Genomic DNA, 51,590 nt, shown 5'->3' with positions numbered 1-51,590 from the left:
AGACATGATCGCAGCTTCGCCCTTATAGGACGCCAGTTCTATGGCGACAGCGGCAACCAGACCGTCATCTTTGCCTTCGATACCCTTCAGCTCGATGACGAGAGGAACACGACCATCGACCAGATCAAGCATCTGACGAAGCGTTGGCACATGATCTGCGGTGCCTCCGATCTTCAGTGCGGTGGCTTCGGCAAGCGTCAAATCGCTGATGTAGCCTTCGCAACCGGCAAGGCGCTTCAGTTCATCGTCGTGAAAGACGACAACACCGCCGTCACGGGTGAGATGCACATCGCATTCGATAGCGAACCCCGCTTTGACTGCTGCCTCGAACGCTGAAAGGGTGTTTTCCCAGCGCTCTTTATTGAGGTCGTGCAATCCGCGATGGGCAACGGGACGCTTCCTGATCCAGTCGATGGAAGTCATGTCAGGCAACCTCGATGATCGCTTCTATTTCAACAGGTGCATTGAGGGGTAGACTCGCAACGCCAACAGCCGAGCGGGCGTGTTTGCCGGCATCGCCGAGAACCGCCACGAGGAGATCGGAGGCGCCATTGGCCACAAGGTGCTGTTCCACGAAATCGGGCGTGGAGGCCACGAAGGCAGTAATCTTCACAATGCGCTTGATGCGGCCAAGGTCACCGAGAGCGGCCTTTGCCTGGGCAAGGATATTGACAGCGCAGGCACGCGCCGCAGCTTGTCCATGCGCAACCGTCAGCTCATCACCGATCTGACCCGTATGCACAAGCTTGCCGCCTTCCAGCGGGAGCTGGCCAGATGTGAGAAGCAGCGAACCGCTTTGCGCAAAAGGAACGTAGTTGGCGGCGGGTGCCGCAGCTTCCGGAATGGATATACCCAGATTTTTAAGGCGGCTGTCGATTGTGTCGGTCATTGCATTAATCCTTGCTTGTAAAGGTACTTCGCGATCTACCTATAGGCAGAATCGGTGAAGCTTTTGGGAAGGTGCGTTTTTTGCCTCGCTTCCGCCACGAGTTTTTTTATCATGCTCGTCAACTCATCGGGAGATTCATGTATGCGTTTTTTCAAGAGTGCGGTTGTGGCGAGTGGAACGGCTGCTTGTGTATGGGCCGGATTTGCTGGTGTCGCTCATGCGGCCTCGACGGTAACGTTGGTTCCGCATCGCGCAGTCTATGATCTGACTCTGGATCGTGCCGATGAAAAGTCGGGAATCAGTGGTTTGACCGGCCGTATGGTCTACGAGTTCAACGGATCTGCATGTGAAGGCTACACTACTAATTTCCGCTTCGTGACGCGGATCGATATGGAAGAACAGCCGCAGCGCGTGACCGACCAGCAAACGACGACTTTCGAAGGTGCAGACGGAAAGAACTTCCGTTTCGTCAACAAGACCTTCGTGGATAAGGAACTGGTCAAGGAAGTGCGCGGTGACGCGAAGCTCGAGGGTGGCAAGACAGTCGTTGAATTGAGCAAGCCGAAGGAAAACAAGCTTGACCTCAAGGGAACGCAATTTCCGACCGGACATATGGAAGAACTGATCGGCAAGGCCGCAGCTGGGCAGAAATTCTACCAGACGTCGCTTTTCGATGCTTCCGAAGATGCTGACAGGGTGGTTGCTACCACCGTCGTCGTTGGCAAGGAGCAGTCTCTGCCGGATGACGAGACCAAGGTCATGGGCAAATTTTCCAAGGATCAGGTCTGGCCGGTGACGATTGCCTATTTTGATGACAAGGAAAAGCAGGACGGCTTGCCAATCTACCGTATCAATTTCAAGCTTTATCGCAATGGTATTACCCGCGACCTCACTATGGACTATGGAGATTTCTCCATGCGCGGAAAGCTTGTGAAGCTTGATGTGTATGATGCGGCAAAGCAGGCTGCGACGTGCAAATAAGCACGCTGGCTGGCGTGTTTGTTCGTCTGTTCGATGCTATATCGTGTAGACGACTTGCAATTTACGGCGCGATCAGTTAACAGCGCGCCTATTCCACACACGGGATTGGGCTTTTGTCGGGAGAAATCCGGCAAAAACCTCCGGTGGCGAGAAATCGCCTCAGCCCGTGGAGGTTAAACCGGAAAAGGAAAATAAAGATGGCATTGCCTGATTTCAGCATGCGCCAGCTTCTGGAAGCTGGTGTTCACTTCGGCCACCAGACCCATCGCTGGAACCCGAAAATGGCGCCATACATCTATGGTGACCGTAACAACATCCACATTCTCGATCTGTCCCAGACCGTTCCTCTGCTGCACAATGCGCTGAAGATCGTTTCGGATACGGTTGCTCGCGGCGGTCGCGTTCTGTTCGTCGGCACGAAGCGTCAGGCTTCGGATATCATCGCCGATGCTGCCAATCGTTCGGCACAGTACTACGTCAATGCACGCTGGCTCGGCGGCATGATGACCAACTGGAAGACGATCTCCAATTCGATCCAGCGTCTGCGCAAGCTCGACGAACTTCTGGCTGGCGAAGCTCAGGGCTTCACCAAGAAGGAACGTCTGAACCTTGAGCGCGAGCGTGAAAAGCTTGACCGTGCCCTCGGCGGTATCAAGGACATGGGTTCGGTTCCGGACCTGATGTTCATCATCGACACCAACAAGGAAGCGATTGCTATTCAGGAAGCCAAGCGTCTTGGTATTCCGGTTGTAGCAGTGATCGACTCGAACTGCGATCCAGACCAGATCGACTACCCGATTCCGGGCAACGACGACGCCGCACGTGCTATCGCTCTCTATTGCGATCTGATTGCTCGTGCTGCTCTCGACGGTATTGCTCGCCAGCAGGGCGCAATGGGCATCGACGTCGGTGCGCAGGCTGAAGCTCCGGTTGAGCCAGCCCTCGAAGCTCCGGCTGAAGGCGCTTAATCGGCGTATGATTTCATCCATCCGTCATATCTGTGATAGGGCGGGTGGATAATCTCGTTTCATCCCGGTGCGGGATTGTGATTCCTGAAGTGCAATGCTCAGTCCAATTGCGATCCAGAAACCAAGCGCCGGTTAAAAGTTGGCACACCCATCCGGTGTGCCTTCGCTTTCATGAAAGGCGATATCATGAGCATTTCCGCATCTCTCGTCAAAGAACTCCGCGACCTCACCGGCGCTGGCATGATGGACTGCAAGACAGCACTTGCTGAAACCAATGGCGATATTGAAGCTGCCGTTGACTGGCTGCGCGCCAAGGGTATTGCAAAGGCTGACAAGAAGGCTGGCCGCACGGCTGCCGAAGGTCTGGTTGGCGTTGCAGCTTCCGGCAACAAGGCTGTTGTCGTTGAAGTCAACTCTGAAACCGACTTCGTTGCCCGCAACGATGCTTTCCAGGATCTGGTCCGCAAGATCGCTCAGGCCGCTCTGTCGACCGACGGTTCGACCGAAGCTGTTGCTAACGCCAACGTTGACGGTAAGACCGTTACCGAAACGGCAAAGGACGCTGTTGCCACCATCGGTGAAAACATTGGCTTCCGCCGTTCGGCTGCGCTGACCGTCTCGCAGGGCGCTGTCGCGACCTACATCCACAATGGTGTTGCTGATGGCCTCGGCAAACTCGGCGTTCTCGTTGCAATCGAAACCGCTGGCGATGCAGAAGCTGCAAATGCATTTGGCCGCCAGGTTGCCATGCACGTTGCTGCAATCAACCCGCTGGCTCTGACCGCTGAAGATGTTGACCCGGCTGCTGCCGAGCGCGAAAAGGCGATCTTCATCGAGCAGGCCCGTGAATCCGGCAAGCCGGACAACATCATCGAAAAGATGATCGAAGGCCGTATGCGCAAGTTCTACGAAGAAGTTGTTCTTCTTTCGCAGGCTTTCGTCATCAATCCTGATCTGACGGTTGCAGCTGCTCTCAAGGAAGCTGAAAAGACCATCGGTGCACCGGCCAAGATCACCGGCTTTGTCCGTGTTGCTCTCGGCGAAGGCATCGAGAAGGAAGAAACCGATTTTGCTGCTGAAGTAGCTGCCGCCGCTAAGGGCTAATCGGTTATTGCCTGAAAAGGCTTTTGATTATGAAGGGCATCGCGTGACAACGCGGTGCCCTTCGTGTATCGGAACCCGAACACAACCACTTGATCACAATCTGCGGAGAGCATCCAATGTCCGGTAAGCCCGCCTACAAACGCGTCCTTTTGAAAGCCTCTGGCGAGGCATTAATGGGCAGTCAGGGCTTTGGCATAGATGTTTCAGTAGCAGACCGTATTGCGAACGATATCAAGCAGGCTCGGTCGCTTGGTGTGGAAGTTGGCGTCGTGATCGGCGGCGGTAATATTTTCCGTGGTGTTGCTGTGGCCTCCAAAGGCGGAGATCGCGTTACAGGCGATCACATGGGCATGTTAGGCACGGTCATCAATTCGCTGGCGCTACGCACCTCCCTTCACAAGATTGGTGTCGATTCTGTCGTGCTTTCGGCCATAGCCATGCCTGAAATTTGTGAGAGCTTCTCGCAGAGACAGGCGACGGCTTATATGGATGAGGGCAAGGTCGTGATTTTTGCTGGCGGCACCGGAAATCCATTCTTTACGACGGATTCGGCTGCTGCTCTTCGCGCCGCAGAAATTGAAGCGGATGCGTTGTTGAAGGGCACACAGGTTGACGGAATCTATTCCGCCGACCCGAAGAAAGACCCGAACGCAACGCGTTTTGACAGTCTGACGCACAAAGAAGTTCTCGATCGCGGACTTGCAGTCATGGATACAGCCGCTGTTGCCCTTGCGCGTGAGAACAACATTCCGATAATAGTCTATTCCATCCATGAAAACGGCGGCTTGGCCGAAATTCTGCAAGGCAAGGGGCGCTGCACGATCGTTTCCGATAATTGATCGACCTTTGCTGCGTATCGAAGGAGAAAATGCATGAGTGATGCTTTCGACATCAACGACCTGAAACGCCGCATGGAAGGCGCCATCAACTCTTTGAAGCATGACCTTAATGGTCTGCGCACGGGCCGTGCTTCTGCAAGCTTGCTGGAGCCGATCGTGATCGAAGCCTATGGCTCGACAATGCCGATCAATCAGGTTGCCAATATCACTGTTCCCGAATCGCGTATGCTCTCGGTTTCCGTATGGGACAAGAGCATGGTGGGGGCTGTGGAGCGCGCAATTCGCGATTCCGGTCTTGGTCTCAATCCTATCACTGATGGCACGACGCTGCGCATTCCACTGCCGGAATTGAACGAACAGCGCCGCAAGGAATTGGTCAAGATTGCACATCAATATGCTGAGCAGGGCCGTATTGCTGCTCGCCATGTTCGTCGCGACGGCATGGACACGCTGAAAAAACTAGAGAAGGACAGCCTCATCAGTCAGGATGATGGTCGCGTCCTGTCCGAAAAGGTGCAGAAGCTGACCGACGAAACCATCGCTGAGATGGATAAGGTCGTCGCTGTGAAAGAAGGGGAGATCATGCAGGTCTAGGACTTGCATGATTTTCATTGAGGGAGAGCTTGGCCATGTCCGATCCGCGCCACATCGCCATTATCATGGATGGCAATGGCCGTTGGGCAAAGGCACGCAATTTGCCACGCAGCGCCGGACACCGGGCGGGCGTGGAAGCTCTTCGTGAGACTGTACGGGCAGCCGGGGACCGTGGCCTCGGCTACCTTACATTGTTTGCGTTCTCTTCAGAAAACTGGTCCCGCCCGAGCGGTGAGGTAAATGACCTTCTGGGCCTGCTGAAGATTTTCATCCGTCGCGATCTCGCCGAATTGCACCGCAATAATGTGCGGGTCAGCATTATCGGCGAACGCGAGGAACTTGCCGCGGATATCCGTGCGCTGTTGGTCGAAGCGGAAACGCTTACGCTTCGCAACACGGGCCTCAATCTGATCATAGCTTTCAACTACGGTTCCCGGGATGAGATAGTCCGTGCTGTTCGTAGCCTGGCGCGCGATGTCGCTGCTGGGCTGCTTGATCCGGCTTCTATTTCCAGTGAACTGATTTCTGCGAATCTCGATACTGCCGGGATACCCGATCCGGATCTCATTATCCGTACGAGCGGGGAAATGCGCCTGTCGAATTTTCTGCTCTGGCAAGCGGCGTATTCCGAGTTTCTGTTCCTGCCAATTCATTGGCCAGATTTTCGATCCTCCGATCTAGATGCAGCCTATGAGGCATTTCGCCAGCGCGAGCGTCGATTCGGCGGTGTTGAAGTACGCGCCGGGCTGGAAGAACGTGAAGAAAAAATCGCATGCCCTTCGACCAAGGGGGCGGCTGTATAAAGTGGTTCCAGAGGGGTGGAACGACTGAGAATGCTCTAATATGGCGCAAGCCAGTCCGTCGAAAGGTCTCAATGTCCAATCTGCAAACCCGCATCATTACCGCCATTGTTCTCGGTGCAGCTGCCTTGTGGCTGACATGGGTCGGCGGTTTGGGTTTTACGCTGTTTTCGATTGCGATCGGATTGGCCATGTTCCACGAATGGACGAGCCTGACAGCGCCGAAGCAGACATTGTTTTCGCAGGTGTTCGGTTGGGGCTGGCTGGTGCTTACCAGCATTTTGCTCGTTTTGGACCGGAGCGCCTTACTGACGATTGGTGTTCTGTTGGTGGGTACTCTCCTTCTTCTGGTTACACAATGGCGGACAGGGCGCGGCTGGTCGGCAGCAGGGCTTTTCTATGCGGGTTTCTCCGCTGTTTCGCTTTCCCTTCTGCGCGGAGATGAACCTTTCGGCTTTACAGCCATCGTTTTCCTTTTCGCTGTTGTCTGGTCCACCGATATTGCAGCCTATTTTAATGGCCGGGCGTTGGGCGGGCCGAAGCTGGCTCCTCGCTTCTCACCGAACAAGACGTGGTCCGGCGCCATTGGCGGTGCCGCTGCTGCTGTAGCTGGTGGCATTCTGGTCGCATCTCTTGTGGCTGCACCCGGTAGCTGGCTCGTACCGCTGCTCGCATTACTGCTGTCTATCGTTTCGCAGATCGGTGATCTTGCAGAATCATGGGTGAAGCGCCAGTTCGGCGCAAAGGACTCAGGACGCCTTTTGCCGGGACATGGCGGTGTTCTGGATCGCGTGGACGGACTTGTTGCTGCTGCCGCACTTTTGTACCTGTTTGGTGCAATTTTTGCCGAGCCAGACGTACCGTCCGCGATATTCTTCAGTTTCTAAGGGGGCGATGGATGAGTTTATGGGATTACCGAAAACTCGTTCGGCGCTCATATCCGAGGGATGCAAATGTCGGAATCAGACCACTAGCGTTGTGTAAGGAGTAGTGATTTGCAGGAGGCATTGGCCTTTTTTCTGGGTGGCGAAAGACTGCTTGTCGGGACCATCATTCCATTTCTCTTTGTTCTGACCGTTGTGGTTTTTGTCCATGAGATGGGCCATTATCTGGTTGCACGCTGGTGCGGCATTGGCTCACAGGCGTTTTCTATCGGGTTTGGACCCGAACTGATCGGGTTCACGGACAAACACGGAACGCGGTGGAAGATTTCCGCTATTCCATTGGGGGGCTATGTCAAGTTCATCGGAGATGAGAGCGCCACGAGTTCTCCGGTCGACGTCGATAATGCAAGCCTGAGTGCAGATGAGCAGCAAAGAGCATTTCACACCCAGCCTGTATGGAAACGTGCGGCGACCGTCTTTGCCGGCCCCGCTTTTAATATCATTCTGACGATAGTTATCTTCAGTGTCTTCTTCGCACTCTATGGGCGTCAGATTTCCGATCCGCTTATTGCTGGCGTCCAGCTCGGCAGTCCTGCAGCAGAGGCCGGGTTTGAGGCCGGAGATCGCTTTATCAGTGTCGACGGTGAAAAGATCACAACTTTTTCCGATGTGCAGCGTATCGTGTCTGGCCGCGCAGGAGACAAGCTGAACTTCACAGTCGAGCGTGACGGCAAGATGGTTGACCTGCAGGCGGTTCCGGCAATTGTCGAGCGAACCGACCCGCTTGGAAACAAAATTAAGCTTGGCGCCATCGGCGTGGAAACCACGGAAGCCGTCGGTAATTTCCGCCGGATTGAATATGGTCCCCTCGAATCAGTGGGACAAGCTGTCATGGAGACAGGCTATATTATCAGTCGCACGGGTGAGTTCTTCCAGCGTTTCGCCGTGGGGCGTGAGGATAAATGTCAGCTCGGCGGTCCGGTGAAAATTGCCAATATGGCTGGCAAGGCGGCAAGTCAGGGTTTTGACTGGCTCATTCAGTTGATGGCGATGTTGTCTGTCGGTATTGGGCTTTTGAACCTGTTTCCACTGCCCCCACTTGATGGTGGTCATTTGGTTTTCTATGCGGTGGAAGCCATAAAGGGTAGTCCGGTATCTGCTGCAGCGCAGGAAATTTTCTACCGGGCAGGGTTCCTACTTGTTATGGGATTCATGGGGTTCGTACTTTTCAACGACCTGTTTGCCTGCTAGATGACTCTCCGGCTGGCTCAGGTGGTGATCTTGGGGATTGGTGCAGGCTGGAGAGTTCCAGTCAGCTAACCGCTATGATGCATATCTTCTCCGGCGAGGATCGGGGAAGGTGTTAAACAGAAGTGAAAATTGGGAGTGACTGCTGGAAAAGCTAAGCGATTTGTTTACCATAACGCTTAAATCGCGTGGCGCGGATGCCACGCTGGTTGCTTAAGTAAACAGAATTTAACCGTGACGCTTGCTTGTATGGAAAAACCGGGTATGACGGTTGTATCTGTACGTGCTTTTCTGGGTTAATCGCCCCGGGGACAGAAAGAAACGAAGGTTCGGAAAGCCTATGACGGCAAGTTCTAAATTCTTTGGCGCCGCTTCTGCGCTCGCCATGTCAGTGGCTCTTGTGGCTTCGGGTACTGCTGCACTCTCGCTGGCTTCGGTTAATGTTGCCGAGGCTGCTGTCGTTAGCCGTATCGAGGTACGCGGTAATACACGCGTCGACGCACAGTCCATCCGTGACAACATCGATATTCGTCCGGGCAAGGCCTTCACCAGCGCTGATATTGATGCTGCGGTGAAGCGTCTGTTCGCGATGGGTCTGTTCTCGGATGTTCGCATCAATCAGTCCGGCAGCACGCTCGTCGTGAATGTTTCTGAGCGTTCCGTCGTCAATAACGTCCTTTTCCAGGGCAACAAGAAGATCAAGGATCCTGATCTTACTCGTGCTGTTCAACTCAAGCCGCGTTCGCCTTACGACGCAGCGACCATGGAAGCTGACGTTGAAGCCATCAAGGGAGCCTATGCACATATCGGGCGCAGTGATGCGACTGTAAATGCGCGCACGGTTGATCTTGGTCAGGGACGTGTAAACGTCGTCTATGAAATCAATGAAGGCTCGCGCACGAAGATCGCAAATGTCGATTTCGTCGGCAATCAGGCATTCAGTGCCCGCCGTCTGCGCGACGTGATCTCGACCAAGCGTTCGAATCCGCTTTCGTGGCTGACGCGTAACGACGTTTATGATGAAGGTCGTCTTCAGGCTGACGAGGAAACGCTCCGTCGTTTCTATTACAATCGCGGCTATGCGGATTTCCGTGTCATCTCGTCGAATGCGGTTCTTGATCCTTCAACGAACGAATACACGATCACCATCACGGTTGATGAAGGTCAGCGTTATACGTTTGGCAATGTAAGCGTCGAGAGCAACGTTGACGGTGTTGATGGGCAGGCTCTGGATCATCTGGTCAAGACCCGCTCGGGCAAGCCTTACAGCGCCAAGGAAATCGAAGATTCGGTTCTTGCTGTTACTGAAAATGTTGCCGGTAGCGGTTACGCTTTCGCCAAGGTTGAGCCACGTGGTGATCGCGATTTCGACAATCATACAATCTCGGTCGTTTATAGTGTTGACGAGGGTCCGCGCGCTTACATTCAGCGCATTGAAATCCGCGGCAACGACAAGACCCGTGACTTCGTGATTCGTCGCGAGTTCGACATGAATGAAGGCGATGCTTTCAATCAGGTTATGGTGCAGCGTGCGAAGCGACGTCTCGAAGCGCTTGACTTCTTCCAGACAGTCAATATCTCGACTGCGCCGGGCTCGGAGCCGGATCAGGTCATTCTGGTAGTTGATGTCGTCGAAAAGTCGACGGGTGAATTCTCGATCGGTGGCGGCTACACGACTGGCGGTGAATCTCCAGGTGCACAGGTTGAAGCTGCTATCACTGAGCGTAACTTCCTCGGACGTGGCCAGTACATCCGTATTAGTGCGGGTGCCGGTCAGGACGATATGCGCAATTACGGCCTGTCGTTCACCGAGCCATATTTCCTCGGATACCGTCTCTCGGCTGGTTTCGATGTGTTCCGCCGTTCGTACCGTGTGAACGACGATTACGACGTTGAACAGACCGGTGGTACGATTCGTTTTGGTCTGCCAATTACAGACAATTTCTCGGCCGGTATTGCGTATAATCTGGTTCAGGAAAAGTATGATCTCTTCCGTCCGGACAGAGAGACGTACTATGCGCCAGCGCTGTTGGAGGCGGCTGAAAATAGCCCGTGGATTCGTTCTTCGATCAGTTATTCGCTGACCTACAACTCCATTGATGACATGAAGAACCCACATGATGGTCTTTATGGCAAGTTCACGCAGGAGTTTGCCGGTCTGGGTGGTGATGCGAAGTACATCAAGACGACCGCCAAGGCTAACTACTACAAGACGCTTTCTCAGGAAGCCGATATCGTCGGTATGCTGGGCGTCGGTGGTGGTTATATCCATGAGTTTGGTAACGACGGTGTTCGCATCTTCGATTTGTTCAAGAATAATTCGGACATCATTCGCGGCTTCAAGTTCAACGGCATAGGCCCATATCAGGACGCTCTGGACGGCAGACGTTACTGGTTGGGCGGTACGACCTATTTCAACGGTACGGCAGAAGTTCAGTTCCCGATGCCGCTCGTTCCGGAAAGCCTTGGTATCCGTGGCGCTCTGTTCGCGGATGCGGCAACGCTTTACGGTAACAATACCGATGGTGCTCTCGGCGACGACAAGAAGCTTCGCGCTTCGGCAGGTGTGAGCTTGATGTGGGCTTCTCCGTTCGGTCCGCTACGCTTTGACTATGCGTTCCCGATCGCGAAGGCTGATACCGACAAGGTTCAGAACTTCAACTTCGGTGTTTCGACCAAGTTCTAATAGATTTGCCTTTTCCCGGGGTGTAACAACCTCGGGGAAGAAAGTGTTTTGATGGCAGATCCTGTTTTTTTCGCGCCTTCGCGTGAACTCACGATTGGCGATGTAGCTGATTTCACCGGTGCAAGACTTCGTGATCCGAAGCTTGCACCGCGTTCTGTTGCGCGTCTATCTTCTCTTAAAGATGCTGCTGATGGTTCTCTTGTTTTTGTTGAAGGCAAGAAGAACGCGGACAGTCTCTCCTCGATCAATGCTGCAGGTGTACTGTGCACGGAATCCGTGCTGGACAGTGTACCGTCGCATATAGCTGCGCTCGTTACGCGAAATCCGCAGCGAGACTTTGCGTCGGTCGGTCGGATGCTGTTTCCAGCCTCGGTCAGACCTGTCAGCTGGTTTGGAGAAACAGGCGTTTCTCCAGCAGCGATTATTCACCCGACTGCGCATATCGAAGATGGTGCAACCATTGAGGCGGGTGCGGTTATCGGCAAGGGTGTAACTGTTGGAAGTGGTACGCTGATTGCCTCAACGGCGGTTATTGGCGAAGGCAGCCAGATTGGTCGTAACAGCTATATTGCACCGGGCGTGACCGTCCAGTGTGCGTTTATTGGCAACCAGGTTTCGCTTCATCCAGGTGTGCGAATTGGACAAGACGGTTTCGGTTACGTTCCAGGTCCAGCCGGTTTGGAGAAAGTTCCCCAGCTTGGCAGAGTCATTATACAGGACAATGTCGAAATTGGTGCGAATGCGACGATTGACCGTGGCTCGTTGAACGATACCGTTATTGGTGAAGGTACTAAGATCGATAATCTCGTCCAGATCGCTCACAACGTGCGAATCGGTCGTTTTTGTATCGTTGCAGCTCATTGCGGCATCTCAGGTAGCTGTGTCATTGGTGACCAGACGATGCTGGGTGGACGTGTAGGACTTGCCGACCATTTGATTATCGGCTCGCGCGTGCAAATTGCCGCTGCGAGCGGTGTTATGAATGACATACCCGATGGTGAGCGATGGGGTGGTATTCCAGCGCGGCCTATCAAGCAGTGGTTCCGTGATATTGCGAACATTCGCAGCATGGGGCAATCGAGAAAGGAGCAATCCTCTGATGAGTGATGCAAATCAGTCCAAGCTGGAAGCAGCGGATATCCAGGATCTTCTGGCAGTGTTGCCGCATCGCTATCCATTTTTGCTGATCGACCGGATTGTTGATATTGACGGTGACGTCTCAGCAACCGGCATCAAGAATGTGACGATCAATGAGCCGCATTTTACTGGGCATTTCCCTGAAAAGCCGATCATGCCGGGTGTATTAATCGTGGAGGCCATGGCGCAGACGGCAGGTGCTATTTCTCTGCTTCAGCGCAAGACTGGACGTCCCGGTGTTGTTTATTTCATGACCATAGATAATGCGAAATTCCGTCGCCCGGTCATACCGGGAGATAGACTTTTGCTTCACGTAAAGAAGATCAAGCAACGCGCAAATATTTCCAAATATGAATGCATCGCCGAGGTCGACGGTGTAAAGGTTGCGGAAGCTGAAGTCGCTGCAATGATCAGCACAGCTGAAGAAAGCCAGTGAGCATATCAATGAAAGAAACAATCATTCACCCCACCGCTCTCGTAGAGCCGGGTGTGGAACTGGGGCAGGGTGTGTCTGTCGGCCCCTTCTGTCATATTCAGTCTGGCGCCGTCATCGGCGACAATTCGGAACTGATGAGCCACGTCGTTGTAACCGGCGCGACGACGCTTGGTGCAGGCGCGAAGGTTTATCCACACGCTGTTCTCGGTTGCGATCCGCAAAATAACAAGCACAAGGGCGGTCCTACCAAGCTGAACATTGGCGCAAACTGCCTGATCCGCGAAGGCGTGACCATGCACAGAGGGTCCGACAGCGCGCGGGGCTACACGTCGATCGGCGATAATTGTTCGTTTCTGGCCTACGCCCATGTGGCGCATGATTGCGACATCGGCGATCACGTTACATTCTCTAACAATGTGATGATCGGTGGTCATACGACGATCGGACATCATGCGATTCTGGGCGGTGGCGCCGCCATCCATCAGTTTGTGCGCATTGGGCATCACGCATTTGTTGGCGGCATGGCTGCCGTTGTGAGCGATCTCATTCCTTACGGAATGGCGATTGGCGTGCACGCTCATCTCGGTGGACTGAACATTGTCGGCATGAAGCGTTCCGGTATGGAGCGCAAAGAGATTCATAATCTCCGTCATGCAGTTCGGATGCTGTTCGACCGTTCAAAGCCAATTCGGGACCGTGCAAAAGACGTTCTGATTGCGATACCGGATTCTCCGGCTGTCATTGACATGATCGATTTCATCAATGTCGATACCAAGCGCGCCTACTGCACACCGCCGCTCGATGCGGTGCACGGCGGATCCGGGCATGACGGCGACGAAGATTGAGGAACAAACAGCGCGTCTCGCAGATAATGCGGGACGCGTGGCTGTTATTGCCGGCAATGGCTTGCTGCCGATCAGTGTGGCGGACGCCCTTGCGGCTGCTGGACAAAGCCCTTTCCTCGTGCCGCTGCGAGGGGAAGCCGATCCGGTACTTTACAAGTATGAGCATCAGGAAATCTCTATCGTAGAGTTTGCAAAACTCGTGCGGTCGATGAAAGCTGCCGGTGTAGAGCGGGTTGTCCTTGCGGGAGGGGTGACCAGCAGACCTCATATTAGCGATCTGAAGTTCGACTGGCCTACATTGCGCGCGGTTCCTTATGTGTTGCGTGCGTTGGGGCAAGGCGACGATGCGCTGCTGCGGGCATTTATCGGTCTGCTGGAATCCTTTGGTTTCAAAGTCGTAGGTGCCCACGAAGTCGTCCCGGATCTGCTTTCTCCATCACCGGCCCAAGCGCTTACCCGCACCGCGCCAGATGCCAGAGAGCGTCATAATCTTGAACTCGCGATGGAAGCTGCGCTTCGATTGGGGGATCTCGATGTCGGGCAGGGCGCAGTTGCAGTTGGCGGACGTGTCGTGACGCTGGAAGGGGCTGAAGGCACAGACCAAATGATTGAGCGTGTACGTGAGTTGCGTGTAGCTGGCCGCATACCGCGTCGTGGTGGCGTTCTGGTCAAGATGGCTAAGCCGAAGCAGGACGAAAGAGCCGATCTCCCAACTATTGGAATTTCGACAGTTGATAACGCCGCGAAGGCGGGATTATCAGGAATAGCGGTTGAGGCGGGCAGGACATTCATTCTAGGCTTCGGCGAAACCATCGCGGCAGCCAATGAGAAGGGCCTGTTCATAGAGACTGTCAGTCGCGAGCGAAAGGATATCAGGAAGTGAGCACCACCAGCCGGCCATTGAAAATAGCAATCGTGGCCGGTGAAGAATCCGGTGATCTTCTTGGTGCCGATCTGATTGATGCTCTGCGAAGCCAGACTGACCGGCTGGTTGATATCGTCGGTGTTGGCGGGGATCACCTCGCGGCTAGGGGGATGACATCCTTCTTTGACCCGCACGAGATTGCGCTTATGGGGCTCGGTGCAATTCTGAAGAACTTGCCGGGGCTAATGCGGCGTATCGGCCAGACTGCGCGGCGCATCGTTGCTGAGAAGCCGGACTGCGTTCTTCTGATTGACAGCCCCGAGTTTACCCATCGTGTTGCCCAGAAGATCAGGGCTGCTAATCCATCAATTCCTATTGTGAAATATATAGCGCCGAGTGTCTGGGCCTGGCGTCCGCAACGCGCCAGGGCGATGAAGGCCTATTTCGACCATGTGCTGACTATTCTTCCGTTTGAAGTCGAGGTTATGCAGAGGCTAAGCGGGCCGAGTGCCACTTACGTCGGGCACCGCCTTTCCAGTTATGAGCCGATATTGCAGGCGCGGGCTGAGCAAAAAACGCTGGAAGCGCAACGAACCGATAGATCCAGGAAGACATTGCTTGTTTTACCGGGTTCACGTCGCACTGAAATCCAGTTGCTTATGGAGCCGTTCGGACAGGCTGTCGGAGAACTCGCGGCTCGTGTTGAAAAGCTCGATGTCGTTCTGCCGACTTTGCCGCGCATCGAGGAAATGGTGCGGGATTTTTCAAAGAACTGGGCTGTCAAACCGCTCATCGTCTTGGGCGATGAGGAAAAATGGAAAGCCTTTTCGAAAGCCGATGCGGCACTCGCTGCCTCTGGAACTGTGTCGCTGGAGCTGGCTCTATCGCGTATTCCAAGCGTACTTTCCTATAAAGCCGACTGGTTTGCGCGCAAGTTCTTGATGCCGAAGATTACGATCTGGAGTGCGGCCCTGCCAAATATTATCGCTGACGAACCGGTCGTGCCTGAGTATTTCAATGAGTTTGTCCGTCCGGGGATGCTTGCCCGCAGTCTAGAGCGGTTGATGCGGCCCGGATCAGCACGTCAGGCGCAACTGGACGGATTTGACAAAGTTGCGTCGATTATGGCGACGGAGCGACCTTCCGGCGAGATCGGCGCGCAGGTTATTCTGGAACTGGCTGGCGATACCAGAAACTGATTTCTCCTTTTGCTTGAAATGCTCAAGACGTAAAAAAAAACCGGTTGCTTTGACAACCGGGTTTTTCGTACACGTGATTGGTAGTTACTTGCGCTTTGCGAGCGGCACGTAATCGCGTTCGGCAGCGCCGGTATAGAGCTGGCGCGGACGGCCAATCTTTTGCTGCGGATCTTCGATCATTTCCTTCCACTGTGCGACCCAGCCGACGGTACGGGCGAGAGCAAAGAGAACAGTGAACATTTCGGTCGGGAAGCCGAGAGCCTTCAATGTGATGCCGGAGTAGAAGTCGATATTCGGGTAAAGCTTCTTCTCAATGAAGTATTCGTCCGTCAGGGCGATCTTTTCCAGTTCCATCGCAACGTCGAGCAACGGATCGTCCTTGATACCGAGTTCGCCCAGAACTTCATGGCAGGTCTTCTGCATGATCTTGGCGCGCGGATCGTAGTTCTTGTAGACGCGGTGGCCGAAGCCCATCAGGCGGAACGGATCGTTCTTGTCTTTTGCGCGGGCGATGAATTCTGGAATGCGGTCAACAGAGCCAATTTCCGCCAGCATGTTGAGTGCCGCTTCGTTTGCGCCGCCATGGGCAGGGCCCCAGAGACAGGCAACGCCGGCAGCGATACATGCAAATGGATTTGCGCCTGAAGAACCGGCGAGACGCACGGTCGAGGTCGAGGCGTTCTGCTCATGATCCGCGTGGAGGATGAAGATGCGGTCCATCGCGCGAGCCAGAACGGGGTTGACCTTGTAATCCTCGCACGGAACGCCAAAGCACATGTGCAGGAAGTTCGATGCGAAATCGAGGTCGTTCTTCGGATACATGAACGGCTGGCCGATATGGTATTTGTAGGCCATAGCAGCAAGCGTCGGAACCTTGGCGATCAGGCGGATGGAAGCGACCATACGCTGATGCGGGTCGGTGATGTCGGTCGAGTCATGATAGAAGGCCGACATTGCACCGACGCAACCGACCATCACAGCCATTGGATGGGCGTCACGACGGAAGCCCGTAAAGAACTTCGTCATCTGCTCGTGGATCATCGTGTGGCGCGTCACACGATAGTCGAAGTCAGACTTCTGGGTTGCAGTCGGCAATTCGCCGTAGAGAAGCAGATAGCAGGTTTCCAGGAAATCACCATGTTCGGCGAGCTGGTCGATCGGGTAACCGCGATAGAGCAGAGTGCCTTCATCGCCATCGATATAGGTGATCTTGGATTCGCACGATGCCGTGGACGTGAAGCCCGGATCGTAGGTGAACATTTGGGAATTCTTGTAGAGTGGACCGATATCAACGACGTCTGGTCCGACAGTGCCTTGTCGCACAGGCAGGTCGAATGTTTTGCCTTCTAGTGTAAAGCTGGCTGTCCTATCTGACATCGTGTTTCCTTTCATGTCCACTTTGCCGCCCGCACGACGGCAGAATTGTAATCGTCGTTATAATTTGTCTTTTATCTTTTGGCATGGTCCCCGGACTGCGGGTACCATCGGCGTTTCACGCATTATCCTAACGATTTTGCCCGTCAAACTATCCCAAACCGTTCGTGATGCAATGCGTAATTTGAACTATTTACGCCGGTTTTGTCACGTCAGCGTGAATGTTCCCACCTTAACCGATTTGATCGCGAACACGTCCAAGTGACTCTTCACGTCCAAGGACGAAAAGCACGTCAAATACACCCGGAGAGGTAGCGCGACCGGTCAAGGCTGCGCGTAGGGGCTGTGCAATCTTGCCCAGTTTCAGTCCGGTTTTCTCTGCGTGAGTCCTTACGACGGCATCAAGAGATTCAACGGTCCATTCGTCTGCTGCTTCCAGATCCGGGAGTACGGATTTGAGCACGGTACGGCCTTCCTCATTCAGGAGTGAGGCGGCTTTCTCATCAAGGTCGAGCGGACGGGTAGCGAAGATGAATTTCGATCCGTCAGCAAGTTCCACCAAGGTTTTGGCACGATCTTTCAGACCAGGCATAGCGGCAAGTAATTGCGCGCTTCGCGTATCGTCCAGAGCAGCGGCAATTTCATTGCCGCCTTCGATTTCCGGCAAAACTGCGATGAGCGCATCATAAAGTGCCTTGTCGTCGCTGGCGCGCATATAGACGCCATTGATTGCCTCGAGCTTCTGAAAATCGAAGCGAGCCGCACCCTTGTTGATATCCTTCACGTCGAACCATTCGATCATCTGTTCAGTCGACATGATTTCGTCGTCGCCATGGCTCCAGCCGAGACGCACAAGGTAGTTGCGCAGGGCTGCAGGCAAATAGCCCATCGCACGGTAGGCATCCACACCCAAAGCGCCATGTCGTTTGGAAAGTTTTGCACCGTCCGCACCATGAATGAGGGGGATATGCGACATTTGCGGCACATCCCAGCCCATTGCATCATAGATGACAGTCTGTCGAGCGGCATTGGTCAGATGATCGTCGCCGCGAATGATGTGCGTCACACCCATATCGTGATCGTCGACAACGACCGCATGCATATAAGTCGGCGTACCATCGGAACGCAGAATGATGAAATCGTCCAGATCCTTGTTCGGGAAACGCACATCGCCTTGCACTGCATCCTGCACGAGGGTCTCGCCTTCCTGCGGTGCCTTGATCCGAATGACTGGCTTCACACCTGCAGGCGCTTCGGACGGGTCACGATCACGCCAGCGACCGTCATAACGCGGGGGGCGGCCTTCGGCCCGTGCTTTCTCGCGCATTTCTTCGAGTTCTTCCGGCGTTGCATAGCAATAATATGCCTTGCCGAGAGCAACGAGTTCTTCCGCTACTTCGCGATGGCGAGGCGCGCGCTCGAACTGCGAGATGGCATCGCCGTCCCAGTCCAGACCCAGCCAGGTCAGGCCATCGAGAATGGCAGCCGTTGCGGCGTCTGTGGAACGTTCCCGGTCGGTGTCTTCGATGCGCAGCAGCATCTTGCCGCCTGTGTGCTTGGCATAGAGCCAGTTGAATAAGGCAGTGCGCGCACCACCAATGTGCAGATACCCCGTGGGCGAGGGGGCAAAACGGGTAACAACCGGTTTCGACATGATAGCTCCACTATGTCGTGCGCCTTTTTAGAGCAGCGGCAAATGCCGGAGACACAGGCGCGAACTTGAATTCCAATGCCTGCACGAGACTGTCCGGCAGGTAATCGCGGTTCGCTATGCGAACCCACTCGATTTCGGCTGCGGTTCATGTAGCATAGGCAGCAATGTGCGCAAGGGCTTCACGCTGCTTTCGCACGAATGTGCCGTCGTTCTTTCGGGGTATTCCGGCGGTTTGGACCAACTTTTGCGGTCAGGCGGGGGCATGACAGGCATCAGGGAAGCGAGCGATGCAAACGAACGGGCGCTTGTGAAAAGCATGCCCGACGGTTTGGTGCGCGCTCTGTTGCCAGAGGTCTGGCCTCAGGATGAAACCGGGCTTTCGGTAAATTCACCGCCGGTCAAGCCGTCTGCGCCGACCCTGTATGAACGGTTCCTTTCTATACCGTCGGTCTCGGGCAGGCAGTTTAAGGCAGCGGTCGAAACTGAGGCGGGACGCGGCGTATACTTTCTTTTGCTGCCAGTTTTTGCTGGTATTGGCGCAATTATCTATTTCACGCTTTCATTCGAGCCTGCATGGACACCGCTTTTGTCCATGCTCGGGATCGCCGTAATATTGCGGTTTTTGACGCGCAGGCAATTCGCTGCTGCGCAAGGCGTGACATTGATAGTCGCTCTGCTGGCAGGGGTGTTGGCCGGCAAATGGGAGACGGAACGCCGTTCGACACCGATGCTAGGTTCCGATGTGGCGACGCGCGTAACGGGCCGGGTTGTCGCGCTTGAATATCAGGATAATGGAAGCTGGCGGATAACGCTTGATGTGCTTCAGACAGAGCGTCCAAAACTCCGTTTTCCACCCAAGCGTATTCGGATCAATGCGAGGGACATACCTGCGTCAACTGCCATCGGCGGCGGACTGACAGGTTTTGTTCGATTGCGTACCCCTTCAGGTCCGGTTCGTCCCGGCAATTATGACTTTTCGTTCCACGCCTATTTCAATGGCATTGGTGCCAACGGGTTCTTTCTCGGAACACCCAAAGTGACGATGGTTTCTCCGCCAGATGAACTGACTGCGGAAATTTCCCAATGGATTGCCATGTTGCGTGTTCGGGTGTCTGAACGAATCGAGGAAGTGATAGGTGGGGAGGATGGCAGTGTCGCCTCAGCACTTGTCGCAGGCACGCGGGCGGGGATTAGCGAGCAGACGAACGAAGATCTGCGCAAGGCGGGGCTTGCACATATCTTGTCGATTTCCGGTTTGCATATGGCGCTTGCAGCCGGAGTCGTCATGCTGTCACTGAGGTCTCTCTTCGCGCTGTTTCCGGCGTTTAGCGTGCGGCATCCCGTGAAGAAATACGCGGCATTTCTCTCCTTGCTAAGCTGTACCTTCTATCTTGCCATGTCCGGTGCGGATGTTGCTGCACAACGAAGCTATGTGATGATTGCGGTCATGCTTGGGGCCCTGCTGGTGGACCGTGCGGCCATCAGCATGCGCAATCTGGCTATTGCGGCTCTCGCCATGATTGCCATTTCCCCTCACGAGATATTGGGGCCAAGTTTTCAAATGTCATTCTCTGCCACGGCGGCATTGATTGCCGGTTACGCCGGGTGGAGTGAGTACAACAGAAACAGGCACATTGGCACAGAAAAGCGTGCCAAGGCTCCTCATGGCTTTGCTGGTAGAATTCTGAAACCAGTCACGGCAGCAGCAGGAACTTCTCTCATAGCGGGATTGGCCAGCGGAATTTTTGCCGCTTATCATTTCAACAATACTGCGCCGTTCGGTCTGGTGGGAAATGTTCTTGCCGAGCCTGTAATCGCTATTCTCGTCATGCCGTTTGCCGTTTTCAGTCTCGTGTTGATGCCAGTGCAGCTTGACTGGGTGCCCTTGCAGGTCATGGGCTGGGGGATTTGGGCCGTTAGAAACATTGCTGCCTTCGTTGCAACTTGGTCGCCCGATGGTAATCCCGGAGCGATGCCCGCGCTTACACTTCTCCTCTGGACCGTTGTGCTCGTTCTGCTCGTTCTGCTTTCCACCAGACTGAAAGCGCTGGCACTGCCTTTCATCATCTTGGGACTGGTGGTTTTCGTTCGTGAACCTTTTCCAGATATCGTGGTCTCAGAAGACGCTAAACTGGTCGGGGTTCGATTGGCGGATGGGAGGTTCGCGGTGAATCGAAATCGACCGTCACAGTTTACGATCGACAATTGGAAAACCGCTTATCTGGTCGAGGAGTTCGTTTCGCCGCCTTCGGTTAAAAACGAGAAGCAGGCCAATTATAGCGGCTTCGAATGTGACGACGGATTGTGCACGATTACTTTGCGTGATGGTCGCACACTAGCCTATACCGCAGATGCGGCTATGCAGGAGATAGCCTGTAATATCGGGGATGTGGTTATTCTCGCCGTTCCGGGTAAGGACATTGCGTGCCGTCGCTCCGCAACGCTCAGTATCAGCAAGCGCGATCTGGCGCTGAAGGGGACAGTCGAGATCAGGCTTGGCGAAGGACAAGATGAAAGCCGATCTATTATGACTGTAGCGGGCGGGGCGAATGAAACTGTTAAGCCCGAACCGAGCCAGCTAATCTCCAATTTGCAGCCAGACGACCGAGTGACATATGCCGTCGACGTGCCGAGCCGTCCTTGGCATTTGCATCGCATCCATGCGCGTGCGGCACGCGGTTTGGCTGAACGCGAGTACAAGCCCAAATCCCGACCAGCCAAGAATGCAGCGATCTGTTCATCAGATGCCGACGACGACGCAAATCGCTGCGAATGACTTTCGAGCGCTTCCAGCTAAAACGGAACTATGAATATGCCTGATTTTTCTGCTTTACGTATATTCCTGCGCAGAGCAGCTTCACACTTTTCGTGATGCGCTCTAGTGGTCTGATTCCGACATTTGCATCCCTCGGATATGAGCGCTGAGCAAATGTTGGAATCAAAAAGACCACTAGCAACTTTATGAATCTAATGGATTTTTCAAATTTGACGTTTGAAACGGGATTGATATCGGAAGAGTCTCAAACGTCAAATTCAATCCACTAGTAGCGGCGGATCAGGCCGACAAGCTTGCCTTGAACCCGGACTCGGTCGGGGCCGAAGATCCGTGTTTCATAGGCAGGGTTGGCTGCTTCGAGAGCAATAGATGCGCCCTTACGACGGAAGCGCTTCAACGTGGCCTCTTCGTCATCGACGAGAGCGACTACGATTTCACCCGGATTCGCGGATTCGCCGCGCTTGATGATGACCGTGTCTCCGTCGAAAATTCCCGCATCAATCATTGAGTCGCCTCGGACCTCAAGCGCGTAATGCTCGCCCGCGCCGATCATTTCGGGTGGAAGGCTGAGGGAATGAGTCTGATTCTGAATCGCGGAGATAGGTACACCAGCAGCAATTCGCCCCATAACCGGTACGGATACAGTTCCGGTCGTGTCGTCATTCGTAGCCACAGGGGCAGGGCGCGACGGTGGCGGCGGGGCTTTGCCCAGGCTGCCTTCGATAACGCTGGGAGCGAACTTCTTTTGTGAATTGAGCCCGGGAGCGATGGAATCCGGCAGACGCAACACCTCAAGTGCGCGTGCCCGGTTTGGCAAACGGCGAATGAAGCCACGCTCTTCCAGAGCGGTAATCAGACGATGAATACCCGATTTTGAAGCCAGATCGAGCGCCTCCTTCATTTCGTCGAAAGATGGCGGAATGCCCGTTTCTTTCAGACGTTCATGAATGAACAGCAGAAGCTCGTGCTGTTTACGGGTTAACATGCGCGACACCCTCCCGGCCAAGAATCGAGAAAAACAAAACCAGAACGAACACTATATGTTCCAGTCTTGTTCTGCAATGGTTTTAAAACCATTAACGCTCAAGGTGAGATTGAACGGAATGTTTCAGGACGGGGCAATCACTGACACGACACTTTAGTGCCTGATCTGAATAAGATATATTTTAGCATGAGTTAGATCGATTTTCTCATGCTTTAGTGGGAGCCGAGATTCATACTCAATCTATAGCATGAGGACACGACAATCATCCCCGATTGCGGCCTCTGGAGCATTCTCGTCCCTGATGAGAAGTGCTTTCGAGCCGACGAGAGCGGAAAGCATAGACGAATCCTGGAGTGGAAACGGCTTTGCGATCAGCGTTCCGTCCGGACCTGATTCGATGGTAGCTCTAATATAGTCGCGGCGATGATCGTTTGCAGACAGGGCAGTACCCAGCTTTGCTGGTCGAATATCCGCATCAAGGCTGGTTCCGGCAAGCTTGGCCACAAGAGGACGGAGAAAAACAAGGCTGCAGACGAGGCTTGAAACAGGATTACCCGGCAGGCCGATGACATGGACGATCTTGCCGTTCTTTTCGATGCGTCCATACATCAGGGGTTTTCCGGGTCGCATGGCGATCTTCCAGAAGTCGAGATTGACGCCCAGTTTCTGCAATGCGCCATGCACAAAATCCCGGTCGCCGACGGAAGCGCCGCCGATAGTCACCAGAATGTCGATGCCGCTTTGCAGGCCATCGGCGATTGCCTGTTCGATTTTGGCGGGATCATCTGGAATGATCCCCTTATCTTGTGGCGTTCCGCTGGCTCGCCTTACGATCTCGGCAATTCCCACACTGTTCGATGCAACAATCTGGTCTTTTCCGGGTATTTGACCGGGAGGAACAAGCTCATCACCAGTCGCAATAATTGCCACTTTTGGCTTTTGGAATACGCCGATCTTCGCATTACCGCTGGCCGCTGCCAGCGACAGTGCAGCGGCGTCCAACTCACGCCCGCTCGGAATGACGATACTGCCGGGCGAAAAATCGAGGCCCGCGCGGCGTATATGCCGTCCTGGCTCTATTCCTTCGTGAACGGTTAGCCGGTTGCCAAAACGCTCAGTGTGCTCCTGAATGACAATTGTGTCCGTGCCTGTGGGCAGTGGCGCGCCGGTAAAAATGCGAACTGCCTGTCCAACCCCTAATTCGCCTTCGAAGCGATTACCTGCGGCCGATTCGCCGATGATATCGAACTTAACGGGATAAGAGATGTCGTTTGGTGCGATCAGGGCGTAACCGTCCATGGCCGACCCGTCGAAAGGCGGCTGCAGAAAATGTGCTAATACAGATGTTGCAACTACACGCCCACCCGCATCTGACAAAGCGACTTGTTCTGTGCCGTGCGGCTCTGCGGATTTCAGGATGCGGGCCAGAGCTTCATCGACGGGGAGAAGGGACATGGCGTTTCCTCTCGAACTGAATTGTAGACCCGTCTAGATCATGGAATCCGTGCGGAACAATTGATCCAGCGCAAAGTTTAGCGGTTTATGCCTTCCAGTTACCTGACTTGCCGCCGCTCTTTTCGGTAACACGGATCCCGCCGATCTCCATATGCTTGTCGACGGCTTTGGCCATGTCGTAGATCGTAAGACACGTGACTGAAACAGCGGTGAGGGCTTCCATTTCCACGCCGGTACGTCCCTTGAGCTTGGCGAGTGCGCGAACGCGCAAGCCAGGCAGTGCCTGATCCGGCTCAATCTCGACAGCTACTTTGGTCAGCATCAGCGAATGGCAGAGGGGAATCAGGTCGGCGGTCTTTTTGGCCGCCATGATGCCCGCCAGACGCGCCGTGCCGATGACGTCGCCCTTCGCGGCATTGCCTTCCAGAATGAGCGCCAGCGTTTCCGACTTCATTTTGACCGATCCTTCGGCCATGGCTTGACGTTCCGTTTCGTCCTTGGCCCCAACATCCACCATATTGGCAGCGCCGGTCTGGTCGATATGCGTAAGCTTGGACGTCATTGTTCAAGCCTTGCCGATCAGAAGCTCGCGCGTCGCGGCTGCGACATCTGTCTTACGCATCAGGCTCTCGCCGATGAGGAACGTCTCGATCCCCGACTTCTCCAGACGCAGGCAATCTTCGTGTGTGAATATGCCGCTTTCACCAACCAGAATACGATCGGAAGGAGCTATCTTCGACAGGCGTTCGGAAACGGCCAGATCGACCTCGAATGTACGCAGATTGCGATTGTTAACGCCGAGCAGATGCGATGAAAGCTTCAATGCGCGTTCCATCTCGGCTTCGTCGTGCACCTCGATGAGTGCATCCATGCCGAGTTCGAATGCAGTATCTTCGAGCGCCTTCGCCAAATCATCATCGACGCTCGCCAGAATGATCAGAATGCAATCGGCACCCCAACTACGGGCTTCGTGTACCTGATAGGTATCGAACAGAAAATCCTTGCGTAGGGCAGGGAGACCGCAAGCGTTGCGAGCTGCCGTTAGAAATTCGGGTGCTCCTTGAAATGAAGGCGTGTCAGTCAAAACAGAGAGACATGCAGCACCACCGGCTTCATAGGCTTTTGCGAGTGCGGGCGGATCAAAATCAGGGCGGATCAGGCCTTTCGATGGACTTGCCTTCTTGATCTCGGCGATCAGCGCGAATTCGTTGGCGGCTCGTTTCGCTTCCAATGCCTTGAGGAAACCACGCGGCGCTTCCTGGTCCTGCGCTCGTGCCTTCAAATCAGCGACTGTGCGCTTGGCCTTTGCAGCGGCGATTTCTTCGCGCTTGTAAGTCTCGATTTTGCGCAGAATGTCAGTGGACATGACTTAATCCTTTCCGTCAGGCGGCCTTGTCGTTCGAAACGGCAATCACCTTCTGCAAAACAGCAAGTGCTGCACCACTGTCGATGGATTGCGCAGCGAGTGCGATGCCTTCTTTCAGATTTTCCGCTTTGCCAGAAATGACGAGCGCCGCGCCCGAATTGAGCAGAACGATATCTCGATAGGCGTTTTTCTCGCCTTCAAGCACACCCAGTAGAGCCTTGGCGTTTACCGAAGCCTCGCCGCCTTTCAGTTCTGCCGGATCGCAACGACGGAGTCCAACTTCTTCCGGTGTGATCTCAAAGGTGCGGATTTGACCGTTTTCGAGGGCAGCAACCTGTGTCGTGCCCGCGGTAGTCATTTCGTCGAGACCATCGCCATAGACAACCCAAGCCGCTTCGGAACCGAGTTCCTTGAGCACTTCAGCCAGCGGCACGAGCCATTGTGGAGCGAATACCCCGACAAGCTGACGCTTGACACTGGCCGGGTTGGAAAGAGGGCCAAGCAGATTGAAGATGGTGCGTGTGCCGAGTTCAACGCGGGAAGGGCCTACATGGCGCATGGCAGAATGGTGCATCGGCGCAAACATGAAGCCAAGACCGGCTTCTGTAATGCTGCGACCAATGATGCTCGCGTCTGCCTCGATATTGATACCGAGCGCGGCTAGCGCATCGGCTGCGCCGGAGCGGGAGGAGAGGGCGCGGTTGCCATGCTTGGCGACGGGAACACCCGCGCCAGCAACAACAAACGCCGAGCAGCTTGAGACGTTGTATGAGCCTGATTGATCACCACCGGTTCCAACAATATCGATAGCATTGTCGGGAGCGGAAACTCCCAACATACGCGAGCGCATGGAGGCAACGGCACCGGCGATTTCCGGCACGGTTTCACCGCGTACACGCAATGCCATCAGCAGTCCGCCGATTTGCGACGGCGTTGCCTGGCCCGACATCATGATGTCGAAGGCGGCCCTGGAATCCTCGAGCGAAAGCGGCTCTCCAGCAGCAGCTTTCGCAATATAAGGTTTTAGATCAGCCATTTTGAATGCCCACCATCCTTAAAACGCCAGAGCGTTGTTAATGACGGTCTGGTTTATCTTCACAGGGTACTGCTTCTGCAATTCGCCGACGAGCTGTTCGAGAACGTCATCCGAGAGTGACGTCGCCAGATACTTCTGCTGCTGTTCCGGAATAGCTTCCGGACCTGCTCCGGCAGGTTCGGTTACTTCAACAACCTTGAACAGGATCTGTGCATCATCCGAAGGCGCTGCGGCGCTGCCGGTCAGGCCATTTGCTCCACGGAAAATCTGCGCTGCGGCAGCCGTTCCGATATCGGCGTCGTTGGTGGTGCGAACAATACCACGCTTGGTCTGCTTCTCGACGCCCAGTTCTCCAGCGATTGCGTCGAGTGTCGCGCCGCCGTCAAGACGCTTCTTCAGCTCGTCTACACGCTGGTTAAGGCGCTTGACAGCCTCTTCGCCCTTCCACGCTGCTACAACCTTGTCCTTGACTTCGTCGAGCGTACGTTCACGTGCCGGAGTTACACCATCAATCTGGTACCAGAGATAGCCGACATTGCTCATGGTCAGGGCGTCGTTGTCGAAACCCTGATCAGCCTGGAAGGCCGCAGAAAGCAACGCTTCCGAGTTTGGCAACTGCACCGGATTACCGGAAGGATCGTTGCCCTCGGAATCGACGGCTTCCACCGTGACGGACTTGAGGCTCAGCTTCTTTGCCACATCAGCCATGGATGCGCCGTCGGAACGGTCCTGCTCATAGGAGTCATGAATGCCGCTGATGCTGCTTGCTGCGATATTGTTGGCAAGCGTGGTGCGAATTTCGCCTTCAACTTCGGCTTGTGGCTTCACATGAGCTGGTTCGATCTGCGTCACGCGCAGGATAACCGGACCGAAGCCGCCCTTCACGACCGGGCTGACACCGTTTTCCGCCAGTGCAAAAGCTGCGTCGGCAACTGCCTGATCAGGAATAGCCGATTTCTCAAACGTACCAAGCTTCAGGTCGTCTTCCGTTTTGCCCTGCTCCTTGCCGATGTCGGTGAAGCTCGTTCCAGCGGCAATTTTCTGCTGGGCAGCTTCGGCGGCGGCATCATCGGCAAAGCTCAATTGCTCGATGGTGCGCTTTTCGATCGTGCTGAAGCGGTCCTTGTTCTTTTCATGGTATTCGTTGATTTCGTCCTGCGTGACGGCGGACGGATCGGCAATATCGGCCGGTTCCAGCTTCACATAGGTTATTTTCCGGTATTCCGGCGCCTTGTACTCGTCCTTGTGCGCGTCAAAATAAGTCTTGAGTGCATCTTCGGACGGGGCAGGGACAGCATCGGCCTTTTCAGCCTGAATGGTCACATAGTCGGCGCTGCGGGTTTCCCGCTGATAAAGAGCCAGCGCCTTCAATGCTGCGTTTGGAAGTTTGATGCCGTCCGTTGCAGCTTCCACGATCTGCTGACGGCGGGCCACTTTCGCGCGATTGTCCAGGTAATCCTGCGCACGAATGCCGGACTGACGAAGAACCGCATCAAACTGCGCACGATTGAAGTTGCCGCTTGCATCATGGAAAGCCGGATCTTCACCAGTCAGTCGAGCAATTCCATCCTTGGAAAGGCCGAGCTGCATGTTGCGCGCACCTTCATCCAGAACCACACCGGCTGCGAGCTGAGCGAGCACTTGATTTTCGACACCGAGGGTTTTTGCCTGTTCGCGCGTCAAACGCTGGCGGAACTGTTGAGACAGGCGCATCATCTGCTGCTCATAAGCGAAACGATAATCAGTGGCGCTCACTTCGGAACCGCCAGCCGTCAAAGCGGCATTGCCTGACAGGCCACCGCGAAAGACATCGGAGATGCCCCAGATCGCAAAGCTCAGTACAAGCAGGCCAAGCAGAAGTTTGGCGACCCAGGATTGAGCGGCGGAACGCAGGCTGTCGAGCATTGGAAACCCTTCAAGAACAAATCGAGGCTCGGCTTTTATAGATAGAGCCAGTCAGGGGATAACCTCAAGCCAGCCCTATATGCAAGGTCTCATTGCATATAGGCACTCAAGAACATTTGCATTGCGGCACGAATACGCTTAGTCAGTGGCAAATTTTGGTGCTGACCGACCCTCAACAGGCGGTCGCATCTGCTGTTTTGAACAGGCGAGGAGAACAAAATGACTCCGGGAATCCGTCCGCTGGTTGCTGGCAACTGGAAGATGAATGGCACGGGAGAATCCCTGACCGAATTGCGTGCGATTGCTGCCGGTCTGAGCTCCGATCTCGGCCGCAAGCTCGATGCAGTCATCTGTGTGCCTGCTACACTTCTTTCCCGCGCGGCTGAAACGCTCGAAGGCGAGACTGTTGGTCTCGGCGGTCAGGATGCTCACCATAAAGTGTCCGGTGCGCATACGGGCGATGTTTCCGCCGAGATGCTGAAGGAAGCAGGCGCGACGCATGTCATCATCGGTCATTCTGAGCGCCGGACCGACCATCATGAAAGCAATGAAACCATCCGCGCCAAGACCGAGGCCGCATGGACTGCCGGACTGATCGCAATTGTTTGCGTCGGTGAAACCGCTGATGAGCGCAAGGCAGAGCGTACGCTGGATGTAATCGGCAAGCAGCTTGCTGGCTCCTTGCCGGATGGCGTCAATGCTGAGAATACGATCATTGCTTACGAACCGGTTTGGGCGATCGGTACGGGGCTGACGCCGACGGTGCAGGACGTACGCGCTGCGCATGCCTTCATGCGTTCGCAGCTGGTTGAACGCTTCGGCACGAAGGGCGCGCATCTTCGACTGCTCTACGGCGGTTCGGTAAAGCCTTCAAATGCGCTGGAATTGCTGGGCGTTGCGGATGTTGACGGGGCGCTTGTCGGCGGTGCGAGCTTGAAGGCGAACGATTTTCTCGCCATATGCGAAACCTACCGTAATTTGTAACCGGCACGTCACGTCTGTCTATCTTGGTCTCAGGGCTTGGATTATTGGACAATAGCGTGTAAAGAGCCGCTCTAGTTTTAGGGATATAAAGACCGTAACCCATGCAGACCGTAATCATTGTCATTCATTTGTTGATCGTGCTGGCGCTTGTCGGCGTTGTGCTTATCCAGCGTTCGGAAGGCGGTGGCCTTGGCATTGGCGGCGGTTCAGGGTTCATGACGGCTCGTGGCGCGGCTAACGCGCTGACCCGCACGACAGCCATTCTCGCGATCGGTTTCTTCGCGACCTCGCTTATTCTGGGCATCATGGCGCGCTACGGTGAAAAGCCGACCGATATCCTCAACCGTATTCCGGCTGCATCCGGCAGCCAGACTGCTCCGGCAGGCGGCAATGGTGGCGGTATCCTTAACCAGTTGGGCGGTGAGTCTTCGCGTCCTGACGCCAATCAGACCACACCGGGCGCTGAGGCGCCGGCAACGCAGCCCGATGCTACGCAGCCGCAGGCTCCGGTTGTTCCGGAAACCCCGGCCAATCCGGTTCCAAGCTCGCAGTAAAAACACGGGCAAAATGAACAGAATGCGAAACCGGCCCTCGTGGCCGGTTTTCCTTTTGTTAACCATGGGGCTGCAAAGTGTTGCAGCTAGGCAATACGCTGCAGCGAATCGCATTGCACAATGGTGGCAGCGAATTGAGAACCGGATCGCTTTGCAGTAAGCAGGGCGAAAGTCTGGTCGCAATGAACGCGGCAGGCGTTTCTCCCTTGTGCTTGAATTTTCGGGAACCGAACATGTTTTCACGCCGTATTCTGATGGCAGGTATTGCAAGTCTCTGCATTGGAGCAGCCGCTCCGGCATTTGCAGCCTCGCCGGTAAGCGCTGAAGCGCAGCTCAACGAGGCTGCCGCAACCGTTCAGCAAGTTGCGCTTTCAAGCGATGCCAAGGCCAATCCGGAAAAGCCGAAGAAGAAAAAGGCTTCCAAGAGCGGCAATACGGTCAAGGCTAACAAATATAGCGTCGATCCAAAGTTCCGTCCGCAGGAAGTTGCTTTCACCGGTTACAAGCCGGGCACGATTGTGATCGATCCGAAGCAGCGTTTCCTCTATCTTGTGGAAACCTCCTCGACTGCGCGCCGCTATGGTATTGCTGTTGGCAAGCAGGGTCTGGAATTCCAGGGTACGGCGACGATCAGCGCCAAGCGCGAATGGCCGCGCTGGATTCCGACCAAGGAAATGATCGAGCGTGATCCTGCTCACTATGGTCGCTTCAAGAACGGCATGGATGGCGGTCCGGGCAATCCACTTGGTTCGCGCGCCATGTATCTGTTTCAGGGCAACAAGGATACCTACATCCGCATTCACGGCACGGTGCAGCCTTGGACAATCGGCAGCTCGGCTTCCAACGGCTGCTTCCGCATGATTAACGAGGATGTGATGGATCTTTATGAACGCGTCGGTCTGGGCACCGAAGTGGTTGTTCTCTGATCTGCAAATGACTATGTGAATGTGGCCGGGCTTACGAGTTCGGCCTTTTCTTTTGCGCAAATGGCTATTCTGGCAGGTGGAAGCTGTGGATTTCGAGCTTCGACGTGGCTTTATATGAATAGGGGCGCTAGAGAATACAGACGTATTCGCTCCGGGGTTTCTGGCTCCGGTTTTTCTTTGTGCAACGACGATTACCGCCTGGCTTCGGTGAAAAAACACCGCCGGGGTGCATTTTTTTGTGGCGGAATCAATCAAGAAAGTCTAACGAGATAAGCCCATGGCGCGATATGTATTCATCACTGGCGGCGTGGTTTCTTCCCTTGGAAAAGGCATAGCTGCTGCAGCACTGGCTGCACTCCTTCAGGCACGTGGTTACCGCGTGCGTATCCGTAAACTCGACCCTTATCTGAATGTCGATCCCGGCACGATGTCGCCTTACCAGCACGGTGAGGTATTTGTCACTGACGATGGTGCTGAAACCGATCTTGATCTGGGCCATTACGAGCGGTTCACCGGTCGCCCTGCCAACCAGCAGGACAACATTACCACCGGTCGCATCTACCGTAACATCATCGAAAAGGAACGCCGCGGCGATTATCTCGGTGCGACGGTTCAGGTCATTCCTCATGTGACCGATGAGATCAAGAACTTCGTTCTTGAAGGCAACGAAGACTATGATTTCGTTCTTTGCGAAATCGGCGGCACGGTTGGCGACATCGAAGCCATGCCCTTCCTCGAAGCTATCCGCCAACTTGGTAACGAGTTGCCGCGCGGAACGGCGGTTTATATCCATCTGACCTTGATGCCGTATATTCCGGCAGCCGGCGAATTGAAGACCAAGCCGACTCAGCATTCGGTCAAGGAACTGCGCTCTATCGGTATTGCTCCGGATATCCTTCTGGTTCGCGCCGATCGCGAGATTCCTGAATCAGAACGTCGCAAGCTGTCGTTGTTCTGTAATGTCCGCGAAAGCGCCGTCATTCAGGCGCTCGACGTGGCTACGATCTACGATGTTCCGATCGCCTACCACAAGGAAGGCCTTGATTCGGAAGTTCTGTCGGCATTCGGTATCGATCCGGCTCCGAAGCCGCGCATGGATCGATGGGAAGAGGTTTCCAACCGTCTCCACAATCCGGAAGGCGAAGTGACTATCGCCATCGTTGGCAAGTATACCGGCCTCAAGGATGCCTATAAGTCATTGATCGAGGCGCTTTATCATGGTGGCCTTGCCAACAAGGTGAAGGTCAACCTCGACTGGATCGAGGCGGAAGTCTTCGAAAGCGAAGATCCGGCTCCATATCTGGAAAAGGTTCACGGCATTCTGGTGCCGGGCGGCTTTGGCGAACGTGGCGCAGAGGGTAAGATTCTTGCAGCGAAGTTCGCTCGCGAACGCAAGGTTCCTTACTTCGGTATCTGCTTCGGTATGCAGATGGCCTGCATTGAAGCAGCACGCAATCTCGTCGGTATCGAAAACGCCTCTTCAACAGAGTTCGGCCCGACCAAGGAACCCGTTGTCGGTCTTATGACCGAGTGGCTGAAGGGTAATATGCTTGAGAAGCGTGCTTCGGCTGGCGATCTTGGCGGCACGATGCGTCTTGGAGCTTATGAGGCAGCTCTTGCTTCCGGTTCAAAGATCGCGGAAATCTACGGTTCGACCGATATTTCCGAGCGTCATCGTCATCGCTACGAAGTCAACATCGACTACAAGGAACGTCTGGAATCTGCCGGACTGAACTTCGCAGGCATGTCCCCAGATGGTGTTCTGCCTGAGACAGTCGAATATCCTGACCACCCGTGGTTTATCGGTGTTCAATACCATCCGGAACTGAAGTCCCGACCGTTCGAACCGCATCCGCTGTTCGCTTCCTTCATTGAAGCGGCGATTGAACAGAGCCGTCTGGTCTGAAACTCTAACGCGCCTTTCGGGGCGCGTTTTCATTTCTGCTTTCAGGCCGTGCTCTTGTTTTCGACCAGTCTTTACGCCAGATAAGATGCTTGCGAGGCATTCAGTATCGAGGTTCACGTCATGGCGACCGCCAATCCATCCGTAAAAATCGGAAATGTTACTTTTTCAAACAGTGCGCCGTTCGCCCTGATAGCAGGCCCATGCCAGATGGAAACGCGTGAACACGCTTTCGATATGGCAGGCCGCCTCAAGGAAATGACCGATAAGCTCGGCATTGGTCTCGTTTACAAGTCCAGCTTCGATAAAGCCAATCGCACATCCTTGAAGGCTGAGCGTGGAATCGGCCTCGAAAAGGCAATGGAAGTCTTTTCCGATCTTAAGAAGGAATTCGGCTTTCCGGTGCTGACGGATGTCCACACTGAAGAGCAATGTGCCGAAGTTGCTCCTATGGTCGATGTCCTGCAAATCCCGGCATTTCTATGCCGCCAGACCGACCTGTTGATTGCTGCCGCAAAGACCGGACGTGTCGTGAACGTGAAGAAGGGGCAGTTTCTGGCACCGTGGGATATGAAGAACGTTCTTTCCAAGATCACGGAAAGCGGCAATCCGAATGTGCTTGCAACTGAACGCGGTGCGTCGTTCGGTTATAATACGCTCGTTTCCGACATGCGTTCCTTGCCGATCATGGCAGGTCTCGGCTCACCGGTCGTATTTGATGCGACTCACTCCGTGCAGCAACCGGGCGGGCAGGGTGGTTCTACCGGCGGTCAGCGCGAATTCGTCGAAACACTCGCGCGTGCGGCCGTTGCCGTTGGCGTTGCCGGGCTCTTCATCGAAACGCATCAGGATCCGGATAATGCACCATCCGATGGCCCGAACATGGTTCCGGTGGATAAAATGCCTGCACTTCTCGAAAAGCTCATGGCTTTTGATCGCATCGCGAAGGGGCTTTAAACAGTTCGCGAAGAATTTAAAAAGGCGGGGGATTTTCCTCCGCCTTTTGTTTCGTTAAGGCTTAAAAACTGGCCAGGTGCATAATCTTTTCTGAAATGTCTGCAAACTTTCAGGATTATGAGCTAAGAAATGGCCGCATCGGATTTGTTAAGCGCCTCGCGGATATGGCGGGGCAATCTATAGGGAAGGACTGGTTCCTATGACTGCAATCATCGACATCGTCGGCCGCGAAATTCTCGACAGCCGCGGCAACCCGACCGTCGAAGTGGACGTCGTGCTTGAAGATGGCTCTTTCGGACGTGCTGCCGTTCCGTCTGGCGCATCGACCGGCGCGCATGAAGCCGTAGAACTGCGCGACGGCGGCAGCCGTTATCTCGGCAAGGGCGTCGAAAAAGCCGTTGAAGCTGTTAATGGTAAGATTTTTGACGCTATTGCGGGCATGGATGCGGAAAGCCAACTGCTTATCGACCAGACGATGATCGAGCTCGACGGTTCGGCCAACAAGGGCAATCTCGGCGCCAATGCAATCCTGGGTGTTTCGCTTGCCGTTGCCAAGGCTGCGGCCCAGGCGACCGGTCTTCCACTTTATCGCTATGTCGGTGGTGCAAACGCCCATGTTCTGCCGGTCCCCATGATGAACATCATCAATGGCGGCGCACATGCCGACAATCCGATCGATTTCCAGGAATTCATGATTCTGCCGGTCGGCGCTTCGTCGGTTCGTGAAGCTGTTCGGTACGGTTCTGAGGTTTTCCATACGCTTAAGAAGCGCCTCAAGGATGCCGGTCACAACACCAACGTCGGCGATGAAGGCGGCTTTGCTCCAAACCTAAAGAATGCTCAGGCTGCACTCGATTTCATCATGGAATCGATTGAAAAGGCGGGCTTCAAGCCGGGCGAAGATATCGCTCTTGGCCTCGACTGCGCAGCGACCGAATTCTTCAAGGATGGCAACTACGTCTATGAAGGCGAACGCAAGACACGTGATCCAAAGGCTCAGGCAAAGTATCTTGCCAAACTCGCTGGCGACTATCCTATCGTCACCATCGAAGATGGTATGGCTGAAGACGACTGGGAAGGCTGGAAGTATCTGACCGATCTTATCGGTAACAAGTGCCAGCTTGTTGGCGATGATCTGTTCGTTACAAACTCGGCTCGTCTCCGCGACGGTATCCGTATGGGCGTTGCCAACTCGATTCTCGTCAAGGTCAACCAGATCGGATCACTGTCTGAAACGCTTGACGCTGTCGAAACCGCTCACAAGGCTGGCTACACTGCCGTCATGTCGCACCGGTCGGGTGAAACCGAGGATTCGACGATTGCCGATCTCGCCGTTGCAACCAACTGCGGTCAGATTAAAACCGGCTCGCTGGCTCGTTCTGACCGTACGGCCAAGTACAATCAACTGATCCGTATCGAAGAAGAACTTGGCAAACAAGCCCGCTACGCCGGCCGCAACGCACTGAAGTTCCTCTGATTTTTCTCTGAGAATTATAAGAGGCGGGCTTTGGCCCGCCTTTTTTCGTTTTAGCATTATATGATCCCGGATATCCGGCATTTGACCCAATGCAATTATATTGATATCAATATAATTGCATTGGTGTTCGAACCGATGAGGGGAGCGGCTTGAAATTCAATTGACGAAGCCGTGGGCGGATTTATCAACGGGAGAGAGAAAATGGCCTACATTGAAGGATTTGTCGTCGCCGTCCCCAAGGCGAACAAGGAAGTCTATCGCAAGCATGCCGCTGAAGCCGCAGTGTTATTCAAGGAGTTTGGCGTGACGCGGATGGTCGAAGCGTGGGGAGATGATGTGCCGGATGGCAAGGTCACCGATTTTCGACGTGCGGTTAAGGCCGAGGCTGACGAGGAGGTTGTGTTCTCCTGGTTTGAATATCCCGACAAGGCAACGCGCGACGCTGCAAACAGCAAGATGATGAGCGACCCACGCATGAAGGCGATGGGGGATCAAATGCCATTTGATGGCAAGCGTATGATCATGGGCGGATTTTCCACGATTGTCGATGTTTGATCGCCCCTAGTGTTTAGCTTGCAAGATCAAGAGTTCGCCTGTCTGCCGTGGTAATTGACAATTTATGGCGACCCTGGAGCGCCGATCTGATTGATGTAGATCGGCGCTCTCATCCTTTGTATGAACGTGGATCTTGGCAGAAAACCGTTTCACACTTTTCTGGATGCGCGCTAGGAGTTCATCTCGCTAGGGGGCTTTCATGAAATCTTATCTGATTAATCTCGACAGGAGCTGCGATCGGCTTGCTTTTATGATGGAGCAGTTTCGCAAGCTGGGATGCGACTTTACGCGCGTGGGCGCCGTCGATGCGCGAATGTTCACTCCAGAGCAGGTTCAGGATGCATTGGCCTCAAATCAAAAATGGCCACATCCTCTCACACCTGCCGAAATAGGCTGTTTTCTTTCCCATAAGAAATGTCTCGAATTCATTGCACAAGGTGAAGAAGACCATGCGGCAGTCTTTGAAGATGATGTCGTTTTTGGTCGCGATGCGGGCAAACTGTTTACTTCAAGCAACTGGATACCTGTCGATGCGGATATCATAAAGATTGAAACTCATGAAAGGGCAGTTCTTCTGGGGGCGCATCTGCCCTGCGCTGAAACGCATTTCACGGTTGCACGACTGCGCAGTCGGCACCTTCTGTCGGCGGGATATATCATCTCAAAGCCAGCCGCACAGCGTATGCTCGCCTTTATGGAAAAGCCTTCGGCCCCTCTGGATCATTTTCTGTTTGATTCCGAGTTTGGCCCGTTCTCGAATTTTGCAGTCTATCAGACTTACCCGGCGCTGTGCCGTCAGGTCGGTCTGGAAAGTACAATTGGCGGCAATCGCAAACGTGCAAAAATCCGTCCTACATTGATGCGGCTTCTGGTTCGAGAGACTGTCAGAATCTATAGACGCTCACGTCTCGCTATCATTGGTGCTTGCGTAAACCGGGGAGCTAGAAAGCGTTGGACGCCGATTCCCTTTGAGGCTGGAAATGAGACCGTTTGAATAGTTTGCGCTCCAAGCTGTCTGCTACAGCATGGAATATTCACGATTGTCCGCTTCCGACATCCGTTCTTGGTAAATCTCTGTTAAGCAAAATAATGCTTGATGGTGGAATTCGGATTGACGCCCTTCGCAGGATTCGCAGTGGCACTAAATATCCGGGAAGGAAGCCGAAATGTGGACCAAGCAGAAGCGTAAATCGATCCGTGGGCGTTTTGTTTTGCCCATTCTGACGGCTGCGTTTCTGAGTTATTTTGGCTTTCACGCCTATCATGGCGAATTTGGTCTTTACTCTCGTATCCAGCTTGAAGAGCAGAAAAGCCTTCTCGCCAAGCAGCTCGAACAGGTGACAGCAGATCGCACCGCCCTCGAAAAGCGAGTCACGCTTTTGCGCGACGGTTCCATCGAGAAGGATATGCTTGACGAGCAGGCGCGCAGAGCGCTTAATCTCTCCCATCCCGATGAAGTGACAATTATCACCTCTAGGGAAGACCGTTCAAATTAACTGAAATCCGGTTAATTGTCTTTTTGTGGTATGTTTTTAAGGGTTTGGCGACATAGCAGCTATGCTCTGGGCGCATATTGTATCTTGTGATATGCCCGTATAACGTCACAATAGAACGACAATTTAGGGAGCGAGATATGGCACCGAGGGCTAAAAAGTCGCCTGCAAGCAAAACGCAGGCGTCTTCTGTGACTGCACCCAAGGCACCTGCACCTGCGAACTTCGACAAGAAGCAGGAGCTGGACGCTTATCGCGAGATGCTGTTGATCCGGCGTTTCGAAGAAAAGGCCGGCCAGCTTTATGGCATGGGCTTCATCGGCGGTTTCTGTCACCTTTATATTGGCCAGGAGGCCGTGGTGGTCGGCATGCAGATGGCGCTGAAGGAAGGTGATCAGGTTATCACCGCCTATCGCGATCATGGTCATATGCTTGCAGCGGGCATGAGCGCGCGCGGCGTGATGGCTGAACTGACCGGACGTCGCAGCGGCCTTTCCAAGGGCAAGGGCGGCTCCATGCACATGTTCTCCAAAGAAAAGAACTTCTACGGTGGTCATGGTATCGTCGGTGCGCAGGTTTCGCTCGGCACAGGCCTCGCATTCGCGAATCGCTATCGCGACAACGACAATGTTACACTCACCTATTTCGGTGACGGCGCTTCCAATCAGGGGCAGGTCTACGAAAGCTTCAACATGGCATCGCTGTGGAAGCTGCCGGTAGTCTACATTATCGAAAACAACCGCTATGCCATGGGCACGTCGGTTTCGCGCTCGTCCGCAGAAACAGACTTCTCGAAGCGCGGCCTCTCTTTCAATATTCCTGGTATCCAGGTTGATGGCATGGATGTTCGTGCGGTCAAGGCTGCCGCCGATCTGGCTGTGGAATGGACGCGTTCCGGCAAAGGGCCGATCATTCTCGATATGCAGACCTATCGATACCGCGGTCACTCCATGTCTGACCCGGCAAAGTATCGCTCGAAGGAAGAAGTGCAGAAGATGCGCTCCGAGCATGATCCGATCGAACAGGTCAAGCAGCGTCTGATCGACAAGGGTTGGGCAACCGAGGAAGAGCTGAAGGAAATCGACAAGGATGTCCGCGATATTGTCGCCGATTCTGCCGATTTCGCTCAAAACGATCCGGAGCCGGATGCATCCGAGCTCTACACGGATATTCTGCTCTAATTCCAGGAAGGTGTTGTCATGCCCGTAGAAATTCTCATGCCCGCACTTTCCCCAACCATGGAAGAGGGCAAGCTCTCGAAGTGGCTGAAGAAAGAAGGCGACAAGGTTACGTCCGGCGATGTGATTGCCGAAATTGAAACCGACAAGGCGACGATGGAAGTCGAAGCTGTCGATGAAGGCACGATCGGCAAGATCCTTGTCGATGAAGGCACCGAAGGCGTGAAGGTCAATACGCCGATTGCTGTGCTTCTCGGTGATGGCGAAAGCGCTTCCGATATCGACTCTGCTCCGGCTGCCAAAGTTGCAGCAACGAAGGACGAAGCCAAGGAAGAGCCAAAAGCCGAAGAAAAGAAGGCTGATTCTGTTCCCGCTGCTCCGAAGGCCCCGGCGCTCGACGTGGCGTCCGACCCGGACATTCCGGCTGGCACCGAAATGGTTTCCACGACAGTTCGTGAAGCGCTTCGTGATGCGATGGCCGAAGAAATGCGCCGCGATCCCAATGTTTTCGTGATGGGTGAAGAAGTTGCCGAATATCAGGGCGCTTACAAGATCACGCAGGGACTTCTCGATGAGTTCGGTTCCAAGCGTGTTGTCGATACTCCGATCACCGAACATGGTTTTGCCGGTGTAGGTGTAGGGGCTGCTTTTGCAGGTCTGCGTCCGATCGTTGAGTTCATGACCTTCAACTTTGCCATGCAGGCAATCGACCAGATCGTGAACTCTGCTGCCAAGACGCTTTATATGTCCGGCGGACAGATGGGCGCTCCGATGGTCTTCCGTGGTCCGTCCGGTGCGGCTGCGCGTGTTGCTGCCCAGCACTCGCAGTGCTATGCGGCCTGGTACAGCCACATTCCGGGTCTCAAGGTCGTCATGCCGTACACGGCAGCCGACGCCAAGGGCTTGCTGAAGGCTGCCATTCGCGATCCGAATCCGGTGATCTTCCTCGAAAACGAAATCCTGTACGGTCATCATTTCGATGTACCGAAGCTTGACGATTTCGTTCTGCCGATTGGCAAGGCGCGCATTCATAAGCAGGGGAAGGACGCCACCATTGTTTCGTTCGGTATCGGCATGACCTATGCTGTCAAGGCGGCTGAAGAGCTGGCCCAGCAGGGTATCGATGTTGAAATCATCGATCTGCGCACGATCCGACCGATGGATATTCCAACGGTTGTGGAATCGGTCAAGAAGACCGGTCGCCTGGTGACGGTGGAAGAAGGTTTCCCGCAGTCGTCTGTTGGTACGGAAATTGCCACCCGCGTCATGCAGCAGGCTTTCGATTATCTCGATGCGCCGATCCTGACCATTGCCGGTAAGGATGTTCCGATGCCTTATGCGGCAAATCTGGAAAAGCTGGCGCTACCGACGGTTGCCGAAGTGGTCGAAGCGGTGAAAGCCGTTACCTATACCGCGTAACGAAAGGGTCTGGACATGCCGATCAATATCACCATGCCAGCGCTTTCTCCGACGATGGAAGAAGGCAACCTGTCGAAATGGCTGGTCAAGGAAGGCGACAAGATCGCTCCTGGCGATGTTATTGCTGAAATCGAGACCGACAAGGCAACGATGGAAGTGGAAGCTGTGGACGAAGGCACAATTGCCAAACTCGTGGTTCCCGCAGGCTCCGAAGGCGTCAAGGTCAATGCGCTGATCGCTATCCTCGCCGAAGAAGGCGAGGACGTAGCTGCTGCGGCCAAGGGTGCAGCTTCTGCTCCAAAAGCAGAAACAAAGGCCGAAGCTCCGAAAGAAGAGCCAAAGCCCGCCGCTACTCCTGCAGCCGCGCCTGCACCCGTCAAAGCAGAGCAGTCGGCTCCTGCTTCGAATAAGGGCAACCGCGTGTTCGCATCGCCGCTTGCTCGACGTATCGCCAAGGAATCCGGTGTCGACATCGCTGCCGTAAAGGGTACCGGCCCGCATGGCCGTGTTGTTCAGCGCGATGTGGAAGCCGCTCTGGCTTCCGGTGGTGCCAAGGCTGCTGCGCCGAAGGCGGAAGCTGCTGCTCCGAAGCCGATGTCAGATGATGCTGTTCTCAAGCTCTTTGAGGAAGGCACCTACGAAATCGTTCCTCACGATGGCATGCGCAAGACGATTGCCCGCCGTCTGGTGGAATCGAAGCAGACTGTTCCGCATTTCTATCTGACGATCGATTGCGAACTGGATGCACTTCTGGCTCTGCGTTCGCAGATCAATGCCGCTGCACCGATGATCAAGACCGAAAAGGGCGAAGTTCCAGCCTACAAGCTTTCCGTCAACGATCTGGTGATCAAGGCTGTTGCTCTTGCGCTGCGTGACATTCCTGAAGCCAATGTCTCGTGGACTGAAGGCGGTATGGTAAAGCACAAGCGTGCGGATGTCGGTGTTGCCGTGTCGATCCCGGGTGGCCTGATTACGCCAATCGTGCGTCAGTCGGAATCGAAGACTCTTTCCGCCATCTCCAATGAGATGAAGGACCTTGCCAAGCGTGCGCGTGATCGCAAGCTGAAGCCTGAAGAATATCAGGGCGGTTCGACCTCCGTATCTAACCTCGGCATGTTCGGCGTGAAGGACTTTGCTGCGATCATCAATCCGCCGCATGCGACCATTTTCGCAATCGGCGCTGGCGAACAGCGTGCAGTGGTCAAGAATGGTGAAATCAAGGTTGCGACCGTTATGTCTGTAACCCTTTCAACCGATCATCGTGCCGTTGATGGTGCGTTGGCTGCTGAACTTGCACAGGCCTTCAAGCGCCACATCGAAAACCCGATGGGTATGCTGGTCTGATCGATCAACTTCAAGGGCGTCGCGTTCTTCTGAACTCGACGCCTGAGGTTTTTGAATGGCTGGACAACCGAACCTACGCCCGGCTGAACGCCGTGAAGCCGCAGAGATCGCCATTCTTGTCGATATCTCTTCGCACGGTTTCGCGTCATGGCTCTGGCACGGGGCTGTTCTTGATGGGCGAACAGAAACAGCCATGGAACACGGTCGGCAGTATATGCGTGCCGACGGAACCGAAGGCTGGCAGAGCACGATTATTGCCGAATGGAATGGCGAGATTGCAGGGCTTTCCATCGGCTTTACCGTGGACGAAAGCCTCAACGATCAGTCCGCACAGCATCCGGTTCTGGATCAGCTTATCGCGATGCAGCGTAGGATCATTGGCAACCGTTTTATAGACAGCGTTGGTGTTTATCGGGAGTTTCGCGGCAAAGGTATTGGCCGCGCGCTTGTCGCCAACGAGATTGACCTGGCGCGCCGCAACGGCAATCCGGCAATCAGCCTGATAACCGAAAGCCACAACGATGTGGCGCTTTCCCTTTACGGCGCCCATGGTTTCAAGGAAATTGAGCGGCTCGAAGCGATAGAACGCATCGGGCAGGACAAAAGACACGACTGGGTGCTGCTCACCCGAGAAGTGAACTGAGCAAAGGCAGGACAATATGGCCGACATTTACGACGTTATTGTTATCGGCTCGGGCCCGGGTGGCTATGTAACCGCAATCCGCGCTGCGCAGCTTGGCCTAAAGACGGCTATCGTCGAACGCGAACATCTGGGCGGCATTTGCCTCAACTGGGGCTGTATCCCAACCAAGGCGCTTTTGCGCTCGGCTGAAATCCTGCATTTTGGCGAGCACGCCAAAGATTACGGCCTGAAGCTGGAAGGCAAGATCACGCCTGATGTGACGGCCGTGGTGCAGCGGTCGCGCGGTGTTTCGGCCCGTCTTAACGGTGGTGTCGGCTTCCTGATGAAGAAGAACAAGATCGACGTGATCTGGGGCGAGGCCAAGCTCGTAAAGGCTGCTTCTGGTAACAATCCGGTTGAGATTTCGGTCGGCAACTCTTCGAAGCGGCCAATGCAGCCACAGAATCCCGTTCCAAAAGGCGTTCTTGGCGAAGGCTCCTACAAGGCGAAGCACGTCATTGTCGCTACCGGTGCACGTCCGCGTTCTCTGCCGGGTATTGAGCCGGACGGCAAGCTGATCTGGACCTATTTTGAAGCAATGGTTCCGCCTGAACTGCCGAAGTCCATGCTTGTAATGGGGTCGGGCGCAATCGGTATCGAATTCGCTTCTTTCTACAATGACATGGGCGTTGACGTGACGGTCGTGGAACTGATGCCGCAAATCATGCCAGTTGAGGATGCGGAGATTTCCGCACTCGCGCGCAAGCAGCTTGAAAAGCGCGGCCTGAAGATCATCACAGATGCCAAGGTTACCAAGGTCGAGAAGGGCGCAAACAATGTGACCGCCCATATCGAGACCAAGGACGGCAAGACGCAGTCGTTGACGGTGGACCGCATGATCTCGGCGGTTGGCGTTCAGGGTAATATTGAGAATCTCGGCCTTGAAACGCTTGGTGTGAAAACCGACCGTGGATGCGTTGTCATTGACGGTTACGGCAAGACCAACGTTGCGGGCATCTATGCCATCGGAGACGTTGCAGGTCCGCCAATGCTTGCGCATAAGGCCGAGCATGAAGGCGTTATCTGCATCGAGAAGATTGCCGGTCTTCCGAATGTCCATCCGCTCGAAAAGAACATGATTCCGGGCTGTACCTATTGTAATCCGCAGGTCGCTTCCGTTGGCTTGACCGAAGCAAAAGCCAAGGAAAAAGGTTACGATATCCGCGTCGGTCGCTATTCGTTTGCTGCAAACGGCAAGGCGATTGCGCTCGGTGAAGATCAAGGACTGGTCAAGACCATCTTCGACAAGAAGACGGGACAGCTGCTTGGTGCCCACATGGTCGGTGCGGAAGTGACTGAACTCATCCAGGGTTTCGTGATCGCTATGAATCTTGAAACGACTGAGGAAGAATTGATGCATTCTGTCTTCCCGCACCCAACCCTTTCCGAGATGATGAAGGAAAGCGTTCTGGATGCGTATGGTCGCGTGCTGAATGCATAAGACGGAGGGACGCTCATTCCGCTGATCGAGAACGGAGGGCCATGGCGGCGTGCCGCCTGGCCCGTCATCAAATGGTCTACCGTGGGAGGGCTGGTGCTGGGGTTTGCAGCCGGCACCTTGAGTGTTCTTGGCGGCAACACCATATCGGTCAACGGAATGGCCCTAACTGGCTGGTACGGCGTCTGGGCGCTTACATTGGCGCTTGGTGCAGGCGGTTTAGTGTTCGGCCTCATATGGGCATTGGTTTTCCGAGCTCTTGGACTGGCGGCGCGGCGATGAGTAGCAAATCGCTCAAGTTGACAGGGTAAAGGGCAGGGATTAGGACCGGACCCAATTTGGAAAGCATTTCAGGTCCATTCTTGAAAATGGCCCGGATAGGCAGGGAAAAGCATGGTTACAGTTCTCGATCTGGTGAACCAAGGCAAGCGTGAGCGGCATCCCGAAAAGGCACATCGTCCGGACAATGTCGTCCTGAAGAAGCCTGAATGGATTCGCGTTAAGGCTCCTGTCTCGCGCGGCTATAGCGAAACGCGCGATATCGTTCGCTCAAACAAGCTGGTCACGGTTTGCGAAGAGGCAGGTTGCCCAAACATCGGCGAGTGCTGGGAAAAGAAGCACGCGACCTTCATGATCATGGGCGAGATCTGCACGCGTGCCTGCGCCTTCTGTAACGTCTCGACCGGTATTCCGACAGCGCTCGATCCGAACGAACCCGAGAATGTTGCCAAGGCCGTCAAGCAGATGGGTCTGACGCATGTGGTTATAACATCGGTGGATCGCGACGATCTTGCCGATGGTGGTGCGCAGCATTTTGCTGAGGTCATTCAGGCCATCCGCGAAGCTACTCCTGCTACCACGATTGAAATCCTGACGCCGGATTTCCTGCGCAAGGAAGGCGCTCTTGAAGTCGTGGTCAAAGCCCGTCCCGACGTGTTCAACCACAATCTGGAAACTGTGCCGTCGCGTTATCTGAAGGTTCGTCCTGGCGCTCGTTATTTCCATTCGATCCGCCTGCTACAGCGCGTCAAAGAACTGGACCCAACCATTTTCACGAAGTCTGGTATCATGGTCGGTCTTGGCGAAGAGCGGAATGAGATCCTTCAACTGATGGACGATCTGCGTTCGGCGGATGTGGATTTCATGACCATCGGTCAATATCTCCAGCCGACCCGCAAGCATCATCCCGTCATTCGCTTTGTGACCCCTGACGAATTCAAGTCATTCGAGACGATTGGCAGGACGAAGGGCTTCCTTCTGGTCGCATCCAGTCCCCTGACGCGTTCATCGCATCACGCTGGCGATGATTTCGCCAAGCTGAGGGCCGCGCGCGAGACGCAGATTGCTGCGCGGGCCTGAGATAGGAAATGCCGCAGTTTACGACCGTCAGGCGGGTGCATCACCGGGCAGATCAAATGTTCGGCCTTGTTGCTGATGTTGAGAAATATCCGCAGTTTCTGCCGATGTGCGAGGCTTTGTCTGTTCGCTCCCGCAAGGAGCGTGACGGCAAGGCTCTTCTCATTGCCGACATGACGGTTGGTTACAAACTTATACGCGAGACATTCACCAGTCAGGTGCTGCTGAAGCCCGAGGAAAATGTCATCGATGTGAAATATCTCGACGGGCCGTTTCGCTACCTCGATAATCGCTGGACCTTCAAACCGGTAGGCGAGGGAAGCGAATGCGATGTCGAGTTTTTCATCGATTATGAGTTCAAGAGTCGTACCCTTGGCCTTCTTATGGGTACGATGTTCGACCTCGCTTTCAAGAAGTTTTCTGAAGCCTTCGAAAAGCGGGCCGACCAGATCTACGGTCTGGCCTGAGAAAAGCCCCGGTTTCCCCGGCGCTTTTTTCTTCTCACTCACATCCCGAAACCGTTTCACACTTTTCAGGATGTACTTTTATTGCGCCGTATAGCCGCCATCCACCAATATGGATGCTCCAGTGACGAAGGAAGCTTCGTCGCTTGCCAGGAAAAGCACAACGCTGGCTACTTCTTCGGCGCGGCCAAGACGACCTATAGGATGCAAGGCCACAAGCGCCTGCTTTTTGTCATCCGGAATATCCTTGAGAAGCGGCGTATCGATATAGCCGGGGCAGACCGCGTTGACCCGGATGTTCTGAGCACCGTAATCAATGGCTAGTGTCTGGGTCAGCAGTTTTACACCACCCTTTGCTGCAGCATAAGCGGTGACACCTGATTTCCCGACGTGACTATGAATTGAGCCGCAGTTCACGATCACGCCGCCGCCTTGCGAGCGCATTTGATCGATGGCGTATTTATCGCAAAGATAGACGCCGGTGAGGTTGATATCGATGGTTTTCTGCCATGCAGATTCATCCAGTTCGTCTATCGGGCCGTCAGCGGCGATACCTGCATTGGCGAACATGATGTCGAGGCGGCCGTAGGTTTCGACGGTTTTGGCAATCAGGGCTTGCACGGCTTTCGTATCAGTCACATCGGTTTTGACGAATAATGCCCGCTCGGTGCCGCCTGCAAGCTCGTTGGCCAGTTGCTGGCCATGCTCCGAATAATCCGCAATAACGACATTTGCTCCCTCGCGAACAAAAGCCCGAACAGTCGCTTCGCCGATACCGCTTGCTCCACCTGTAACGATTGCCACCTTACCGTCGAAACGCATTGCATGTTCTCCTTGCTCCAGAGCGCATTTCGATCCGATTGCATCAGGTCGGTGCTCTAATCAAAGACAAGGATAGGGCACGACAGGTAAAAGTATATGCTTCAAGACTATCGAAGGTTTTCCAGAACGAGGTCCAGTGCGGCGAGAACTGTCGCGTGGCGGATTTCAGCTCTGGTTTTTGGACCGAAACGACATTCGCGATGAAGGGTCGGGTAGCCTTTTCGCGCCGATGCGATGTGAACAAGCCCGACGGGCTTTTCATTGGATCCGCCACCTGGGCCCGCAATGCCCGTAACCGCCACTGTTACACCAGCGTGAGCGCGCGCAAGTGCTCCTTCGGCCATGCAAAGTGCTACCTCTTTTGAGACAGCGCCGACGCGATTGATCAATTCGATCGGAACGCCGATCATTTCGGCTTTCGCTTCGTTGGAATAGGTGACAAAGCCGCGATCCACGACATCTGACGATCCAGCAATGTCGGTGAGAGCTCCAGCGATAAGCCCGCCTGTGCAGGATTCGGCTGTCGCAATCATTACACCGGCCTTGCGGCAGGCCTCCAGCACGGCGATGGCTTTTTCTTCTGCAATTAGTGCGCTCATTCGGGCACCTCACCGGGGTAGATGACCGTTGCCGTTGCAATGGCTGCGATCCCCTCACGGCGCCCGACGAAGCCAAGCTTTTCATTGGTTGTGGCTTTTACTGAGACGCGATCTGCTGCAATTCCCAGCATGTCGCAAAGCGCTTCTGTCATCGCTGCGCGGTGTGGACCAATCTTCGGCGCTTCGCTGATAAAGGTTATGTCGACATTGGCTATACGACCACCAGCTTCACGTACGATATTGGCAGCGTGTTCGATGAAAATACGGGAAGCAGCGCCTTTCCACTGTGGGTCGGACGGTGGGAAATGCGTGCCAATATCACCGGCGCCTCGTGTCGCTAGCAGAGCGTCGGTCAATGCATGAAGTCCGACATCGGCGTCTGAATGGCCATTGAGTTTTGCTTCGTGGGGAATTTTTACGCCGCACAGCGTTACATGATCGCCAGGTTCGAAGGAATGGACGTCATAACCATTACCAGTACGAATATCGGGAAACGAGACGTGGTCTTGCCGCAGGCGCTTGTCAGCCATTTCAATATCCTTTGCCCAGGTAAGCTTTGTATTGTCCGCCGATCCTTCGATGATGCGGACGGCGATGCTTTGCCATTCGGCAATGGCGGCATCGTCCGTGAAATCAGAGCGATCATTCGCGAAGGCTTTTTCATGTGCCTCAAAGATGGGCAGGTAGGGAAATGCCTGTGGTGTCTGTGCCGCAAAAAGGCCCGCGCGAGGCACCGTGGTTTTAACCGTTCCGTCCGTAGCTGACTGCTTGAGCGTATCCGAAACTGCCAGAGCCGGTAGAACGCCTTCATCAGGCGCGAGATTTTCGATAATACGCTCCAGCAAATCCTGGCTGACAAACGGTCTCACGCCGTCATGAATCATGACATATTGTGGCGCACAATCTCGCAATGCGAGGAGGCCAAGGCGCGTTGATTCCTGCCGGGTAGCGCCGCCATTCACGATGAGAATGTTGCCACAGTTTTCCGGGAGGGCACGTTCGTAAAGTGTATGGTCATCAGGGTGAATGACGACAACGATGCTATCAACCAGCGCGCAGTCGATAAAAGCTCGCAAAGTGCGAGCAAGTACGGCTTCGCCACCGATGCGCCGATATTGCTTCGGCCCTTCGATGCTCTGTCCGGCTCGTTCTCCGCGGCCAGCGGCCACAATGACTGCTGCTATCTTTGAAATGGTTGTCGCCTCTGCCAAAGGTTGCATTTCCAAGCCGAATAATGCCTTGCGCAGATAAATGCCAGACGACAATTGATTTATAGTGATTTTGCGTGCGCTTTTCCTTGCGTTGAAAGGTGGCGCTGATTAATGTATGTGCTAATTACGCCATGCACATCAAATAGGCATTTATTGTTGAGTTTTCTCGATCAACCTTTGACCATTGGCGGTGTGGCGCTTGCCAACCGTGTCTTTCTTGCGCCGATGTCCGGCGTTTCGGACCTTCCATTCCGCAGGCGGGCAGCAGAGGCTGGCGCGGGCATGGTCGTGTCTGAGATGGTCGCCAGCGCCGAACTCTGTAACCGTCACAAGGAAAGCCTTCTGCGGCTTTCAGGCGAGGGACTAGGCACGCATGTCGTGCAACTCGCAGGACGCGAGGCGCATTGGATGGGCGAGGCGGCCAGGATAGCCGAAGGTGAAGGCGCTGATATCATCGATATCAATATGGGCTGCCCAGCCAAGAAAGTAACTGGTGGCTACTCGGGGTCCGCGCTGATGCGCGATCTCGATCATGCAATGACCCTTGTTGAGGCTACTGTTAACGCCGTCAATGTTCCGGCTACACTCAAGATGCGGCTGGGATGGGACGAGAAAAGCATCAACGCGCCTGAACTTGCAAGGCGCGCTGAAGACGCCGGTATCGCCATGGTGACTGTCCATGGGCGCACCCGTTGTCAGTTCTATGAAGGCAAAGCGGACTGGAATGCCATTCACGCCGTGCGCGATGTGATAAGGATTCCACTGGTTGCCAACGGGGATGTGGCGTGTCGACATGACGCCCGGGAAATTCTGCACCGCTCTGGAGCGGATGCCGTGATGGTCGGACGTGCCTCCTATGGACAACCGTGGCTGGCCGGTGCAATTGCCGGAAGCGATCTTGCTCCAAAGTCGCGAAGTGAAATTCTTGATTATATTATAAAGCATTACGAAGATATGCTCGAGCATTATGGAAGCACGACGGGCATCCGTCATTCCCGCAAACATCTCGGCTGGTATCTTGATCGTCATGCTGGCGCCACATGTACACCTGCCGAGAAAGCAGAAGTCATGACTCTGACCGACCAGCAAGCCGTCATCGACGTTTTGCGTCGTATATTCATGCGCGAAGTTCCTGAAACCGCGCTCAAAGAGGTTGCCTGATGCGTGAGAGAACTGAAACGAACGGCATTCCTTCGGTCGTGCTCGATGCCATCAGCCAGCCCGTCATCATGGTTAGTGCCGAAAATTATATTGCCTATGCCAATCTGGACGCGGAGCAGTTCTTTCGTTCCGGCTCGTCCATTCTGGCGCGTAACCGACTGGAATCTTTTTTGCCTTTTGGCAGCCCGCTGTTAGCGCTGGTCGATCAGGTTCGCACCAGTCAGATGCCGGTCAACGAATATCGCGTTGATGTCTCGTCGCCGCGTCTTGGGGCAGAGCGTATCGTCGATGTTTATGTAGCGCCTGTAGCGGAACTGCCGGGTGCTGTAGTCATCCTTTTCAAGGAAAAGACGATGGCTGAAAAGATAGACCGTCAGATGACGCATCGCGGTGCTGCGCGGTCCGTAACCGGGCTTGCCTCGATGCTGGCCCATGAAATCAAGAATCCTCTCTCTGGTATCCGCGGTGCGGCACAATTGCTGGAGCAGGTTGTCAGCGACGAGGATCGGGCGCTTGCGCGCCTCATTACGGATGAAACGGATCGGATTGTTTCGCTGGTTGATCGTATGGAGGTGTTCTCGGATGAGCGCCCCATTGAACGTTCTGCGGTCAATATTCATGCAGTTCTCGATCATGTAAAGGCGATTGCAAAGAACGGGTTCGCGCGGAAGGTTCGCTTTGTGGAAGATTACGATCCTTCTCTTCCACCGGTTTTTGCCAATCGAGACCAACTCGTACAGGTTTTTCTCAATCTGCTGAAGAATGCCGCGGAAGCTATAGGCGATCATGAGGGTGGCGAGATCGTTCTATCCACGGCTTATCGTCCGGGTATTCGTCTTCAGGTGCCGGGTGCGCGGGACAGGGTGGCTTTGCCTCTCGAATTCTGCGTGCATGATAACGGACCGGGTGTGCCACAGGATATGCTGCCACATCTGTTCGATCCTTTCGTGACCACTAAGACCAACGGTTCGGGCCTGGGTTTGGCACTCGTTGCGAAGATTATTGGCGATCATGGGGGCATTATCGAATGCGACAGCCATCCTTCGAGAACAACTTTCCGCGTTCTGATGCCCGCATGGAAGAATACGGAACTGGCAGCTGGAAATACTGGAGATAACGCATGATCGCAGGACGTCCGACAGGAACCATATTGGTGGCGGATGATGATGCAGCCATTCGGACGGTGCTGAATCAGGCATTGTCGCGGGCAGGCTACGATGTGCGCGTGACCTCCAATGCTGCTTCGCTCTGGCGCTGGGTGGCGGCCGGCGACGGTGATCTGATTATAACCGATGTCAATATGCCGGATGAAAATGCCTTCGACCTCCTGCCGCGCATCAAGAAAATGCGCCCCGACCTGCCGGTTGTTGTGATGAGCGCGCAGAATACATTCATGACGGCAATCCGGGCATCCGAGGCAGGAGCCTACGAATATCTGCCGAAGCCATTCGATTTGACGGAACTCATCAATATCGTCGGTCGTGCTTTGTCTGAACCAAAACGCAAGCCAATTGCCGCTCTATCGGATGAGCAGGCAGATAACATGCCGCTAGTCGGTCGGTCGCCTGCGATGCAGGAAATCTACCGTGTGCTGGCGCGCATGATGCAGACAGATTTGACCATCATGGTTACAGGTGAATCCGGTACAGGCAAGGAACTGGTTGCGCGTGCCCTGCACGAATATGGGCGTCGCCGAAAAGGACCATTTGTTGCGATCAATATGGCCGCAATCCCACGCGACCTGATTGAGTCTGAGTTGTTCGGGCACGAGAGGGGTGCTTTTACGGGTGCGCAAAACCGCTCGAGCGGTCGCTTTGAACAGGCAAATGGCGGAACGCTGTTTCTTGACGAGATCGGCGATATGCCGATGGAAGCACAAACCCGACTTTTGCGTGTGTTGCAGCAAGGCGAATATATGACAGTCGGTGGACGCACGCCGATCAAGACCGATGTGCGCATCGTTGCGGCAACCAATAAGGATTTGCGGCAATTGATAGCACAAGGTTTGTTCCGCGAGGATCTTTACTACCGGTTGAACGTTGTGCCTCTGCGCTTGCCGCCGCTTCGCGAGCGCAGCGAGGACGTAGCCGATCTTGTGCGCCATTTTTTCAAACGCGCTGCCGAAGAGGGGCTGCCAGAGAAGCGTATCAGCAGTGCCGGTTTGGAAATGATGCGTCGGTATCCGTGGCCGGGCAATGTGCGTGAGCTGGAAAATCTCGTGCGGAGACTTGCAGCTCTTTACCCGCAAGAGGAAATTTCGCCGGAAATAATCGAAACGGAGCTGAAGTCTGAACTGGCCAAGCCAGATGTCGTTCCCGCCGGTGGTGGCGATATGGAGAATATTTCGATATCGCAGGCCGTCGAGCAGAATATGCAGCGTTACTTCGCATCATTCGGTGCCGATCTGCCACCTCCCGGTCTTTACCATCGGGTTCTCGCGGAACTGGAATATCCCTTGATCCTAGCATGTCTTACCGCAACACGTGGAAATCAGATCAAAGCGGCAGACCTTCTGGGATTAAATCGGAACACGCTGCGCAAGAAAATTCGCGAGCTCGGGGTCAATATATATCGCGGAAACAAGGGAAATTGAGTGGCAATCGTGCGCTAATAAGGCATTAACTACGTTATTTAATGAGCAGTTAATTCTGTTTGACTACTGTTGGTTGCATGAGAAATCAGCAATCTACGCAAAGCAAGAAAACCCGGCGCATTCTGGAACCGGCTGTAAGGAGCGGCATTCTTGCTGCGCCTTTGATATTGATGCTTGCAATCGTCGTCGTTCTTTCGGGAGCGGAGCCGAAACTCTCTGCGATGATCGATCAAACCTTCACAGGTTCAATAAGCCCCATCATAAAGTAGGGCTCGTTGACCTTGAAGACGACGCGTGAAGTCCTACTCTTTTAGGATAGCTAAAGGAGGTGGCATGAAAGAGGTCGCGCTCACTGGAAGAACGGATCGCTGAGATGCAGATGATTTTGGGACAGTCACGTTTTGTGCCGTTTGGCTTACCTTATTGGGGTTTGAAACGCTTCAATGAA

Annotated in this window: 48 protein-coding genes; 35 read left to right on the top strand and 13 right to left on the bottom strand. The window is 54.5% G+C overall.

What is annotated here, in order from left to right:
* Together F9K91_RS23080 and F9K91_RS23075 are read right to left on the bottom strand one after the other, a co-directional pair.
* The coding region (locus F9K91_RS23080) for a glycerophosphodiester phosphodiesterase family protein (RefSeq protein ID WP_268891698.1) at positions 1-423 on the bottom strand (423 nt) is incomplete at its 3' end.
* 1 nt (position 424) lies between these two features.
* The gene (locus F9K91_RS23075) at positions 425-889 is read right to left on the bottom strand and encodes a RidA family protein (protein ID WP_006471616.1); all 465 of its coding nucleotides are present in this window, start codon (positions 887-889) and stop codon (positions 425-427) included.
* Positions 890-1,030: 141 nt separating this feature from the next.
* On the opposite strand from F9K91_RS23075, the gene eipB reads away from it, so the two are divergent.
* The 14 genes from eipB (at position 1,031) to lpxB (ending at position 15,475) form a co-directional block, all read left to right on the top strand.
* Positions 1,031-1,870, top strand: a complete 840-nt coding sequence (gene eipB, locus F9K91_RS23070) for a cell envelope integrity protein EipB (protein ID WP_151678832.1) — start codon at positions 1,031-1,033, stop codon at positions 1,868-1,870.
* A 197-nt stretch (positions 1,871-2,067) separates the two neighbouring features.
* Positions 2,068-2,838, top strand: coding sequence for a 30S ribosomal protein S2 (gene rpsB, locus F9K91_RS23065; protein ID WP_010659976.1), 771 nt, complete (start codon positions 2,068-2,070; stop codon positions 2,836-2,838).
* 186 nt (positions 2,839-3,024) lie between these two features.
* Entirely contained in the window at positions 3,025-3,942 is a 918-nt protein-coding gene (tsf, locus tag F9K91_RS23060) for a translation elongation factor Ts (RefSeq protein WP_151678831.1), read from the top strand.
* 116 nt (positions 3,943-4,058) lie between these two features.
* On the top strand, positions 4,059-4,781 hold the full coding sequence (gene pyrH / locus F9K91_RS23055; RefSeq protein WP_151556454.1) for a UMP kinase: 723 nt from the start codon (positions 4,059-4,061) through the stop codon (positions 4,779-4,781).
* Positions 4,782-4,814: 33 nt separating this feature from the next.
* Positions 4,815-5,375 carry a ribosome recycling factor gene (gene frr, locus F9K91_RS23050; RefSeq protein WP_010659979.1) on the top strand — a complete coding sequence of 187 codons (561 nt, stop codon included), beginning with the start codon at positions 4,815-4,817 and terminating at the stop codon, positions 5,373-5,375.
* Positions 5,376-5,410: 35 nt separating this feature from the next.
* Positions 5,411-6,178, top strand: a complete 768-nt coding sequence (locus tag F9K91_RS23045; RefSeq protein WP_151556455.1) for an isoprenyl transferase — start codon at positions 5,411-5,413, stop codon at positions 6,176-6,178.
* Positions 6,179-6,249: 71 nt separating this feature from the next.
* Positions 6,250-7,062 carry a phosphatidate cytidylyltransferase gene (locus F9K91_RS23040; RefSeq protein WP_151652479.1) on the top strand — a complete coding sequence of 271 codons (813 nt, stop codon included), beginning with the start codon at positions 6,250-6,252 and terminating at the stop codon, positions 7,060-7,062.
* 108 nt (positions 7,063-7,170) lie between these two features.
* Positions 7,171-8,310 (top strand): RIP metalloprotease RseP, encoded by a 1,140-nt coding sequence (gene rseP, locus F9K91_RS23035; RefSeq protein WP_151678830.1) that lies wholly within the window; start codon positions 7,171-7,173, stop codon positions 8,308-8,310.
* A 337-nt stretch (positions 8,311-8,647) separates the two neighbouring features.
* Positions 8,648-10,993, top strand: coding sequence for an outer membrane protein assembly factor BamA (gene bamA, locus F9K91_RS23030; RefSeq protein WP_151678829.1), 2,346 nt, complete (start codon positions 8,648-8,650; stop codon positions 10,991-10,993).
* Positions 10,994-11,044: 51 nt separating this feature from the next.
* Entirely contained in the window at positions 11,045-12,100 is a 1,056-nt protein-coding gene (gene lpxD / locus F9K91_RS23025) for a UDP-3-O-(3-hydroxymyristoyl)glucosamine N-acyltransferase (RefSeq protein ID WP_151678833.1), read from the top strand.
* Positions 12,093-12,566, top strand: coding sequence for a 3-hydroxyacyl-ACP dehydratase FabZ (gene fabZ, locus F9K91_RS23020; protein WP_151556460.1), 474 nt, complete (start codon positions 12,093-12,095; stop codon positions 12,564-12,566). The genes lpxD and fabZ overlap by 8 nt, the downstream gene beginning before the upstream one ends.
* Before the next feature lie 8 nt (positions 12,567-12,574).
* Positions 12,575-13,411, top strand: a complete 837-nt coding sequence (lpxA, locus tag F9K91_RS23015) for an acyl-ACP--UDP-N-acetylglucosamine O-acyltransferase (protein ID WP_151678828.1) — start codon at positions 12,575-12,577, stop codon at positions 13,409-13,411.
* The gene (locus F9K91_RS23010) at positions 13,392-14,294 is read left to right on the top strand and encodes an LpxI family protein (RefSeq protein ID WP_151556462.1); all 903 of its coding nucleotides are present in this window, start codon (positions 13,392-13,394) and stop codon (positions 14,292-14,294) included. The genes lpxA and F9K91_RS23010 overlap by 20 nt, the downstream gene beginning before the upstream one ends.
* Positions 14,291-15,475 carry a lipid-A-disaccharide synthase gene (gene lpxB / locus F9K91_RS23005; protein ID WP_151678827.1) on the top strand — a complete coding sequence of 395 codons (1,185 nt, stop codon included), beginning with the start codon at positions 14,291-14,293 and terminating at the stop codon, positions 15,473-15,475. The genes F9K91_RS23010 and lpxB overlap by 4 nt, the downstream gene beginning before the upstream one ends.
* Positions 15,476-15,559: 84 nt before the next feature.
* Here the strand turns inward: lpxB and gltA are convergent, their stop codons facing one another.
* Positions 15,560-16,852, bottom strand: coding sequence for a citrate synthase (gene gltA / locus F9K91_RS23000; protein ID WP_061346486.1), 1,293 nt, complete (start codon positions 16,850-16,852; stop codon positions 15,560-15,562).
* 229 nt (positions 16,853-17,081) lie between these two features.
* Positions 17,082-18,503 carry a glutamate--tRNA ligase gene (gene gltX, locus F9K91_RS22995; RefSeq protein WP_151678826.1) on the bottom strand — a complete coding sequence of 474 codons (1,422 nt, stop codon included), beginning with the start codon at positions 18,501-18,503 and terminating at the stop codon, positions 17,082-17,084.
* A gap of 262 nt (positions 18,504-18,765) precedes the next feature.
* Between gltX and F9K91_RS22990 the strand changes: the two genes are divergently transcribed.
* The gene (locus F9K91_RS22990; RefSeq protein ID WP_151678825.1) at positions 18,766-21,279 is read left to right on the top strand and encodes a ComEC/Rec2 family competence protein; all 2,514 of its coding nucleotides are present in this window, start codon (positions 18,766-18,768) and stop codon (positions 21,277-21,279) included.
* A 265-nt stretch (positions 21,280-21,544) separates the two neighbouring features.
* Here the strand turns inward: F9K91_RS22990 and lexA are convergent, their stop codons facing one another.
* The 6 genes from lexA to F9K91_RS22960 all read right to left on the bottom strand — a co-directional run bounded on the left by lexA (position 21,545) and on the right by F9K91_RS22960 (position 28,026).
* Positions 21,545-22,264 carry a transcriptional repressor LexA gene (gene lexA, locus F9K91_RS22985; protein WP_151556466.1) on the bottom strand — a complete coding sequence of 240 codons (720 nt, stop codon included), beginning with the start codon at positions 22,262-22,264 and terminating at the stop codon, positions 21,545-21,547.
* Between the two features lie 240 nt (positions 22,265-22,504).
* Entirely contained in the window at positions 22,505-23,719 is a 1,215-nt protein-coding gene (locus tag F9K91_RS22980) for a molybdopterin molybdotransferase MoeA (protein ID WP_151678824.1), read from the bottom strand.
* Positions 23,720-23,804: 85 nt separating this feature from the next.
* Positions 23,805-24,281, bottom strand: coding sequence for a cyclic pyranopterin monophosphate synthase MoaC (gene moaC, locus F9K91_RS22975; protein WP_151556468.1), 477 nt, complete (start codon positions 24,279-24,281; stop codon positions 23,805-23,807).
* Between the two features lie 3 nt (positions 24,282-24,284).
* Complete coding sequence (trpC, locus tag F9K91_RS22970; RefSeq protein WP_151678823.1) at positions 24,285-25,085, bottom strand: indole-3-glycerol phosphate synthase TrpC; 801 nt, start codon at positions 25,083-25,085, stop codon at positions 24,285-24,287.
* 16 nt (positions 25,086-25,101) lie between these two features.
* Complete coding sequence (gene trpD / locus F9K91_RS22965; RefSeq protein WP_151678822.1) at positions 25,102-26,121, bottom strand: anthranilate phosphoribosyltransferase; 1,020 nt, start codon at positions 26,119-26,121, stop codon at positions 25,102-25,104.
* 18 nt (positions 26,122-26,139) lie between these two features.
* Positions 26,140-28,026: a peptidyl-prolyl cis-trans isomerase gene (locus F9K91_RS22960; RefSeq protein WP_151678821.1), complete on the bottom strand. Its 1,887-nt coding sequence runs from the start codon at positions 28,024-28,026 to the stop codon at positions 26,140-26,142.
* 219 nt (positions 28,027-28,245) lie between these two features.
* On the opposite strand from F9K91_RS22960, the gene tpiA reads away from it, so the two are divergent.
* The 17 genes from tpiA (at position 28,246) to F9K91_RS22875 (ending at position 44,759) form a co-directional block, all read left to right on the top strand.
* A complete protein-coding gene (tpiA, locus tag F9K91_RS22955; protein ID WP_151678820.1) occupies positions 28,246-29,010 on the top strand; it encodes a triose-phosphate isomerase in 765 nt (254 codons plus the stop codon).
* A 101-nt stretch (positions 29,011-29,111) separates the two neighbouring features.
* Positions 29,112-29,564: a preprotein translocase subunit SecG gene (secG, locus tag F9K91_RS22950; protein ID WP_151556473.1), complete on the top strand. Its 453-nt coding sequence runs from the start codon at positions 29,112-29,114 to the stop codon at positions 29,562-29,564.
* Positions 29,565-29,797: 233 nt separating this feature from the next.
* Positions 29,798-30,490: a L,D-transpeptidase gene (locus F9K91_RS22945; RefSeq protein ID WP_151556474.1), complete on the top strand. Its 693-nt coding sequence runs from the start codon at positions 29,798-29,800 to the stop codon at positions 30,488-30,490.
* Positions 30,491-30,767: 277 nt separating this feature from the next.
* On the top strand, positions 30,768-32,396 hold the full coding sequence (locus F9K91_RS22940) for a CTP synthase (RefSeq protein WP_151556475.1): 1,629 nt from the start codon (positions 30,768-30,770) through the stop codon (positions 32,394-32,396).
* 120 nt (positions 32,397-32,516) lie between these two features.
* Positions 32,517-33,350: a 3-deoxy-8-phosphooctulonate synthase gene (gene kdsA, locus F9K91_RS22935; RefSeq protein ID WP_151556476.1), complete on the top strand. Its 834-nt coding sequence runs from the start codon at positions 32,517-32,519 to the stop codon at positions 33,348-33,350.
* Positions 33,351-33,549: 199 nt separating this feature from the next.
* Positions 33,550-34,827 carry a phosphopyruvate hydratase gene (gene eno / locus F9K91_RS22930; RefSeq protein ID WP_151556477.1) on the top strand — a complete coding sequence of 426 codons (1,278 nt, stop codon included), beginning with the start codon at positions 33,550-33,552 and terminating at the stop codon, positions 34,825-34,827.
* Between the two features lie 201 nt (positions 34,828-35,028).
* Positions 35,029-35,382 (top strand): DUF1428 domain-containing protein, encoded by a 354-nt coding sequence (locus F9K91_RS22925; RefSeq protein ID WP_061346220.1) that lies wholly within the window; start codon positions 35,029-35,031, stop codon positions 35,380-35,382.
* Between the two features lie 199 nt (positions 35,383-35,581).
* Entirely contained in the window at positions 35,582-36,376 is a 795-nt protein-coding gene (locus F9K91_RS22920; protein ID WP_151678819.1) for a glycosyltransferase family 25 protein, read from the top strand.
* A gap of 172 nt (positions 36,377-36,548) precedes the next feature.
* Complete coding sequence (locus F9K91_RS22915; protein ID WP_061346222.1) at positions 36,549-36,878, top strand: FtsB family cell division protein; 330 nt, start codon at positions 36,549-36,551, stop codon at positions 36,876-36,878.
* Positions 36,879-37,015: 137 nt separating this feature from the next.
* Positions 37,016-38,056, top strand: a complete 1,041-nt coding sequence (gene pdhA / locus F9K91_RS22910) for a pyruvate dehydrogenase (acetyl-transferring) E1 component subunit alpha (RefSeq protein WP_151556479.1) — start codon at positions 37,016-37,018, stop codon at positions 38,054-38,056.
* Positions 38,057-38,074: 18 nt separating this feature from the next.
* On the top strand, positions 38,075-39,472 hold the full coding sequence (locus F9K91_RS22905; RefSeq protein ID WP_151556480.1) for a pyruvate dehydrogenase complex E1 component subunit beta: 1,398 nt from the start codon (positions 38,075-38,077) through the stop codon (positions 39,470-39,472).
* Positions 39,473-39,487: 15 nt separating this feature from the next.
* Positions 39,488-40,816: a pyruvate dehydrogenase complex dihydrolipoamide acetyltransferase gene (locus F9K91_RS22900; protein WP_151678818.1), complete on the top strand. Its 1,329-nt coding sequence runs from the start codon at positions 39,488-39,490 to the stop codon at positions 40,814-40,816.
* Between the two features lie 55 nt (positions 40,817-40,871).
* Positions 40,872-41,459 (top strand): GNAT family N-acetyltransferase, encoded by a 588-nt coding sequence (locus F9K91_RS22895; RefSeq protein WP_151678817.1) that lies wholly within the window; start codon positions 40,872-40,874, stop codon positions 41,457-41,459.
* A gap of 16 nt (positions 41,460-41,475) precedes the next feature.
* Entirely contained in the window at positions 41,476-42,939 is a 1,464-nt protein-coding gene (gene lpdA, locus F9K91_RS22890) for a dihydrolipoyl dehydrogenase (RefSeq protein WP_151678816.1), read from the top strand.
* An 81-nt stretch (positions 42,940-43,020) separates the two neighbouring features.
* The gene (locus F9K91_RS22885; protein ID WP_151556484.1) at positions 43,021-43,218 is read left to right on the top strand and encodes a hypothetical protein; all 198 of its coding nucleotides are present in this window, start codon (positions 43,021-43,023) and stop codon (positions 43,216-43,218) included.
* 111 nt (positions 43,219-43,329) lie between these two features.
* Positions 43,330-44,295, top strand: coding sequence for a lipoyl synthase (lipA, locus tag F9K91_RS22880; protein WP_151556485.1), 966 nt, complete (start codon positions 43,330-43,332; stop codon positions 44,293-44,295).
* An 8-nt stretch (positions 44,296-44,303) separates the two neighbouring features.
* Positions 44,304-44,759, top strand: coding sequence for a type II toxin-antitoxin system RatA family toxin (locus F9K91_RS22875; protein WP_061346229.1), 456 nt, complete (start codon positions 44,304-44,306; stop codon positions 44,757-44,759).
* A gap of 78 nt (positions 44,760-44,837) precedes the next feature.
* On the opposite strand, the gene F9K91_RS22870 is transcribed toward F9K91_RS22875, so the two are convergent.
* The 3 genes from F9K91_RS22870 to F9K91_RS22860 all read right to left on the bottom strand — a co-directional run bounded on the left by F9K91_RS22870 (position 44,838) and on the right by F9K91_RS22860 (position 47,397).
* Positions 44,838-45,578, bottom strand: a complete 741-nt coding sequence (locus F9K91_RS22870; RefSeq protein ID WP_151652491.1) for an SDR family NAD(P)-dependent oxidoreductase — start codon at positions 45,576-45,578, stop codon at positions 44,838-44,840.
* A gap of 107 nt (positions 45,579-45,685) precedes the next feature.
* Positions 45,686-46,177, bottom strand: a complete 492-nt coding sequence (locus F9K91_RS22865) for a CinA family protein (RefSeq protein ID WP_151652492.1) — start codon at positions 46,175-46,177, stop codon at positions 45,686-45,688.
* Entirely contained in the window at positions 46,174-47,397 is a 1,224-nt protein-coding gene (locus tag F9K91_RS22860) for a bifunctional 2-C-methyl-D-erythritol 4-phosphate cytidylyltransferase/2-C-methyl-D-erythritol 2,4-cyclodiphosphate synthase (protein ID WP_151652493.1), read from the bottom strand. Before F9K91_RS22860 ends, F9K91_RS22865 begins: the two co-directional genes overlap by 4 nt.
* A 147-nt stretch (positions 47,398-47,544) precedes the next feature.
* Here F9K91_RS22860 and dusB point away from each other — a divergent pair, with 147 nt between their 5' ends.
* The 3 genes from dusB to ntrC are packed head-to-tail and all read left to right on the top strand — an operon-like array spanning position 47,545 to position 51,142.
* Positions 47,545-48,549, top strand: coding sequence for a tRNA dihydrouridine synthase DusB (gene dusB, locus F9K91_RS22855; protein WP_208852728.1), 1,005 nt, complete (start codon positions 47,545-47,547; stop codon positions 48,547-48,549).
* Positions 48,549-49,673 (top strand): two-component system sensor histidine kinase NtrB, encoded by a 1,125-nt coding sequence (locus tag F9K91_RS22850; protein ID WP_151556490.1) that lies wholly within the window; start codon positions 48,549-48,551, stop codon positions 49,671-49,673. The genes dusB and F9K91_RS22850 overlap by 1 nt, the downstream gene beginning before the upstream one ends.
* Positions 49,670-51,142 (top strand): nitrogen regulation protein NR(I), encoded by a 1,473-nt coding sequence (gene ntrC, locus F9K91_RS22845; RefSeq protein ID WP_151678814.1) that lies wholly within the window; start codon positions 49,670-49,672, stop codon positions 51,140-51,142. The genes F9K91_RS22850 and ntrC overlap by 4 nt, the downstream gene beginning before the upstream one ends.
* Positions 51,143-51,590: the final 448 nt, after the last annotated feature.

This window comes from Brucella tritici (genome assembly GCF_008932295.1).
In the GTDB taxonomy this organism is placed as follows: Bacteria; Pseudomonadota; Alphaproteobacteria; order Rhizobiales; family Rhizobiaceae; genus Brucella; species Brucella tritici.
Note: the sequence above shows the minus strand (reverse complement) of the source record. Positions and strands in the feature narration are given on the sequence as shown.

Excerpts from the sequence above, each read along its gene's own strand:
- F9K91_RS23075 (WP_006471616.1), bottom strand. The coding sequence starts at position 889 with ATGACCGACACAATCGACAGCCGCCTTAAAAATCTGGGTATATCCATT.
- eipB (WP_151678832.1), top strand. The coding sequence starts at position 1,031 with ATGCGTTTTTTCAAGAGTGCGGTTGTGGCGAGTGGAACGGCTGCTTGT.
- rpsB (WP_010659976.1), top strand. The coding sequence starts at position 2,068 with ATGGCATTGCCTGATTTCAGCATGCGCCAGCTTCTGGAAGCTGGTGTT.
- tsf (WP_151678831.1), top strand. The coding sequence starts at position 3,025 with ATGAGCATTTCCGCATCTCTCGTCAAAGAACTCCGCGACCTCACCGGC.
- pyrH (WP_151556454.1), top strand. The coding sequence starts at position 4,059 with ATGTCCGGTAAGCCCGCCTACAAACGCGTCCTTTTGAAAGCCTCTGGC.
- frr (WP_010659979.1), top strand. The coding sequence starts at position 4,815 with ATGAGTGATGCTTTCGACATCAACGACCTGAAACGCCGCATGGAAGGC.
- F9K91_RS23045 (WP_151556455.1), top strand. The coding sequence starts at position 5,411 with ATGTCCGATCCGCGCCACATCGCCATTATCATGGATGGCAATGGCCGT.
- F9K91_RS23040 (WP_151652479.1), top strand. The coding sequence starts at position 6,250 with ATGTCCAATCTGCAAACCCGCATCATTACCGCCATTGTTCTCGGTGCA.
- bamA (WP_151678829.1), top strand. The coding sequence starts at position 8,648 with ATGACGGCAAGTTCTAAATTCTTTGGCGCCGCTTCTGCGCTCGCCATG.
- lpxD (WP_151678833.1), top strand. The coding sequence starts at position 11,045 with ATGGCAGATCCTGTTTTTTTCGCGCCTTCGCGTGAACTCACGATTGGC.
- fabZ (WP_151556460.1), top strand. The coding sequence starts at position 12,093 with ATGAGTGATGCAAATCAGTCCAAGCTGGAAGCAGCGGATATCCAGGAT.
- lpxA (WP_151678828.1), top strand. The coding sequence starts at position 12,575 with ATGAAAGAAACAATCATTCACCCCACCGCTCTCGTAGAGCCGGGTGTG.
- F9K91_RS23010 (WP_151556462.1), top strand. The coding sequence starts at position 13,392 with ATGACGGCGACGAAGATTGAGGAACAAACAGCGCGTCTCGCAGATAAT.
- gltA (WP_061346486.1), bottom strand. The coding sequence starts at position 16,852 with ATGTCAGATAGGACAGCCAGCTTTACACTAGAAGGCAAAACATTCGAC.
- gltX (WP_151678826.1), bottom strand. The coding sequence starts at position 18,503 with ATGTCGAAACCGGTTGTTACCCGTTTTGCCCCCTCGCCCACGGGGTAT.
- F9K91_RS22990 (WP_151678825.1), top strand. The coding sequence starts at position 18,766 with ATGACAGGCATCAGGGAAGCGAGCGATGCAAACGAACGGGCGCTTGTG.
- lexA (WP_151556466.1), bottom strand. The coding sequence starts at position 22,264 with ATGTTAACCCGTAAACAGCACGAGCTTCTGCTGTTCATTCATGAACGT.
- F9K91_RS22980 (WP_151678824.1), bottom strand. The coding sequence starts at position 23,719 with ATGTCCCTTCTCCCCGTCGATGAAGCTCTGGCCCGCATCCTGAAATCC.
- moaC (WP_151556468.1), bottom strand. The coding sequence starts at position 24,281 with ATGACGTCCAAGCTTACGCATATCGACCAGACCGGCGCTGCCAATATG.
- trpC (WP_151678823.1), bottom strand. The coding sequence starts at position 25,085 with ATGTCCACTGACATTCTGCGCAAAATCGAGACTTACAAGCGCGAAGAA.
- trpD (WP_151678822.1), bottom strand. The coding sequence starts at position 26,121 with ATGGCTGATCTAAAACCTTATATTGCGAAAGCTGCTGCTGGAGAGCCG.
- F9K91_RS22960 (WP_151678821.1), bottom strand. The coding sequence starts at position 28,026 with ATGCTCGACAGCCTGCGTTCCGCCGCTCAATCCTGGGTCGCCAAACTT.
- tpiA (WP_151678820.1), top strand. The coding sequence starts at position 28,246 with ATGACTCCGGGAATCCGTCCGCTGGTTGCTGGCAACTGGAAGATGAAT.
- secG (WP_151556473.1), top strand. The coding sequence starts at position 29,112 with ATGCAGACCGTAATCATTGTCATTCATTTGTTGATCGTGCTGGCGCTT.
- F9K91_RS22945 (WP_151556474.1), top strand. The coding sequence starts at position 29,798 with ATGTTTTCACGCCGTATTCTGATGGCAGGTATTGCAAGTCTCTGCATT.
- F9K91_RS22940 (WP_151556475.1), top strand. The coding sequence starts at position 30,768 with ATGGCGCGATATGTATTCATCACTGGCGGCGTGGTTTCTTCCCTTGGA.
- kdsA (WP_151556476.1), top strand. The coding sequence starts at position 32,517 with ATGGCGACCGCCAATCCATCCGTAAAAATCGGAAATGTTACTTTTTCA.
- eno (WP_151556477.1), top strand. The coding sequence starts at position 33,550 with ATGACTGCAATCATCGACATCGTCGGCCGCGAAATTCTCGACAGCCGC.
- F9K91_RS22925 (WP_061346220.1), top strand. The coding sequence starts at position 35,029 with ATGGCCTACATTGAAGGATTTGTCGTCGCCGTCCCCAAGGCGAACAAG.
- F9K91_RS22920 (WP_151678819.1), top strand. The coding sequence starts at position 35,582 with ATGAAATCTTATCTGATTAATCTCGACAGGAGCTGCGATCGGCTTGCT.
- F9K91_RS22915 (WP_061346222.1), top strand. The coding sequence starts at position 36,549 with ATGTGGACCAAGCAGAAGCGTAAATCGATCCGTGGGCGTTTTGTTTTG.
- pdhA (WP_151556479.1), top strand. The coding sequence starts at position 37,016 with ATGGCACCGAGGGCTAAAAAGTCGCCTGCAAGCAAAACGCAGGCGTCT.
- F9K91_RS22905 (WP_151556480.1), top strand. The coding sequence starts at position 38,075 with ATGCCCGTAGAAATTCTCATGCCCGCACTTTCCCCAACCATGGAAGAG.
- F9K91_RS22900 (WP_151678818.1), top strand. The coding sequence starts at position 39,488 with ATGCCGATCAATATCACCATGCCAGCGCTTTCTCCGACGATGGAAGAA.
- F9K91_RS22895 (WP_151678817.1), top strand. The coding sequence starts at position 40,872 with ATGGCTGGACAACCGAACCTACGCCCGGCTGAACGCCGTGAAGCCGCA.
- lpdA (WP_151678816.1), top strand. The coding sequence starts at position 41,476 with ATGGCCGACATTTACGACGTTATTGTTATCGGCTCGGGCCCGGGTGGC.
- lipA (WP_151556485.1), top strand. The coding sequence starts at position 43,330 with ATGGTTACAGTTCTCGATCTGGTGAACCAAGGCAAGCGTGAGCGGCAT.
- F9K91_RS22875 (WP_061346229.1), top strand. The coding sequence starts at position 44,304 with ATGCCGCAGTTTACGACCGTCAGGCGGGTGCATCACCGGGCAGATCAA.
- F9K91_RS22870 (WP_151652491.1), bottom strand. The coding sequence starts at position 45,578 with ATGCGTTTCGACGGTAAGGTGGCAATCGTTACAGGTGGAGCAAGCGGT.
- F9K91_RS22865 (WP_151652492.1), bottom strand. The coding sequence starts at position 46,177 with ATGAGCGCACTAATTGCAGAAGAAAAAGCCATCGCCGTGCTGGAGGCC.
- F9K91_RS22860 (WP_151652493.1), bottom strand. The coding sequence starts at position 47,397 with ATGCAACCTTTGGCAGAGGCGACAACCATTTCAAAGATAGCAGCAGTC.
- F9K91_RS22850 (WP_151556490.1), top strand. The coding sequence starts at position 48,549 with ATGCGTGAGAGAACTGAAACGAACGGCATTCCTTCGGTCGTGCTCGAT.
- ntrC (WP_151678814.1), top strand. The coding sequence starts at position 49,670 with ATGATCGCAGGACGTCCGACAGGAACCATATTGGTGGCGGATGATGAT.